We start from the raw sequence: 55,135 nt of genomic DNA, 5'->3' as shown, positions 1-55,135 counted from the left end.
CGGTCCTTCAGGAGGCCGGAGACATGGATGCCGGATTCATGGGTGAACACATCCTCCCCCACCACCGCCTTGGCGCGAGGCACGGGGCGGCGGGCGGCCTCCGAGACGAGGGTGGCGAGGCCCTTGAGCGCGAGGGGATCGATGCCGGTCTCGCTGCGGCCGGTCTGGCGCAGCGCGATGGCCACCTCCTCCAGCGCCGCATTGCCAGCGCGCTCGCCGAGGCCGAGCACGGTGACGCTCACATGGCTCGCCCCGCCCATCACTGCCGCCAGCGCATTGGCGGTGGCAAGGCCGAGATCATCATGGCCGTGGAACTCGATGTCGAGGTCGCAGGCCTGGGCGACGCGCCCCACCAAGGCGCAGGTGGAGAAGGGATCGAGCACGCCCAGCGTATCGGCGAGCCGCAGGCGGAAGGCGCCCGCCTCCGCGGCGACACCGGCCAGGGCCACCAGAAAGGCCGGATCGGCGCGCGAGGCATCCTCGCAGCCCACCGCCACGGCAAAGCCCAACCGGCGAGCGAGGCTCACCGTCTCGCCCACCTTGTCCAGCGCCCAGGCGCGGTCGCGGCCGAGCTTGCCGGCCAATTGCCGGTCGGAGGTGGGAATGGACAGGTTCACGCAGGTGACGCCCGCCGCCACCGCCGCCATCAGGTCCTCCTCGCCCATGCGGCACCAGGCCATGACGCGCAGCGGCAGCTTGAGGGAGGCGATGGAGCGGATGGTCTCGATTTCCTCGTCGCCCATGGCCGGGGTTCCGGCCTCGATCTCCGGCACGCCGGCGGCGGCCAGCGCCTCGGCAATGGCGAGCTTCTCCTTGCGGGTGAAGGCGACGCCGGGCGCCTGCTCGCCGTCCCTGAGCGTGGTGTCGTTCAGGAAGACGGTGCGGGGCGCGGGCGGGGGAAAGGGCGGCTTGGCGAGCATGGGGCACCTCCGGGCGCGGGCGGGCACCAAGGGACCGGAGCCGCAGAACGCGGCTCCGGCGCGATCAGGCATAGACGGGCTTGAAGTCCTCAGCCGGCGCGCCGGCCCCGTTCCAGAACGGGGAAAGGGCGCGCAGCTTGTCGATGATGGCGGGCATCACCTCCAGCACATGGTCCACTTCCTCCGGACTGTTGTCGCGCGAGAGGGAGAAGCGGATGGCGCCATGGGCCGCCGTATAGGGGATCTTCATGGCCCGCAGCACATGGGAGGGCTCCAGCGAACCCGAGGTGCAGGCCGAGCCCGAGGAGGCGGCGATGCCCTCGCGGTTCAGGAGCAGGAGGATGCCTTCCCCCTCGATGAACTCGAAGGCGATGTTGGCGGTGTTGGGCAGGCGGTTGTCCGCATCCCCCGTCACGAAGCAATTGGGGATGCGCTGGAGCAGGCCCTTCTCCAGCCGGTCGCGCAGGGCGCGGACGCGGCCATTCTCCTCGGCCATGTGCTCGGCGGCCAGCGCCGCGGCAACGCCGAGGCCCACGATGGAGGGCGTGTTCTCCGTGCCCGCCCGGCGGCTGCGTTCCTGGTGGCCGCCCTTGATCTGCGGGCGGAAGCGCACGCCGCGCTTCACATAGAGCGCGCCGATGCCCTTGGGGGCATGCAGCTTGTGGCCGGACAAGGAGAGCATGTCGATGGCGGTGGACTTCAGGTCCATGGGGATCTTGCCCACCGCCTGCACGGCGTCGGTGTGGAACAGCGCCCCATGGGCTTTCGCCATCTGCGCCAGTTCCTCGACCGGGAAGAGCGTGCCCGTCTCGTTATTGGCCCACATGATGGAGACCACGGCGACCCGGTCGGACAGGGCCTCCGCATAGGCGTCCATGTCCAGGCGGCCCTTCTCGTCCACCGGGATGACATGGACCTTCACGCCCTTGTTCTTCTCGAGCCAAGAGCACAGGGAGAGGACGGCGGGATGCTCCACCGCGCTGGTGATGACCTCGCGCCGGCGGGGGCTCGCCTCCAAGGCGGAGAGGATGGCCGCATTGTCGCTCTCGGTGCCGCCGGAGGTGAAGATCACCTCATGGTCGAACTCGGCGCCGAGCAGGGCCTGGAGCTTGCCGCGCGCGGCCTTCAGCGCCCCGCCCACCTGCGAGCCGAAGGCGTGCATGGAGGAGGGATTGCCGAACTGCTCGGTGAAGAAGGGCAGCATGGCCTCGACCACGCGGGGGTCGACGCGGGTGGTGGCGTTGTTGTCGAAATAGACCGGCTTCATCATCGCCTCCCGCTCACTTGACCGGCACGACGCGCAGCGGCATGCCCAGCTTCTCCATCAGGCGTTGCTGCACGCCGGATATGGTCACGGAGGCCATCTGGCAGCCGATGCAGGCGCCGGAGAGCTTCACGCTCACCGTGTTGCCCTCCACGTCCACCAGCTCGCAATCGCCGCCATCCTGCTGGAGATAGGGGCGCAATTCCTCGATGGCCTTGTCGATGAGCTTGATGCGCTGCACCTGGGTGAGCGGGGCCGGCGCGGAGGGCGGCGGCACCAGGGAGGCGAGCGGGCTCTGCCTGGGCGCGGTGGCCGAGAGCGGCACCTGGATGGGCTGGCCGGAAGGCGCCGCCTTCTCCTTGGCGGGCTCCTTGTCCTTGCCGTTGCCGACGCGGGGCTTGCCCTTGAGAGCGCGCGGGTCCACCGAGCCGATGCGATAGGCGGCGGAGGCGGCGATGATGCCGTCAGCCACCATGTCCGCATTCACCCGGGCGAGCACTTCCTCGATGGCCTCGAAGCAGGTGAGGCAGCCGCCGCCGGCCTTGGTGTAGAAGGTCACCTGCTCGGGGGTGGTGAGCTTGTTGACCTTCACCGCCCGCTCGATGACTCCTTCGTCCACGCCGAAGCACTTGCAGACCAGCGCGCCTTCCTCGTGGTCATCCTCCCAGGTCTCGCCCCGGAAATTGGCCACCGCCGCCTGGAGGGCCTCATAGCCCATGACCGAGCAGTGCATCTTCTCCGGCGGCAGGCCGCCGAGGAAGTCCGCGATGTCCTGGTTGGTCAGCGCCAGCGCCTCGTCCAGCGTCTTGCCGATGACGATCTCGGTGAGGGCGGAGGAAGAGGCGATGGCCGAGCCGCAGCCGAAGGTCTGGAAGCGGGCCTCGGTGATGACCTCCGTCTCCGGGTCCACCTTCAGCATCAGTTTCAGCGCGTCGCCGCAGGCGATGGCGCCCACTTCGCCCACCGCATTGGCATCCGAGAGGAGGCCGGCATTCTTCGGGTTGAAGAAGTAGTCCTTGACCTTGTCCGTGTAATCCCACATGGCGCGCCCTCCTCAGCCGAAGGACTTGCCGCAGGCGCACTTGGACGCCGCGTTGGGATTTTCAAACACGAAGCCGGAATTCTCCAGTGAGGTGACGAAGTCCACCTTCATGCCGGAGACGAGGGGCTGGGAGCGGTCGTCGATGAACAGCTTCACGCCGCCCTGCTCGATCACCACGTCGCCGTCGCGGGGCGCATTCTCGAGCCCCATCATGTATTTGAAGCCGGCGCAGCCGCCCGCCTCCACCATGATGCGCAGGCCCTCGGCCCCGTTCGAGGTCTGAGCCATGGCGGTCTTCACCGCATTAACCGCATTGTCGGTGAGAATAATCATGTTGGTGGTCCCCTCGAAACCGGAAGGATCTGAGGAGGATCACGCAAGCGCTGTGCCACAGTCTCAAGTCATTACAATGTAAAGAGTATCCCTTGAGACGCGGCTGTCGCAAACGCGACAAGCCGAACACGGACATCCGACACGGCGGATTTGCGACAGGCGAGGCACGGCGGGGGACGGGGGAACGAACGGGATTGGGAAAGGTGAAAGAGACTAAAGCGCCTCGATCACCACCTTCACGTCGGCGGGCTTGGCCCAATAGGGCGCGGAGGTGACGAGCAGGCCGGCGCCCGCCTCCACATAGGCGGCGGCATTGCTGGCATTCACACCGCCAGCGGCGGCCACAAGCGTGTGGAGGCCCCGCCGCTTCACCTCGCCCACCACTTGGGCCAGCAGCTGCGGCGTCATCTTCTCGCACTGGAGAATGTCGGGCGCCGCCTCCAGCACCAGGCCGGCGGTCTCCAGGTCCGCCACCTCCACCACCACCTTCTTCTCCGGCGCGGCGCGGCGCAGGGCGGCCAGCGCAGTCACGGGATCCTCGAGAAAGACGCGGTGCTCGGGGAAGACCAGAAGGGTTTCCGACAATCCCAACCGGTGGGCCTGCGCCCCACCGGCGCGGATGGCGGCGAGCATCATCGCCTTGCTGCCAGGCAAGGTCTTGCGGGTGGTCACCACGGCCACATGGGGGTTGACCGCGCGGGCGGCCTCCACGATGGCGGCGGTGGCGGTGGCGATGCCGGAGAGATATTCCACCAGCGTCTGCGACACCTTCCAGGCCTTATGCAACGCCCCGGCCGGCCCCTGGGCGGAGAGGAGATGGGCGCCCGCCTCCACCCGCGCGCCGGAGGCCACATGGCAGCGCGCCTCGGCCCCCGCGCGGGTGATGAGATCAGCGGCAAGCTCAATGCCGCACACCACCGCTTCCGCCCGCATGGAAAAGCGCATGCCGCCGGGGGCCTCGGAAATCCCAAGCAGGGTGGTCGTCAGATCACCGGACGGCACGTCCTCGGCGAGGAGCTGATCCACCAGCGCGTCGGTCCACCATCTCTCGGCCACGGTCCGTCCTCCCTTTTCACCCTCACGGTGAGAGAGCATGGCATCCGTGGGAGGATGATGACAGTCCCCGCTCAATGGGAGGGCGCCACCAGCCATGTTCAACGGGAATGCGCCGCTGGCTATTTTCAATGGGAATGCGCCGCCGGCTATTTTCAATGGGGATGCGCCGCTGGCGCTTGGCCGGCCTCCATGGCCTGCACCAGGCGCACCGCGTCCAGGGTCGCCGCCGCGATGGCGCGGGCGCGAGGGGCAAGGCCGATCCAGCTGGGCGCCTCGTCCGGGGAGGGGTCCACCTCGGCGATCTTCAGCCCCTCCGGCACATCCACCCCGCTGCGCACCAGGCCGCGCAGGCGGCCGGCGAGCGGAGCGGCGATGACCTGCCCGCCACAAGTGCCGAGCGGCGCGCCCTGCAGCACCCCCTCGCCGATGGCGGCCTCCGTGAGCCACAGGCCGGCAGCCGGCGCGCGGGCGAAGCGCTCGCGCCCGGCGCCCGCCAGCGGCGCGGAGCGGCCATGGGCGGCCAGCGTCGCGCCATCGGTCACCACGCCGATCAGGTCGGGGGCCGTCTCCACCGCCACATCCACATGGCGCCCAGGGATGAAACCGGGACCAAGGCCGATGGTGGCGCGGGCGAAGGGGCGCACATCCACCTTCAGCGCCCGCATGCGCATGCGCGCATCCACCAGCACGTCGATGAGGCCGAGGCACAACAGCTCGCCCAGCTCCATCACCGTGACCGAGATGGCCGAGCGCTCCATGCAGGCGTGCAGCAGGTCCACCAGCCCATAGGCGGGGCGCGCCAGCACGCCCTCGATCTCCAAGGCCCCGCCGATGAGCGCGTCGTCGAACGCCATGCTCCGCCGCAGGACCGGCTGGCCGGGATCGCGGGACAGGACCACCCCATAGCCCGCCTGGAAGAGGGCATGCCCCACGGCGGAGGCGACATCATTGGTGCCGAGTACCACGGCCAGGGGCACCCGCCCGGACGGCACGAAGCCCGATTCGCTGCGCATGCTGTCTCCCGGCCGCAAGAAAGTGTGACGTCCCGGACGTCCGGGACGGCTCGCTCCCCCCTCAAGCGACATTCGTGCCAAGGCGCACGCCAAGGCGCCCCCCAGGGCGCAAAGCCCCCGCCGCGGCGGGCAAACGCCCTCCAGTGCTGGCCCGCCCCACGCCCGGGCGGCCGGGCCGGGGGCGCCGCGCGCAGCGGGCGGCGCATATGCGACATGCCACGCCGGCTGCCCGCGCCCGCCGTGTCGGAAACCCGACAATGCTGCCACGCAGCATTTTCGGTTCGCATTTGCGGCCTTTGGAACTATGAGACATTTCGCAGCGCACGAAATGGCACATCGCTTGCTGCGCTGCCTTCGACCCGCGGGGCGTTTCGCCTCGGTTCCTTATTCGGAGACAGTCATGCTCGGCATCGGCAGCGTCCTTCCCTCCTTCTCCATCACCGGCGTGAAGCCCGGCTTCAACTTCCATGAGGAGAACGGCCAGTCGGCCTTCGAGACCCTCACGGAGCAGAGCTTTCCCGGCAAGTGGAAGATCATTTTCTTCTATCCGAAGGACTTCACCTTCGTTTGCCCGACCGAGATCGCCGAGTTCGCCCGTCTGGCCGGCGATTTCGAGGACCGGGACGCGGTGGTGCTGGGCGGCTCGACCGACAATGAGTTCGTCAAGCTCGCCTGGCGGCGCGACCACAAGGACCTGAACCGCCTGCCCATCTGGTCATTCGCCGACACCAATGGCTCGCTGGTGGACAGCCTGGGCGTGCGCTCTCCCGATGGGGTCGCCTATCGCTACACGTTCGTGGTGGACCCGGACAATGTGATCCAGCACGTCTATGCCACCAACCTGAACGTGGGCCGCAACCCGAAGGACACGCTGCGCGTGCTCGACGCGCTGCAGACCGACGAATTGTGCCCCTGCAACCGCGAAGTCGGCGGCGACGTGCTGAAGGTGGCCTGAGGCATGTCCATCGACGCCCTCAAGGAGCAGATCCCGTCCTTCGCCAAGGACGTGAAGCTGAACCTCTCCGCCCTCCCCCGCGAGGACAGCCTCACGCCCCAGCAGCTCTACGGGCTGCTGGTGGCCTGCGGCTACACGACCCGCAATCCGGTGGTGGCCCAGGCGCTGGAAGCCGAGGCCGCCCCGCATCTGACGCCCGCCGCCCTCGACGCGGCCAAGGCGGCAGCGGCCATCATGGCCATGAACAATGTCTATTACCGCTTCACCCACCTCGCCTCGAACAAGGCCTATGAGACCTTGCCGGCCAAGCTGCGCATGAGCGTGATCGGCAATCCCGGGGTCGACAAGGCGGACTTCGAGCTGTGGTCGCTGGCGGTTTCCGCCATGAATGGCTGCGGCCGCTGCATCGATTCCCACGAGAAGGTGCTGCGCGAGGCCGGGGTTGGGGAAACCCAGATCCAGGCCGCCGTGCGCTTCGGCGCCATCATCGCCTCGGCGGCGGTGGCGCTGGAAGCGGCGGGACTGCCCGTGGCGGCGGAATAGCGAAATCCAGGGCCCGCGCGCCTTTGCGCCCGGGCCCTCTCCCGCCAGGGCAAGTGCGGAAAAATCAGGCATGACTGCCTGACTTGATCCAGATCAAAGACCGGAAGCCGGCCAAAGCTTCTCCTTAGAAATCCTCCGAACTCATCGGACAAGATGTCTCCCAAGCGAGACCGAGCGTGAGGAAGCTCAAATATTGGAGGGCGGTTTCCGACACCCGTGCGCGGTGAGGAGCACGCCATGACGGACTTCTACCAGGTACGCGTCCCTCGGGGCTCGGCCAACGGGCCGACCAACGCCAATTCCGGCAGTGCCAGGACAGTCATGACCAGTCCGCTTGTCCCGCCAGCCCCCGTCCGGGTTGGCGAAGGGAAGGCCGTAGCGCCGCAGCCGATCCCGGTTGCCGCGCCGCGCCCGTCCGCCGCATCCAGGGGCACCTCGCCCGAGGTGGCCCTGATCGGCATCTATGAGATTTCCAAGATCCTGACCGCCGCCCGGCGGCTGGAGGTGACGCTCGCCAATGTGGTGAACGTCCTGTCCTCCATGCTCCAGATGCGGCACGGGATGATCGTCATCCTCGACCGGCAGGGCGAGCCGGACATGGTGGCCACCACCGGCTGGACGCCGCAGATCGCCCAGCACATCCGCTCGCGCGTGCCGCAGAAGGCCATCGACCAGATCGTTGCCACCGCCACGCCGCTGGTGGTGCAGGACGTGAGCGCCCATGCCCTGTTCGAGGGCCACGAGGATCTCTTCGCCCCGGCGGAGGACGCCACCGTCTCCTTCATCGGCGTGCCCATCAAGGCGGACACGCGGGTCATCGGCACGCTCTCCATCGACCGCGTGTGGGACGGCACCGCCCGCTTCCGCTTCGACGAAGACGTGCGCTTCCTGACCATGGTGGCGAACCTTGTCGGGCAGACCGTGCGCCTGCACGAAATGGTGGCGGGCGACCGCGACCGCCTGATCGCCCAGACCCATCGCCTGGAAAAGGCGCTGGGCGGGGAGAAGGAAGACCATTTCCCCGATCTGCCGGCCACCGGCATCCTCGGCGACAGCATGTCGGTGAAGCGCCTGATCGCCACCGCCAAGATCGTGGCGCGCTCCAATTCCACCGTGCTGCTGCGCGGGGAAAGCGGCACCGGCAAGGAGTTGTTCGCCCGCGCCATCCACGAATTGTCGCCCCGCAAGGACAAGCCCTTCATCAAGGTCAATTGCGCCGCGCTTCCCGAGACGGTGCTGGAATCCGAACTCTTCGGCCATGAGAAGGGCGCCTTTACCGGCGCGCTGAATGCCCGGCAGGGGCGCTTTGAGCTGGCCCACGGCGGCACGCTGTTCCTGGACGAGATCGGTGAAATCTCCGCCGCCTTCCAGGCCAAATTGCTGCGCGTTTTGCAGGAAGGCGAGTTCGAGCGGGTGGGCGGAAACCGCACGCTGAAAGTGGATGTGCGGCTGGTGTGCGCCACCAACAAGAATCTGGAAGACGCGGTGGCCAAGGGCGAATTCCGCGCCGACCTCTATTACCGCATCAATGTGGTGCCGCTCATCCTGCCGCCCTTGCGCGAGCGCACCGGCGACATCCCCAAGCTCGCCCGCGCCTTCCTGGAGCGCTTCAACCGCGAGAACCAGCGCCACATGCAGCTCTCGCCCCAATCCCTGGAAGTGCTGAAGAAGTGCTATTTCCCGGGCAATGTGCGCGAGCTGGAAAACTGCGTCCGCCGTACCGCCACCCTGGCGGAGGACGATGTGATCGTGCCCCACGACTTCGCCTGCGACAGCGGGCAGTGTTTGTCCGCCATCCTGTGGAAGGGCAGCGCCCCCAAGGCGACGCAGAATGTGGGCGTGCCCCAAGGCATCCCCCCCGGCATCCCACAAGGCATCCCCCAAGGGCTCCCGAGCGGCATGCCATCAGCGGTGCCGCCCGCGCACAGCTTGCCCGCGCCGGCCTCCCCCGTGGTGCCCCTCTCGGCCGAGGCGCCGGTCCACACCGCGCCTCCCGCCGCCTGTCCCGGCGCCGATGCTTGCCCGGTGGTGCCGCCCCGCCTCTCCGAGCGCGAGCAATTGCTCCAGGCCATGGAGCGGGCCGGTTGGGTGCAGGCGAAGGCCGCCCGCATTCTCAACCTCACCCCCCGCCAGGTGGGCTACGCCCTGCGCAAGCACGACATCGACATCAAGAAATTCTGACGGTCGAGATTTGGGTTTGGGCGTGCCGCCCGGCCCAGTCGCAACCGTCATGCGCGGGCTTGTCCCGCGCATCCACGGCCAAATGCTGGATCGGCGCAGGAAAAGCCTGTGCCTGGCCAATCCCCGCGGAGGACCGGAACGAGTCCGGCCATGACGGCGGAGATGGGTTTTTATGCCCCGCGCGCTGTCCTCCCGAAGGCCATCATCGTGCTGATGGACGACCGCCCCCGCGCCCCGCCCCGGCGCGGGGGCGGTGGCGTTTCAGGGCGCCCGCATCGCCCTCCGCACAATCCGACAGCCGCGCGACGGGCCTGTCGCACATGCGACAGGCGACGGCGGACAAAGCCGGACAATGGGCCGACAAAGGCCCGACACCGCTCCGACGCACCTCCGACAGGCCCTTTATTTTCAATGCCTTATCCCATGGCATGACGCTTGCGAGAGCTATTCCAGATTTCATGCCGGAGTGCTTCTCATGTCCGCACCCATGTTTTCCCTGGACAAATTGATCGCCTCCCCGGTCTCCGTTGAGGAGATGCGCGCCAAGCTGGAAGGAGGCGGTTGCTCGTCCTCCGCCTGCGGGTCCTCGGCCAAGCCCGACGATCTGCCCCAGGATGTCTGGGACAGGATCAAGGACCATCCCTGTTACTCGGAAGAGGCGCACCATTACTTCGCCCGCATGCATGTGGCTGTGGCTCCGGCCTGCAACATCCAGTGCAATTACTGCAATCGCAAATATGACTGCGCCAATGAGAGCCGCCCGGGCGTGGTCTCGGAAAAGCTGACCCCCGACCAGGCCATGCGCAAGGTGGTGGCGGTGGCGAACGAAGTGCCGCAATTCTCCGTGCTCGGCATCGCCGGCCCCGGCGACAGCTGCTACGACTGGAAGAAGACCAAGGCCACCTTCGAGGCGGTCTATAAGGAAATCCCCGACGTCAAGCTCTGCCTGTCCACCAATGGTCTCGCCTTGCCGGACCATGTGGACGAGATCGCGGAAATGAATATCGACCACGTCACGGTCACCATCAACATGGTGGACCCGGAAGTGGGCACGAAGATCTATCCGTGGATCTTCCACAATCACAAGCGCTACACCGGCTATGAGGCCTCCAAGATCCTGCACGAGCGGCAGATGCTGAGCCTGGAAATGCTGCGCGACCGCGGCATCCTGGTGAAGGTCAACTCGGTCATGATCCCCGGGGTCAATGACGAGCACCTCCTGGAGGTGAACAAGTGGGTGAAGGAGCGCGGCGCCTTCCTCCACAACGTCATGCCCCTGATCTCGGCGGCCGAGCACGGCACCCATTATGGCCTGACCGGCCAGCGCGGCCCCAGCGCCATGGAATTGAAGGCGCTCCAGGACAAGCTGGAAGGCGGCGCCAAGCTCATGCGCCATTGCCGCCAGTGCCGCGCCGACGCGGTGGGCCTCTTGGGTGAGGACCGGGGCCAGGAATTCACCCTCGACCAGATCCCGGAATTCGTCACCTACGACCCGGCCAAGCGCGCCGCTTATCGCGAGGTGGTGGCGAGCGAGCGCGGCGATCACGTGGCCAAGAAGCAGGAGATCAATTCCGAGATCCGGGCCATGGAAACCGACGGCACCCTGCTGGTGGCCGTGGCCACCAAGGGCGGCGGGCGCGTGAACGAGCATTTCGGCCACGCCAAGGAATTCCAGGTCTATGAGGCCACCCCCAAGGGCATCCAGTTCGTCGGCCATCGCAAGGTCGACAATTACTGCATGGGCGGCTTCGGCGAGGATGCGACGCTGGACGGCGTGATCGCGGCGCTGGAAGGCGTGGAAGTGGTGCTGTGCGCCAAGATCGGCGACTGCCCCAAGGACGCGCTCACCGCCGCCGGCATCCGCGCCACCGATGACTATGCCCTCGAATATATCGAGGCGGCCATCGGCGCCCTCTATGCCCGCGAATTCGGCCGCACCGTCACCGACCAGAAGCTCGCGCTCTCCGCCTGAGGAGAGCGCCCAATCCCGGCCGCGCGCGGCCTCATGACCAGCGAAGGGAAAAGACCATGTCTCTCAAGATCATCGTGTCCCAGTGCACCGTCTGCGGCGCCTGCGAGTTCGAGTGCCCCAATGCGGCCATCCGCATGAAGGGCGACACCTACATCATCGACCCCAAGAAGTGCACCGAGTGCGAGGGCCAGTTCGACGAGCCCCAGTGCGCCGCCGTCTGCCCGGTGCCCAACACCTGCGTCCCCGCCAACTGATCCACACGCGGCGGGCCGAGCACCGCCGTCCGCCCTTGGCCGCTCTGGCGGCCTTGGCCGCCCACGGCCGCCCTTGACCCGGCTTGTGGCGCGGACGGTGACATCAGCCAATCGGGGGAAGGCGAAGCATGGCCGGAGACGCGGCGGAAGACGTCGAAAGCGGGCCGGAGGCGCTCGACTGGCAAGGTCGTCCCTTGCGCTGCCAGGATTGTCCTCATGAGGACATCCACGCGGAAGGGCGCTGCGACCTCGGCAAGATCTGCGTCGCCGATCGGCGGGGCAAGCGCATCGACCGCTTCTTCGCCCGCAATCCCGATCTTGCCGCCCGCTATCTGGCCCATCCCTATTTCGAGGTGAGGACGCTCGCCGCCAAGCATGCCAGCGTCTTCCTCATCGGCTCTTTGAAGGACGACCCGGAGCCGGAAGTGCGCACCATGGTGGCCTATCGCCTGCCGCTCACACGGGCGCGGGAGATGCGCAAGGACCCGGACCGCCGGGTGCGCATCGCCATCACCCATCGCCTGGAAGGGGGCGATCTCGTCTCCATGCTGGCGGACGAAGACTATTATGTGCGCCTCACCGCCGCCCGCCGCGCTCCGCCGGCGGCCCTGGTGATGGCGCTGCACGACACCGAGGCCGAGGTGCGCCGCGAGGTGGCCCGGCGCATCGGGCCGGCGCACCTGCCCACCATGGCGGGTGATCCCGACCCGCTGGTGCGCCTCGCCGTTGCCGAGCGCCTGCCGCCCGCCCGCCTCACGGTGCTGGCGCGCGACGGCGACATGCGGGTGCGCTTCGCGGTGGCCGAGCGCATCGACCCTGCGCACCTGCGCGGCTTTGTGCAGGACGAGGTGGAAGCCATTCGCGAGCTGGCGCAGCGCCGCCTCGCAAACGAGGGAGGACGCCATGGGCCTCGGACGTGAGCAGGACGTGGAGATCTTCAAGGAACCGCGCTTCCGCCCCGGCGAGAAGGTGCGCTCCACCAAGCATGTGAAGAATGACGGCACCTATCCCTTGAAGGAGATCGGCGAGAATCTCGTCCGCAAGGGCGATGTCGGCTATGTCCGCGACATCGGCATCTTCCTCCAGCAATTCTACATCTATGCGGTGGAGTGGGTGGAGCGCGGCACCATCGTGGGCATGCGCGGCAAGGAACTTGTCAGCCTCGACAACCCGCCCCCCGCCGCCGAAACGACCGCCCCCAAGGCCGAGGAGGCCCTCCCGTGAAGCTGATGATCCGCAAGACCCCCGCCGGGGCGCTCTCCGCCTATGCGCCCAAGAAGGACCTGGAGGAGCCCATCGTGGACCAGGAGCATGCGGCGCTGTGGGGCGGCTGGGTGAAGCTGAAGAATGGCTGGACCTTCACGCTCCCCGACATGCCCGCCGACACCCGCCTGCCCATCACCGTGAACGCCCGCAAGATCGGCGGCGAGGAGGACTGACCCATGTCCGCATCCCCAATCACCGCATCCCCCATTCCGGCCCCCGACGCCATCCGCCCCGCCGCCGCCCCCGTGCTCTCCGGGGCGGCCGCGCAGGCCCATCTGAAGGACGTGGCGGCCTGGCTGAAGGCGGACCGGCTCGTGCCCTATCTCGGCCCCGGCGTGGTGGCGGCAAGCGGGGCGGGCGGCACCGTGCCGCTGGCGCCGGAGGCGCTGGCCGCCGAACTCTCCAAGCGCCATCCCGCGCCCGGGCGGATGCGCACCAATATGTGGGCGGTGGCCCAGTTCATCGACCAGCGCCGCCACCGCAAGACGCTCACCGCCTGGATGGGCGAGATCTTCGCCCCGAAGCTCTCGCCCTCCCCGTTCCAGTCCTATCTGGCGGGGCTACCCATCTCGCTCATTGTGGACACCTGGTATGACGGCGCCATGCGCGCCGCCTTCGCGGGCACCGGCCGGACCGATTTCGGCGAGATCCAGGGCATCACCCGGGCGGGCATTACGCAGGACATCTGGACCCGCGCCTATGACGCGGCCGGCACGCTCGTGCCCGACGCCACGGCGGAAAGCTGGACCACCATTCTCTACAAGCCCCATGGCGCGGTAACCCCGGCCCAGAACTTCCTGGTGGCGGACAGCGACTATGTGGAGGTGATGACCGAGATCGACATCCAGTCGCCCATCCCGCCCGTGGTGCGCGACCGCCGGTCATTCCGGGGCTTCCTGTTCCTGGGCTGCCGCTTCCACGACCAGATGCTGCGCACCTATGCCCGGCAGATCATGAAGCGCTCGCGCGGCCCCCATTTCGCGGTGGTGGATGCGGCCTCTCTCACCCGCAACGAGGCCCGCTTCTTCGCCGAGCAGGAGATCGCCGTGCTCGACCTGCCGCTGGGTGCGGCGCTGGACATCCTGATGGACGCATAGGAGGCGGGGGTGGCGCACATCGTCTTCTACGGCAAGCCCACATGTGGCGGGAATGCCCGCCAGCGGGCGCAGCTCGCCGCTTCCGGCCACGAACTGGAGGTGCGCGACCTCTTCACCCATCCCTGGAGCGCGCAGACGCTCCGCCCCTTCTTCGGCGACCTGCCGCCGGCCGACTGGTTCAACCGCTCGGCGGTGAAGGTGAAGAGCGGCGAGGTGGTGCCGGAGGCCTATGACGAAGCCGGCGCGCTCGCCGCCCTGCTGGCCGATCCGCCCCTCATCCGCCGCCCGCTCCTGGACATTTCCGGCCTGAGACTGGCGGGCTGGGATGGCGAGATGCTGGACGCCCTCATCGGTCTTGCCCCCCGCGCCCAGCCCGTGACGGAGGCCTGCATCCATCCGGCCGGCAGCGCCTGCTCCGGCCCGTCGGCCGCCTGAGGCCGCCCGTGAACGGGGAGCGCCTCATCGATTTCGGCCCGCTGCCGGAGGCGGTGGACGCCCTGCTCCAGGCCGGCGTGCGCGCCCATCGCACCGACAAGGCGGCGGCCGAGGCCCTGTTCCGCGCCGCGCTGGCCGAGGCCCCCGACGCTTTGCCGGTGCATCTGTGCCTCTACAAGATCCATGCTTATGCCGGGGACGGGGATGCGGCGCTGGAGGCCGTGGAGGCCGCCATCGCCGAAGCCGCCCGGCAGGCGGGCCTGCCGCCGGACTGGCTGAAGTGGCCGCCCTTTCCGGGCCAGGAGGGCCCGGAGCGCTTCGCCCTCTATTCCCTGAAAGCCCTCGCCTTCATTCGCCTGAAGCGCGGCGAGCCGGAGGCGGCGCGGGCGGCGCTCGACACCCTCGCCCGGCTCGACCCGCACGACCAGGTGGGGTCCCGCGTGGTAGCGGCGCTGGCCGAAGGGGTCGCGGAGGCCGTGGCGTGAGCGCGCCCTTGGCCGACAGCCGGCCCAATGCGGAGGCCTGGCTGGAGGGCCGCTATCACGAGGACCTGGCGCCGGAAGCGGAACGGGCCATCCGTGCGGCCGGGCTTGCCTGGCAGCGGCCGCAGGAGGCGGAGCGGCATCTGGCGGAGGCCGAGCGCATCGCCGGCGACCATCTGGCGGTGATGATCGCCCGCTATCGCTATGCCCTCTACAAGCACGAATTTTCCACGGCGCTTCTCCAGGCCGAGCGGGTCCTCGCCGCCGCCGCGCGCCGGCTCAACATTCCCGCCGACTGGCGGGAGGTGCGCGCGGGGGACGCCGACTTTTCCTCTGACGCGCCGCAGGTGCGCTTCTTCCTGTTCGTGCTCCAGGCCTATGGTTATGTGCTCCTGCGGCTGGATCGACTGGACGAAGGCACGGATGCCCTGCGCCGGGTGACGGAGCTCGACGTGCGCGACCAGACCCGCACCCGCATCCTGCTGAAAGTCATCCTGGACCGGGCCGAGGCGGGCGCGGATTAAGCCCTCCCTCCAGGCTCCCCTTTCACCCACGCTAGCCGCGCCCGCAGGCCCGCCCTTGCGCCACAGGGCGATTGCAAGTGAAAAGCCCTGCAACCGCAATCCCTTCCTGTCCCTCTTTTCCGCATTGCCGCCATCTCATTGCGGCGCTTCCATTGCACCCGCCCGGCGTGATACCCGCCCCCTGTGCTCCGCTACGATCTTCACCTGCGCTTCATCGCCGTCTGCCTGTCGGCCCTCGCCGGCTTCGTGGACGCCCTCGGCTTCATCGAACTGGGCGGCTTCTTCGTCTCGTTCATGAGCGGCAATTCCACGCGCGTGGGCGTCGGGCTGGAGAACGCGTCGGAATCCCTGCACTGGGCCATCGCCGCCGGGCTCATCTCCAGCTTCGTCGCCGGCGTGGTCACCGGCACCATTACCGGGCGCCTGCTGCACCGGCGCCGGCACACCGTGCTGCTGCTTCTGGTGGCCACCATGCTGGCGCTGGCGGGCACACTCCATGCCCTCGACTTCGGCTTTGCCACGGTGGCGGCCATGGCCTTCGCCATGGGGGTGGAGAACACCGTGTTCGAGCGCAATGGCGAGGTGAGCATCGGGCTGACCTATATGACCGGCACGCTGGTGAAGCTGGGGCAGCACATCGCCGCCGCCGTCATGGGCGGCAGCCGCACGGCCTGGCTGTCCTATCTCAGCCTGTGGTCCGGCCTCGTGGCGGGCGCCTTCGGGGGCGCCCTGCTCTATCCGCACATGGGGCTGAATGCCATCTGGCTGGCGGTGGCAGGCGCCCTGCTGCTGGCGGTCGGCACCCGCCGCTTCTGGTTCGGCTGAAGCCCTCCATCCGACAGGCAAGAGGACCGGCGGCCGACACCGCCGCGGGAGAGGCGCGCGCTGTGCCGGGCGACAGGGCGCCACGGGCCACTTGACTCCAACATTCCAACGATCAATAGAATGATGGATGAAGCGCATGAGACATGGAGACCTAACCCCAGCCCAGATTGAGGCGGCGGCCGGCATGTTCGCGGCGCTGGCCGAACCGGGACGCCTGCGGCTGCTCATCCATCTTTCGGCCGGGTCCGCCTCCGTGTCGGACCTCGCCGAGGCCATGGGGGAAAAGCTCACCACCTTGTCGGCGCGGCTGAAGGTGCTCCACGCGGCGCGGCTGGTGCGCCGCCAGCGGCGCGGCAAGTCCATCATTTACCAATTGGCGGACGCCCACGTGCTGGCCCTGGTGACCAGCGCCGTCGACCATGCCTGCGAACACCAATGCGAAGAGGAGACAGCCATGAGCGAGACCTGCAAGATCCACCCCAACCACGACCATGCCCACGGCCCCGGCTGTGGCCACACCGCCATCAAGCATGGCGACCATGTGGACTATCTGCATGACGGCCACCTGCATCATCCCCATGGGGACCATGTGGACGAGCACGTCATCGAGGTGAGCGCCACCAATCCCGACGCCTGCACCGCCGGCCAGCCCTGCACGGGCCATGAGCCCGGCCATGTGCACGGCCCCGGCTGCGGCCATGAGGCGGTGCCCCATGGCGACCATGTGGACTATCTGGTGGATGGCCGCCTGCACCACCCCCATGGCGACCATTGCGACGATCACGGCCCGGTGGAAATCGTCCGAGCCTGAGGCTCACACCACGGTGGGCGAGGCGAGTGGGCAAGGCAATTCGCCCGCCTCCACCTGCAAGGCCGCATGGCCGATCTCGAACTGCGCCTTCAGGCCGGCGCAGGTTTCCATCAGGAAGGCGTCGTCGAGGACGGCGCCCGGCCGGACCAGATGGGCGGTGAGCGCCACATCCGTCGTGGACAGCGCCCAGATGTGCAGGTCATGCACCTCGCGCACGCCGGGCCGGGCCGCCAGATAGGCCGCCACCGCCGCCCGGTCGATGCCCGCCGGCACCGTATCGATGGCCAGGTTGAAGCTGTCGCGGAACAGGCCCCAGGTGCCGGCGATGATCGCCACCGAAATGGCGATGGAGACCACCGGGTCCAGCCATAGCCAGCCGGTGAGCCCGATCACCCCCGCCGCCACCACCACGCCCAGCGAGATGGCCGCATCCGCCACCAGATGGACGAAGGCGCCGCGCACGTTCAGGTCCTTCTTACGGTCCGCCATGAACAGCAGAGCGGTGCCGAAATTCACCCCGATGCCGACCAGCGCCACCACCATGACCACGCCCGTCTGGATGGGCTCGGGATCGCCGAAGCGGGTGATGGCCTCCCAGATGATGCCGCCGGTGCCGGCGATGAGAATGAGCGCATTGGCCAGCGCCGCCAGGATGGAGGTGCGCCCGAAGCCGAAGGTGCGCCGGTCGGTGGGTGGCCGCCGCGACAGCCACGCCGCCGCCCAGGCCAGCAGCAGGCCCAGCACGTCCGACAGGTTATGGCCCGCATCCGCCAGCAGGCTGAGCGAGCCGGAGAGCACCCCGAACACCGCCTCCACCACCACGAAGCCGAAATTCACCGAGGCGCCAATGGCGAAGGCCCGCAGCGAGGACGGCACCGCATGGGCATGGCCGGCATGATCGTGCCCGCCGTGAGAATGGCCGGAATGGGAATGGCCCGCATGGTCGTGCCCGGAATGGTCATGGCCGGAATGGGCGTGTCCTTCGTGGCCGTGGTCCGCCGCGTCGTGATCGGCGTGGCCATGGCCACCGCCAGCATGGGCATGGGCATGGGCATGGGCATGGGCATGGGGCCCCCGCCCCGCGGCCGTGCCGTCACCTGCGCCCTGCGCCGGCTCGTTGGACATTTGCGCCATCTGTCACCTCCGCCCCGTCCCGGCCCGACAACCGGCCTCCAGCACCTGGACCTTAGCGAGGCTCGATGACACTTCGTACCACCACGAGGCGGCGGGGTCAGACGAGGAAGCCGGTCACGGCGGCGGCGAAGGCCTCTGGCACCTCGATGGCCGACATGTGGCCGGTGTCCAGCACCGTCTTCCGCGCGCCGGGGATGTGGGCGGCGATCAGCTCGCCCCACTCGGGCGGAGTCGAACGGTCCTGCGCGCCGATCACCACCAAAGTGGGCGTGCGGACATGGCTGAGGTCATGGCGGAAATCCATGTCGCGCATGGCGCAGCTGGTGGCGGCATAGCCCACCGCCGGTGTTTCCACCACCATGGTCCGCACCCGCGCCACCTCGGCGGGGGCCGCCTGCCGGAAGGCGGGGGTGAACCAGCTCTCCACCACCGCATCGGCAATGGGCGCCGTGCCGGACTTGCGCACCGCCTTGATGCGCCCCTCCCACAGCCGGTGCGGCCCCGCATGGGCGGTGGTGTTGGCCAGCACCAGGCGGTGGAGCCGCTGCGGCGCGTTCACCGCCATCCATTGCCCGACCATGCCGCCCAGCGACAGCCCGCACAAATGCACCTGCGGCAGGTCGAGGGCATCGAGAATATTGATGAGGTCGCGCCCGAGGTCGCCCATGGAATAGACCGCGTCCGGCGCCGCGCTCTGGCCATGGCCGCGGGCATCGTAGCGGATCACATGGAAGCGGTGGGCCAGATGCGGCACGAGGGCGTCCCACATCTCCAGGCGGGTGCCGAGCGAATGGGCGAGCACCAGCGCCGGCCCCTTTCGGAGCCCGCTCGTCTCATAGCGGAACCGCTCGCCGGCAATGTGGAGAAAAGGCACGGGCGCCCCCAGAACGGCATCTTGTATGCCACGATTCTGTATCCCGTATTCGTCCGCCTGAAAAGCGGGCACCGGGGGTCCGGGGGGCCAAAGGGGCGACGGCGCACCCGCGCCGCCGCCTAGGTCTCAATCCAGGTCGGTATCGAGAATGGCCATCTGGAAGTTGTAGGAAAGGTCGCCGTCCTCCTCGTCCTTGAACAGGACGCCGATGAATTCGTCGCCCAGATAGACCTCGGCGGAATCCTTCTTCTTCGGACGCGCGGTAACCTTGATCTGCGGGTTGCCGAACAGTGTTCTGAGGTATCTCTGTACGCGTTCGAGCTCGGTCTTATCCAACCTTGAATCCTCCAGGAGTGTCACATCGGCCGCGCCTGCGGCCGGGGGGCGACGGGCGGCCAAGGCCGCCCGGTCATCAGATGTCGGCGCCAGCAAAGATGTTGTCGTCGAACATTTGGTCCATGGCGCGGGCCGGCTCGGCACAGCCCGCCTCCCCCACCACCTTGGCGGGAATGCCCGCCACCGTGGTGGCCGGCGGCACAGGCTTGAGCACCACGGAGCCGGCGGCAATGCGTGCGCAATGGCCCACTTCAATGTTGCCCAGGATCTTGGCGCCGGCGCCGATCAGCACGCCGCGGCGGATCTTGGGATGGCGATCGCCCCGCTCCTTGCCCGTACCACCAAGGGTAACCCCTTGAAGGATCGAGACATCGTCCTCGATGACGGCCGTGGCGCCCACCACCAGGCCGGTGGCATGGTCAAGAAAGATGCCGCGCCCCAGGGGCACGGCGGGGTGGATGTCCACCGCAAAGACCGAGGAGGCCCGGCTCTGAAGATAAAGGGCAAAGTCCCGCCGCCCCTGCCGCCACAGCCAATTGGCGAGGCGGTGGGTCTGGATGGCGTGGAAGCCCTTGAAATACAAGACGGGATCAAGCGTACGGGTGGCCGCCGGGTCGCGGTCCACCACCGCCATGATGTCCGCCCGCACCGCCTGCGGAATAGAGCTATCCCCCGCGCACGCCTCATGAAAAGCCGCCCGGATGACGGCGGCGGGCAACTCCGCATGGTCGAGCCGCGCAGCAATGCGCTCCGCGATGACAGCCTCAAGACTGCCATGGCCGAGCACGGCGCTGACAAAGAAGCTGGCGAGCACAGGCTCGGCTTCCATGGCCGCGTCAGCCTCGTTGCGCAGGCGCGACCAGACGGGATCGAACGTGTCCTGCCAACGCTCCGCGCTCTTGTCCCGCGCCGCGGGCGCGGGGCGCGTCTGAAACAGGGTCTGGGGCATTTCTGCCTCCTGGATGGGTCCATTCGCTCCAGTTCTAGCACAAGCTGCGGCCGAGGAAGAGCGTTCCGCGCGCCTGTGGATGCCGCCCCTCACGGGCGGCGCGCGAAGAAGTCCAGCACGCCCTGCTTGAACACCTTGTCCCCCACCGCCGGATTGTGGTCCCGCCCGGGAATGTCCAGCGCCTCGCCATCCGGCAGCAGGGCGGCGAGGGCATGGGCGTCGCCCGCAACCGCATCCCGCGTCCCCACCGCCACCAGGACCGGCTGGAAGATGCGGCGCACTTCGGCTTCGGAGAGCACCTGCCGCGAGCCGCGAATGCAGGCGGCGAGCGCCTTCAGGTCGGCCTTGTTGGCATCGCCAAAGGCGCGGAACATGCGGCCCATGGGGTCGGTCACATCATCGAGACTGGGCGCTTCCAGCGCATCGGCGATGGATTGCGGCAGCCCCGCCCCCTCCACCAGATGGATGCCGAGCCCGCCCATCACCAGCGAACGCACCCGCTCGGGATGCAGCAGGGCCAGGTGCGCCCCGACCCGCGCGCCCATGGAATAGCCGATGATGTCAGCCTGCGGCACATGGAGGTGATCGAGCAGCCGCGCGGCATCGTCTGCCATCAGCTCGGTGTGATAAAGCGCTGGATCATAAAGCTTTTCGGACGCCCCGTGGCCGCGATGGTCGAACGCGATCACCCGTCTCCCGGCACCCTGGAGAAGCTTCACCCAGCCCGTATTGACCCAGTTGATCTCCTTGGTGGAGCCAAAGCCATGGATGAGCAGCACCGCGTCGCCCGTGCCCTCGTCCAGATAGGCCAGCTCGACACCGTCGGATGAAAAGGTGGGCATCAAAGTCCTCGTTTGCCGCCATCCCGGGAGCGCGGAACCTAATGCGCCCGAGGGCGCAGGGGAAGCCACCGCCGGCACCCGGCGCGCCCTCTGCCGAGGCCACGTCCCACCATCGCCCTGTCCCGGAAGGGGGGACAGGCGCGCGCGACAGCACCGGTCACGCCATGCCGTGGCCGGCGTCCACCACCGGACCAAGAAACGTCACGCAATTGAAATGTAGAGCACTTTTCACACGAGAAACATCCGCTTAGCCTTTTGGACGAGATCCGGGAGCCGGAGGGGCTCACGGCGCCGGGTGGAGGGGCGGATGGATGCGATCATCGATTTCCTGAACACGATCTTCTGGGGTTACGTGCTCATCTACGGGCTGCTGGCGGTGGGGATCTACTTCACGCTGCGGCTGCGCTTCATCCAGATCATCCATTTCCCCGAGATGATCCGCTGCGTCACCGGCTCCTCCGCCACCGACAAGGCGGGAATTTCCCCGTTTCAGGCGCTGTGCACGTCGCTCGCCTCGCGCGTCGGCACGGGAAACATCGCGGGCGTCGCAGTGGCACTCTATCTGGGAGGACCCGGCTCCATCTTCTGGATGTGGATGGTGGCGCTGGTAGGCATGGCCACGGCATTCTCGGAAAGCACGCTGGCGCAGCTTTACAAGGTGCGCAATGAAGACGGCCAGTATCGCGGCGGCCCTGCCTTTTATATTTCCCGCGGATTGAAGGCGCCCTGGGCGGGTGCGCTGTTTTCCATCTGTCTCATCCTGTCCTTCGGCCTGATCTTCAATGCGGTGCAGGCCAATTCGATCGCCGATGCGGTGGCGGGCGCCTTTGGCGTGCCCAAGATTGCCACCGGCGTAGCGGTGGCGGCGCTGACCGGCGTCATCATCTTCGGCGGCATTGGAACCGTCGCCCGGGTGGCCGAGATCGTGGTGCCCTTCATGGCGGCGGGCTATGTGGGAGTGGCGCTATATGCGCTCATCGCCCACATGGGCGAAGTGCCCTCCGTGCTCGCCCATATCGTGCGCAGCGCCTTCGGCCTTGAGCCGGCGGTGGGCGGCGTCACCGGCGCCGTTGCGGCGGCGATGATGAACGGCGTGAAGCGCGGCCTTTTTTCCAACGAAGCGGGCATGGGCAGTGCGCCGAACATCGCGGCGGTGGCAACGCCCGAGCCGCATCATCCCGTCAGCCAAGGTTTCGTCCAGGCGCTCGGCGTCTTCATCGACACCATCGTGATCTGCACGGCCACCGCCTGCCTGATCCTTCTGTCTGGCGTGTTCGAGCAAGGCAACGGGGTGACCGGCACGCAGCTGACACAGGCCGCGATGAACGCCCATATTGGCCCGGCGGGAACCTATTTCATCGCGGTCGCCATCTTCTTCTTCGCCTTCACCTCCATCATCGGAAACTATGCCTATGCAGAGAATGCCCTGACCTTCCTGGGCCTCGACCACAAGGGATCAAAGACGGCCCTGCGGGTCGGCGTGTTGGCCATGGTGATCTGGGGCGCCTATGAGAGCGTGGCCACCGTGTTCAACGCGGCGGACGCCTCGATGGGATTGATGGCGACCATCAACCTGGTCGCCATCGTGCTGTTGTCCGGCCTCGTGGCGCGCCTGTCCCGCTCCTATCTGGAGCAGCGCCGGGCCGGCAAGGTCCCGGTGTTCCTCGCCGAGGACATGCCCGAGCTGGCAGGCGAGATCGAAACCGAGATCTGGAGCCGCCACTGAACCGGGCGGCGCCGGAATGGAGAGTGGCCGCCCGCTGGCGCGGGCGGCCCTCCCGCATCAGTGGGCGCCCTTCCTCCGGTTGGCGCGGCGCACCAGCATGTTGAGCACCTCCACACCGGACGAAAAGGCCATGGCCGCATAGACATAGCCCTTCGGAACATGGGCGCCGAAGCCTTCCGCGATGAGCGTCATGCCGATCATGATGAGGAAGCCCAGCGCCAGCATCACCACGGTGGGATTGGCCTCGATGAACTTCGCCAGGGGATCGGCGGCCAGCAGCATGACGGACACCGCCACGAGCACGGCGATAATCATGATCGGAATATGCTCGGTCATGCCCACGGCGGTGATGATGCTGTCAATGGAGAAGACCAGGTCCAGCATCAGGATCTGCACGATGGCGGCGGTAAAGCCGATGCTCGCCTTGGCGCTCTCGAACATGTCCGAGCCCGGGTCCGGGTCCACATTGTGATGGATTTCCTTGGTCGCCTTCCACACCAGGAACAGGCCGCCGGCGATCAGGATGATGTCGCGCCAGGAGAAAGGATGGCCGAAAACGGTGAGGATGGGCTGCGTGAGCTGGACGATGATGGCCACCGTGCCCAGCAGGCCAAGCCGCAGGATCAGCGCAAGGCCGATGCCGATGCGCCGTGCCTTGGAGCGATGCTGCACGGGCAGCTTGTTGGTCAGGATGGAGATGAAGATCAGGTTGTCGATGCCGAGCACGACTTCCATCGCCACCAGCGTCACCAGGGCGACCCACGCCGCCGGGTCGGCAGCCAATTGCAGGAGATAATCCATGTCTCACTCTTTTGAAGGTGTAGGGGCGAGGATGCGTCGGGAACTTTGGAACGCGAGGGGCCGGCTCGGCGGGGCATAGACCCGCAGCACCGCCGGCCGGATACGAAAATGGGCGGGCGTCCAGGTGGTCAGCTCACCGTCGGTGTTCACGGCGCGCGGCTTGCGGGTGCGGATGATGACCTCGGTGGTGCGAAAGGCGCGCACATCGTCCCAGCGGCCCTGCGTGCCGCGGCGCAGGCTGGGCAGAAGGCGCAACAGGCGCCACCAATGGTCCACTTCAAGGGAATAGAAATCCAGCGTGCCGTCGTCGGCCGTGGCGGTCTCCGCGACAGCCATGCCACCCCCGTAATAGCGCCCGTTTCCCACGGACACCTGGAGGGTGCGCACCGTCTCAATGGTACCGTCATGCTCGATATAGGCGGTAAAGAGCCGGGATTGTGCGATGAGCCGCGCGGCTGTCACCGCATAGCCGAGCACCCCCCAGCGCTTCTTCGCGGCGGCAGTGAGTTCGCGCGCCAGTTCCGCGGAAAAGCCAATGCTGGCCACATTGAGGAAGGGATGGCCGTTGACTTCCCCCAGATCCACCAGCCGCGGCTCGCCAAAGGCGATCAGCTGCGCTGCGGCGACGGGGTCGGCGGGAATGTCGAGGGTGCGGGCAAAGTCGTTGGCGGTGCCGAGCGGTAGGACGCCGAGCGGCAGCGCGGTATCGTAAAGACCGGCCGCCGCGCCGTTCAACGTGCCGTCTCCCCCGCCGATGATGGCGAGGTCGCAGGAGGAGGCCTGCTGCCGAATGAGATCGGAGAGGCTCGCGCCCTTCTGGAGCGCGGCCTCCTGGAGAGTGATGCCCCCCTCGGCGAGCACCTCGCGGACTTCCGGCAGGGGAACATCCCCCTGCCGCGCCTTCGGGTTCACCACGAAGAGCGCACGGCGGGGTCGATACAGCAGGGACGTGCTTTTCGGATCCAAAGGGCCACTCACCGGCATAAGTGTCGGAGCTGATCCGACATCACGCGTGCATCATGCTCGCGTCAGAGGGGCCCGGATCGCAGCTCCCTAACTAACTACTCCAAGGGGCAGTTCCAGGCTCCGCCCTATGTGGCGGAATGTCGCACATGACACTCAGTCAGCAGGGAGACGCCTCCTGCCCTTAGGGCACTTTACGGTGCGCTCTCCCAATGGCTTGATCGGGGCAGACCGGACGTGCGCCTGGCCGAAGGCGGCTGCGACGCGCGAAGACCGTCCCGCGCCCGCTGAAAGAGACCTTTAGAACAAAGGTTTAGGGAGGAACCATGGATCTTGAAACCTGGGCGGCTTTCGTGGCCGCCTCCGCCGTCTTGCTGGTCATCCCCGGCCCGACCGTGCTGCTGGTGGTCTCCTATGCGTTGGGCCAGGGCTGGCGCTCGGCCGTGCCCATGGCCATCGGCGTGGCGCTTGGGGACTTTGCCGCCATGACCGCCTCGCTGGCGGGCGTGGGCGCCCTGCTTCTCGCCTCGGCCGAGCTCTTCACTGCAGTGAAATGGCTCGGGGCGGCCTATCTCATCTATCTCGGCATCCGGCTGTTCCGCGCCGGTGGATGCCTGGAAGCCTCCCCCCGCACCACCCCGGCTTCCGCCGCGCACATGCTGGGCCATGCGTTCCTGGTCACCGCGCTCAATCCCAAGAGCCTGACCTTCTTCGTCGCTTTCCTGCCGCAGTTCCTCGACCATGGCGCTCCGCTGCTGCCGCAGATGGCCATTTTCTGTGCCACCTTTCTGGTGCTCGCCTTCGCCAATGCCTTTGGCTATGCGCTGGCCGCCGCCCGGGCGCGCCGCCATGTGGGAAATCCGGCCATCATCAAGGCGGTGAACCGCACCGGCGGCTCCTTGCTGGTGGGCGCAGGCCTCATCGCCCTCACCGCCCGCTCGGGACACTGAAACACGAACGGCGCTGCCAGGGGCAGCGCCGTCGAAACGTGCATGTGAGTTGCAGGACGGGATCAGGTGTCCTGGATGGCCGACAGGGTCCAGGCACCGCCGCGGGTACGGGTGAAGGTCCACACTTCGGTGGTCTCCGTGGTCCCGTCCGTGCTGCCGGGCGCCGGCTGGCCGGTGGTGCGGTTCACCATCCGGTCGCGCATGGAATAGCGCATGGCCACCGTGGCATAGTCCGTCTGCCCTTCGCGCCAGGCTTCGGCGAGGTCGCCCTGCAGGAGCTTCACCTCGCTCACCTGGTTGCGCAGGCCGCGCGCCTCATTGTCGCGCAACTCCTCGGTCAGGTAACCATACACCTCCGGCGTGGTCAGGGTGCTGAGGGCGCCGAGATCCTCGCGGGAGAACGCGCCCTGCACCTCGCCAAGCAGACGCTCGAAGCTGTCGAAATCGGCACCCGTCAGGCCGATGGCATCGCGCACGCCCTTCTGCGCCGGAGCCTGACGAGGCTGCGCCTGACCGCCGCTGAGGCCACCCAGACCTCCGATGCCGCCCAGGCCACCCAGGGCCGAGCGGGGTGCGCCGAGATTATCCCGCGCCATGGACGCCGGTGCACCGGCCGGCGAGGGCTGGCGCCGGGCCGCCAGCAGGCGGAACACCAGCATTACGACGATGCCGATCAGCGCAGCCTGAAGGAGGAGGCCCAGGAAGCCGGCCATGCCGCCGAGGCCGTGGCCCAGCAGAAGGCCTACGAGACCGCCGATGGCAAGGCCGCGCAACATGGAGCCAGCAAAGCCGCCACCGAACAACCCGCCGCGCGCACCGGCGGCGCTCTGGGGCGCGGTGGACGGCTGGGTCACGGAGCGCTGAATCGGCTGTGCAGTGGACGGGGCTGTCTGCGTGCTGGGCGGCGCCTGGTAGGTGCGCGTGCCCCGGCTGCCGAACCCGCCGCCCTGGCGGGCATCGGCCGTGTGAACGGTGGCAAGGCTCATGGCCGAGCCCAGTGCGACGATTGCGGCGAACATCGCCAAACGCTTGAACATGCTCATTCCCCTCGAACCCTCACGACCCCGACGACCTTCCGTTCCTTCGCCGCCCAGCGAACTGCGCCCCTGCCCCAGGGGAGCCGGAGCGTGATGTGCTGCGGACAATGGTCTTTCCGTGAAGGCCTGTTGCATTTCCTTCCCTAGCGTCATGCCCATTCATATGGGGTGCCGGGGGTGGGACACCAGGGAGGGGCCGCGCACTTTTTTGCGAGATGAACGCCATCCCTCCGGACCAACCGGGTGCCCCACCGAGATGGTCAGACCAAGGCAGCGCCGAGTCGCCTCGGGGTGCGAGCGGGGGACGAGCCGGTCTCCCCCCTTGGACGGGCAGGGCGGAAGCGCTAAAGTCCCGCCGCGCTGCAACAGGTGGCGCAAGAGACGGATCGGATCATGGCAGCCATCGGCATTCCCCACTTCTGTAACGACCTCGGCGTGACGGTCATCGAAGTGGGCGCGCGGGAATTCATGTGCATCGGCGCCCGTCCGCCCTTCGATCACCCCCACATCTTCCTCGATATGGGCGGCGACACCGAGATCATCTGCTCCTATTGCTCGACGCTCTACCGCTACAATCCGGCCCTGAAGGCCAATGAGGCGAAGCCCGAGGGGTGCGTCTGGCAGGGCCAGTCCGAGGCGGCGTGACGCCGTGGCGCCCGGGAGCGCAGTGGCCGCGGCGCGCGACGCATTGGTCGTCGGCGCGGGCATAGGAGGCTTGACGTGCGCGCTGGCACTGCGCCGCGTCGGCCTGGATGTCTGTATCCTGGAGCAGGCCCCGGCACTTGAAGAAGTGGGTGCGGGCCTGCAGCTCACCCCCAACGCCACGCGCATCCTGCGCGATCTCGGCGTCCTGGACGCCGTTCTTGACGTGGGCGTTCTGCCGGTGGCGCTCGAGGTGATGGAGGGCCGCACGGCCCGCCTGATCGCCCGCTGCGAATATGCGCCGGCGACCGCCCGCTACGGCGCCCCTTTCCTCGTCATTCACCGGGCCGACCTGCACGGCGCTCTGGCCCAGGCGGCGCAGGCGGCGGGCAACCGCATCGTGCTTGGGGCGCAGGTGGAAGGGGTGGAGGCGGACAACGGTAAGGTCGCGGTCATCGCCAGCCGGGATGGCGAGCCGCTCCCGCTGGAAGCGGACCTCCTGGTGGGCGCCGACGGCATCCGCTCGACGGTGCGCGCCCAGCTCGGCCATGCGGCGACACCGGTCTTTGCCTCGCGCCTCGCCTATCGCGCCACCATTCCCTCGCCTTACGAAGGCGAACCGGTGGTGCGGCTTTATCTCGGCCCGGACGCGCACTTGGTGACGTATCCGGTGCGCGGGGGAGACGCCACGAACGTGGTCGCCGTGGTGAAGGAAGAGCGGCCCGTGGCGCGGTGGAGCGAGCCGGGGGAAACGTCCACCGTCCATGCTGCCTTTTCCGGCTGGGCAGATGAGGTGCGCGCCTTGCTCGGCCGCGCACCCGATTATCGCTGCTGGGGGCTCTACGACATCGATCCCTTGCCGCGCTGGGGCACGGGGCGCAGCACGCTGCTGGGCGATGCCGCCCACGGCATGCTGCCTTTTCTCGCCCAGGGGGCCGCACAGGCGATCGAAGATGCCTGGTGCCTCGGCCAAGCCGTGCGGGAGCACACCGAGGCCGAGCAGGCGCTGCGGGCCTATGAGGCCGCCCGCCGGCCTCGCACCGCCCGCATCCAGCGGGAGGCGCGCGCCAATGGCATGGTCTACCATCTGGCCGGGCCGGCCGCTTTTGCGCGCGACACGGTCCTGCGGCTGACCGGCAGCCACCTGATCGACAGGTACGACTGGATCTACAGCGCCTAAGCAGCGGGGGCTCAGGCCCCCACGGCGGCGGCGGAGGTCTGGTTGGGAATGTAGAAGCCGCGGCAATCGGGCATGGCGCGGAAGGCATCGCCCAGCCCCATCACCGTCTCTGCTCCGCCAAGCACCAGGAACCCGTCCGAGGTGAGCACCCGGGCGATGCGGTTCAAGATGTCCGTCTTGGTGGGGGCGTCAAAATAGATCAGCACGTTTCGACAGAAGACAATGTCGAAGATGCCGAGCCCGAGGAAGGGGTCGAGCAGGTTCAGGCGGCGATATTCCACCATGGACTTGACCTGCGGGACCACCTCCCACATGTCGCCAGCCTTGACGAAATACTTCAGGAGCATCGGGGCGGAAAGGCCACGCTGCACCTCGAACTGATTGTAGCGCCCGGCCCTCGCCCGATCGAGCACCTCCGTCGAAAGGTCCGTGCCGATGATCTCGACCCGACGGTTTCCGATGACGCCGGGATGCTCCAGCAGCGTCATGGCCAGGGAATAGGGCTCCTGTCCGGTAGAGGCGGCCGCACACCAGATGCGGATGGGAGCACCGAAGGGACGCCGCTGATGGATCTTCGGCAGCATCAGCTTGGTGAAGTTCTCGAACGGCGTGCGATCCCGAAAGAACAAGGATTCGTTGGTGGTCATGGCTTCGACCACCGCCTCCGAGATCAGCAGGGAGGTGCCGTCCCGCAACACATTGGCGAGGTGCGCGAAATCCAGGAGATCGAACCTGCGCAGGAGGGGCGCAAGACGGCTCTCCAGGAGATAGTGCTTGTCGTCCGACAAGACGAGGCCCGAACGCTGCTTCAGGAAACGACGAAAGAAGTCGTAGTCGGTAGGCGTTATCATGACCGGGCTCCCGTCAACATGCGGTTGACCTTGCGGGCGATTCCATCGAGCGGCAGGATCTCGCAGGCATTGCCTGCGGACGCCGTCGCACCGGGCATGCCCCACACCACGCTGGTCTCCTCGTCTTGAACAATCACGCTGCCACCGGCATCGGCGATGACGCCGGCGCCGCGCGCGCCGTCGCTACCCATGCCGGTCAGCACGAGGGCGAGCACATGGGTCCCGAAGGAGTGCGCCACCGCATTGAACAGGGGGTCCACGGCCGGCCGGCAGAAATTCACCGGCGGGTCGTCATTGAGCCGGATGATGCCGGGCTTACCCTTCGCGCGCTCGATCACCATGTGGCGGCCACCGGGCGCGATGTAGATGCGGCCGGGAAGCAGTTCTTCCCCGTCCACGCCCTCGGCGGCGGGCCGGCCGGCGGCACGGCTCACGTGCTCCGCCAGAATGGCGGTGAAGGTGGCCGGCATGTGCTGGGCGATGACGACGGGAACTCCGCCAACCGCCGGGCCGATCTGGCCGAACAGCCGCGTCAGGGCCTGGGGGCCGCCTGTTGAACTGCCGATGGTGAGAATCCCCACCGGCGACATGGAATAGGACCGCATCTTGGTTTCCCCCCGCTTCAGGGGAGCCGCGACGGGGGGCGGCGGGGGAGCAGCGGTCGGTCGGACTGGGGCCGGACGCGCTCCTTCGCTGGCGGCGGGCGCGGACGGAGCCACCGCCGCGGGCGCCGGCGCGGTGGGACGCGGCCCGCCCGGGCGTCGCCGCGCCCTTTGGCCGAGGCTTCGCACCTTCGCCAGCAAATCCCGCTTGAAATCATCGGCCGCGGCAATACCGCGCCCGGCATCGGGCTTGGGCAGATAATCGGCCGCCCCGAGGGTGAGGGCCCGCAAGCTCACTTCCGCCCCGCGGCGGGTGAGGGTCGAGGCCACCATCACCATGGTGTTGGGCTTGCGCTCCAGGATGATGGGCAGGGCCTGAAGCCCGTCCATGTCCGGCATTTCCAGGTCGAGGATCACCACATCCGGCTGCGCCGCGACGATATCGTTGACCGCCAGCCGGCCGTTGGCGTGGGTGGCGACCACGTCAAACTCGGGATCCTCGGTCAGCCAGGTCTTCAGGATGCCGCGGACGAAGACGGAATCATCCACGATCATCACGCGGATGCGGTCCCCCGACGGGGGAGGGGTGGGGCTTGGGGCGGCGCTGCTCACGGAACGCTCTCTTCCATGAGACCGACTTCGACCAGCTTTTCCCGCAGGATTTCGGAATCGAACGGCTTCATGATGTATTCGTCGGCGCCCAGGGCCAGGGCCTTGGCAATGTGGTCCAGGTCATTCTTGGCGGTGCAGAAAATCACCTTGGGGGCGTCGCCGCCGGGAGTGGCCCGCAGCTTTGCGAGAAATTCCAGGCCATCGGTGATGGGCATCGCCCAGTCGAGCACGATGGCGTCGGGCATGGCCCGCAGGCATTCCTCCAGGGCCTTCTGGCCGTCCGGCGCCTCCGAGACGGAGAAGCAGAAATCCTCGAGAATGCGGCGAGCCACCTTCCGGGCCACGCCGGAATCGTCGACCACGAGACAGGTTTTCATGTGTCGCTTCCTATGAACGGGAGAGGTGGTCAGGCCGCGGCGCGCGTCATGCCGGCGCGCCGCAGGGCCAGATCCACGTCGAGGATGAGGAGCAGTTCCCCGGACAGGCGATGCACGCCCGCCACGATCCCCGCCCAGTGGGGGTCGAGATTGGCGGGATTGGTCTCCCGCCGCGAGGTGTCGAGCATGAGGACGTCGCCGACCTCATCGATGATGAGGCCGAAGGCTTCCCCATTGTGCTCGATGCCCACCGCCATGCCGGCCTTGTCCGCCGGCGGCAGGGACAGCAGGCGGCGCATATTCACCATGGTGACGATGCGGCCGCGCAGGTTCAGCACCCCTTCGATCTCGCGCCAGGCGAGCGGAACGCGGGTGATCGCGTCCGGCACGAAGACCTCGTGCACCATGTTGATGGGAAGGCCGAAGAGCTGCGGCCCGATCCGCACCGTGACGAACTGGATCTCCGAGCGCTGGGCCGCGTCCGTTTTTGCAACGACGGTGGTCATGCCGCCACTCCCTTGCTGACGTTGGCGAATTCTTTCAGGGCCGCGATCAGGCCGGGCCGGTCGAACTTTGCGATGTAGTCGGTGAAGCCGGCCGCGCGGCCGCGCTCGATGGCGTCGGGGTCGTTGTGTCCGGCCAGCGCGATGATCGGCAGGCCCTGGATCTGCGGATCGCGACGCACCGCCTCGGCAAGCGCGTAGCCGTCCATGCCGGGCATCTCCACATCGGAGACGATGGCATCGAACCGGGTGCCATTGCACAGCCGCTCCAGCGCTTCACGCGCCGAGCCGCAAGCGGTGACCTCGTAGCCGTTGCCCTTCAGCACCGGCTCCAGGAGGTTGCGGTAGAAGGGGCTGTCATCCACCAGCAGCAGCTTGGGGACGGCACCCTTCTGCGTCCGCGACATCTGCTCGAAGCGCTCGCCGAAGGCCAGGTTGATGTAGTGGCCCACATCCAGGATCTCGGTCGCCTGGCCCTCGATGACGGCCGCGCCGAGCACTTCCGGCGTATCCGCCGAGAGCTGCATGTCGAGGTGCGCCTCGACGATATCGACGATCTCGTCCACAACGAGGCCCATGACACGGCCCTCGTCCGAGAAGATGAGCATGGGCTGGGTCCCGGTCTCCGCCCGCCGCACTGCGTCGTTGACGTAGATGAGCGGGATCAGGGCACCGCGATACTGGATCACCGGATGGCCGTTGACGCGCTCCACCTTGGTGACGTCCAGTTCCTCCAAGCGGGTGACCAGCGAGAGCGGCACCGCCTTGATCTCGCCGCCGCCGGCGCGGAACAGGAGCAGCGAGGACGTCGCTCCCCGATCCGCCGCACGATTGCCCGCGTGGGCACCCAGCGCTTCGGCCGCGCCTTCCACCGGCGCCGAGGCCGCCTGCGACAGGCCGCTCGGGTCCACGATCATGATGACACGGCCATCGCCCAGGATGGTGCTGCCCGATACCAGGGTCAGCTGCCGCAGCAGGGACGACATGGGCTTCACCACGATTTCCTCGGTGTGGGAAACCGCGTCCACCACCACGCCGAAGGTCTGATGGCCCACCTGCATCACGACGATGAGCGCATCGTTGAGCAAGGCCTCCTCCTTGGCCGGATCGCTCTCCATGCCGAGCAAGGTGCCCAGCTGGACGATGGGCAGCAGCTTGTCGCGCAGGCACAGCACCGGGGCTTCCTTCAAGCGCTTGACCGCATGCTCGGAATTGGGCTGCACGCGCACCAGTTCCACCACCGCGCTTTGTGGCAGGGCGAAGCGCTCGTCTCCGGCGCGCACGATCAAGGCCGGCACGATGGCAAGCGTGAGCGGGATCTTGATGATGAAGGTGGAGCCCTGCCCCGCCTTGGAGCGCACCTCCACCGTGCCGCCAATGAGCTCCAGGTTGGAGCGCACCACGTCCATGCCGACACCGCGGCCGGACACGTTGGTCACCTTCTCGGCGGTGGAGAAGCCCGCATGGAAGATGTAGCGGAACACCTGGCCGTCCGGCATCTTGGCCAGCTCGGCCTCGGTGGCCAGCCCGTTCTCCTGCGCCTTCTGCTTGATGCGGGCCACGTTGAGGCCGCGGCCGTCATCGGCGATCTCGACGATCACATGCCCGCCCTCGTGATAGGCGGACAGCCGGATGGTGCCCTTCTCGGGCTTGCCAGCGGCGCGACGCTCCTCGGGACCCTCCAGGCCGTGGTCGGCGGAGTTGCGCACCATGTGGGTGAGCGGATCCTTGATCTGGTCGAGGACCTGCCGATCCAGCTCGGTCTCGGCGCCGATCTGCTCCAGCTCGATCTGCTTGCCCAGTTCCTGCGCCAGGTCGCGCACGATGCGCGGCAGCTTCTGCCAGGCATTGCCGATGGGCTGCATGCGGGTGCGCATGACGCCGTCCTGCAGCTCGGCCGTGACGTTGGACAGGCGCTGGAGCGAGACCTTGTATTCGGAATCCTCGTGGCGCCGGGCGATCTCCATCAGCTGGTTGCGGGTCAGCACCAGCTCAGAGACCATGGTCATGAGATGTTCGAGCACACCGACGCTGACGCGGATGGACTGGGCCGAAACGCTCGAATGGGCGGCATCCTCGCCACGGGCGGGCGCGGCGGCCGCCGGCTCCTCGCGGGCGGGGGGCGCGGTGTCGTTGGCGGGCTTGGGAAGCGGACGTGCCGCCGCCGGAGCCGGCTTGGCGGCCGGGGCTTCCACGGGAGCTGCGGCCTTCTTGGGCGCGGGCGCGGGCGCGGCCTTGGCCGGGCGCTCCACGGCGGTCTCGCGGAAGATCCGATCCAGCTCGTCGAGCGGAATCTCGCCCGGAAGCAGCTCACGCTCCAGGGCGCTGGCAGCCGGCGCGGCGGCCACCACCGGCGCGCGCGGGGGCGGGGGAGGCGGCGGAGGGGCAGCCTCCACCGGCCGTTCGGCCATGGCTTCCAGCTGATGAATAAGGTCGGCGTCGGAGCCTTCCGGCTCGCGGCCTTCCGCCGCCTCAAGCTCCGCCATGAGCCCCTTGATGCGGTCGATGGTGCTCAGCACCAGGCCCACGGCCTCGGTGGTGACCGGGCGCCCCTCGCGGAACTTGTCCATCAAGGTTTCCGCCGCATGCGCCAGCGCCGCCAGCCGGGACAGGCCGATGAAGCCGCAGGTTCCCTTGATGGTGTGAACCAGACGGAAAATATTGTTCAGGATCTGAGCATTGTTCGGATCTTGCTCAAACTTGACGAGCTCCACGTCCGCCACGTCAAGGCTCTCATTGGTCTCCGTCAGGAACTCGCGCAACAGATCATCCATGGCCTCAACTCCGAGGTGCAGGCGGGGGCTAAAAGGGGTTCACGTGCGGCCCATGGGCCGAAACTTGGGGGCGCGGGCGCCTTGCGGGCGTCCGCACCGGAAAGGAGGTCGGGTCAGGCGGCCCGCACGCGCTCCACGAAGATGTCCACCTGGTTCCGCAGGCGCTGGGCCTGGTTGGACAGGTCGCTCGCGGCGTGGACGATGTCGGAGGACACGCGTCCGGTGTTGGCGGCGGCCGCGCTCACATTGGTGATGGAGGAGGAGACCTCCTGCGTACCCTGGGCGGCCTGGGCGACGTTCTGGGCGATCTCGCCGGTGGCGGCGCCTTGCTCGTCGATGGAGGTGGAGATGGCGGTGGAAATTTCGTCGATCCGCCGGATCGTCCCGGAGATGCCCTCAATGGCCCGCACCACCTCATTGGTTGCCCCCTGAACGGCCGCGATCTGGGAGGAGATCTCGTCGGTGGCCTTGGAGGTCTGCTCCGCGAGCGTCTTGACCTCCTGGGCGACCACCGCAAAGCCCCGTCCCGCATCTCCCGCCCGGGCCGCTTCGATGGTGGCATTGAGGGCCAAGAGATTGGTCTGGGAGGCGATGTCGGTGATGAGATTGACCACCTGGCCAATCCGCGCGGCGGACGCCGCAAGACCGCGCACCACTTCCGCCGTACCCGACGCCTGGGTGGTCGCCTCGCCGGCGATGCGGGCGGCGGTGGCCACCTGGGAGCCGATCTCGCGCACGGAGGCCGCCATTTCCTCCGCCGCGGAGGCGGCGGTCTGCACGTTGGAGGTGGCCTGTTCGGCGGCCGCCGCCACGATGGTGGACTGCCGGCTGGTCTCGTCGGCGGACGCGCTCATGGACGCGGCATTGCGCTCCAAGACGGTGACGGCCTCGGCCACGGTGCGCACCACGCCCGAGACATCACGATCAAACTGCTCCGCAAGCGAGCGCATGGCGGCGCGCTTCTCACCTTCAAGACGCTGGGTGGTTGCCGCCTGCTCGGCGCGCATGCGCTCCGCATTGCGCAATTCGCCCAGCAGCTGCTCCGTGCTGTTCCACAGGTCACCCACCTCGTCGGCGGCACGCCGGGTCTCAAGCTGGACATCCAGATCGCCGTTGGCGAGCTTCTGGATTGACTGGGCAACGCGCACCAGCGGGCGGCTCAGGAGCCGCGTCCCGATGAACAGCGCGATGCCGACACCGATCACCAGTCCGCCGACGGTGGCGGCGATGATGACGGTCCAGACGCTGCGCTGGAGCGCCTCTTGCGCCTGCCGCAACGGCTCCAAATCGTCCATGACGCCTGCCGTCACCTTCGCCAGTGACGTCTGGAGCGCCTTGCGGTTGTTGCGGTTCGCCTCGTTATTGCCCTGGGTGTTGGCTGCCGCAGGGTTAACCTCGGTGCCAAGGCGTGCGGTTTCCATACGGAAGGTGCGAAACTCCTTGAGATCCAGCAGAACCTGCTTCAGATCATCCTGGTCGCCCACGGGGGTCAGACGCTTCAGCTCGGCGACACTCTGGTCGATATTGTCCAAGGCGCGCAGCAAACCCGTCGCGAACGGCTTGGCGACATCGTTGGACGGCGACATGTAAATGCCGCGGGCCTCCATCACCACTTGTGAGACGCCACCGTTTATGCGCTCCAGCAGAACCGCCCGCTGCACTGTGTTGTCGAGCATGGACGCGCCGGTGGCCTGTGCGTGCATGCCGTAGAGGGCCACGCCGCACACCGCGACCGTCGTCAGGCCGAGAACGCCGACAATACTGTAGATTTTACCGATGATCTTCATCTGATGATCCAATCTCAGTGCGCAGCTTTTTCTTTAGGTGCGGGTTTTTCAGGTTTAACGGGTGCGTTGCTTCCGCCTCCGGTCCGCATGTCGGTCTTGTCGATGTAATTTATGGAATCGATCAGGACTTCCTGGATCACATCCCCGCCGATATAGGCATTGGACGCGGCCTTCACGCGTGCCGTCATGGCGGGAAGGTCGTATTTCGTGATCTTCCCGGACTCGATCCGGCCGTTGACATAGATGTCGTTGAACACCGCGTGGGTGACAAAGACCGCTGGGTCCACGGTCAACTTCCGCAATGTGCCCGCATCCGCGGTGAACACCATCTTGGCGAGCACATAGCCCTTGATCTGGCCATCAATAATCATCGGGACCGTGACCGCCGGCAGCCGCTTGAATTCAAGGCCCGGCGGATAAGGGTCCTGCGCCTTGGCATGGGCGGCACCCGCCGCCCAATAGGCCGCGCCATAGCTGGAGCCGAGCGCAACGGCGCACACCCAAAGGCCGATGAGGAGGAACTTCACCATGCCCCCCTCCCCTCGCCAGAGCCATAGGTGGAATAGGTGCCGTCGGATTCCGCATCCCGCAGCGCCTGGTCGAGGATCGCGCCCACTTCCTGCGCCGCCGACAGATGCAGCGACAGGACGCCCTGGTTGTCGGCAAGCTTCTCCCGCAGCCGGTCAAGGCGCGCCTGGAGCAGGTCCGAACGGCGGAGGTCCAAGCCGCGGGCGGCGCGGCTGAGTTCCAGCAGGCTGCGGCTCTTGCGGCGATTGATGTCCGCCAGATCCACCGGCGTGCGGCGGCGCAGCGCCTCGGTCTCGTGGTCCACCAACTCCTCCAGGCGCTCAAGCGCGCTGATGAGGGTGGCGAGGGCCGGGTCCCCATGGATGGGGCTGAGAGGCTGGATGTCAGGAAGGTCCATCACGCGTTCCTCACCCCTTCGCCCGCAGGCCAGGAGAAGCCGAAAGAGCGGCCCGGGCCGAAGGATCGACGGCCTGGAAGGCTGCGGCGGCGCTGGTTGCCGCCTGATCGCCGTCCTGAGCGCGCGCGGCAATGGCGATGCCGACGCGCTGGGCGATGCCGATGCCGCCGGCGCGGGCGGCCTGGTCCGCTACCTTTTCCGCCAGCATGGATTTCCAGATCTGGCCGGCATTGCCGGTGCCGAATACGGCTTCCGACTTCTGGGGCATCATGGATTGCACGAACTGGGACAACACCATGGACTCGAACTTCCGCAGGGAAGCTGCTGCCGGGGAGACCTCCGCACCCGCGCCGCTCTGCGGACGGGACAGGGCCGTGGCATTGCGGAGCGCAATCGTGGAAGAGACAGCGAAGGGCGCAAACCCAGGGGTCAGAGGCGCCGCCGGGGGCCGGCTCTGGCCATTGGCCTGCATCGCCTGGTCGAAGGCCAGGCTATCGCCCGGGCCGCCCATGGCCAAAGCCCGCAGCTTGCTGATCACCGCCTGCTGGCGGGCCGGATCTGCGGCCTGCATGACGCCCATGACGATGTCTGAAGGAGGCTGGATTCCCATGGTCCCATTCGCAACAGGGAGTTTCGACCAGGGAACCTTGCCGCCTTTGGCTTATGCGAGGCTTGCATTGCCCTCATCGCGGGAAGATGCCGTGGCGCTGGCCTCCACCAGCACCTGGAACGCCTTCTTGTCGGCTTCCGCGCGGGCCGCATCCTCGGCGTGGCCTTCCATACGCTCTGCCCGCTTCAGCGCCAGCGCCTCGTCCCGCACCTTCTCCTCCTGCCGGGACTTGGCCTCCACGACCACTTGAGCGGCGCGGCTGACCTGGGCGAGCCGGCGGGCCACGCTCGCCGCAAACAAGCGCCCGAAGGCCTCATGGTCGTAGGACGCCAGCAGTTCGCCACGGGTGCGCTCCAGGTCCGCATGCTCGCGCGCGAGCCGGGCCTGCTCCCACTCGGCAATCTTGTGCATCTGCTCGCGCACGGCAACGATGCGGCGCGCCTTGGCCAGACGATCGGACATGGCGTCAGCCTCCCTTCAGCCAGTTTCCGACCACCTGGATGAAATTCGCCAGCAGGGTGTCGGCAATCATGTAGAAAAGCAGCAGGCCACCGGCCATGACGAACGGTGTGGCGACGAAATAGACCGGGATCTGCGGGGTGAATTTGTTGGTGATTCCCACCGCCACATTGGCGATGACGGAATAGATGATGAACGGGCTCGTCAGCCGCACGGCGAGGAGATAGGCAGCAGTCAGCTGGTCCACCAGATCCGGCAGCGCGAAGCGCAGCGTGAACACCGCCGAGGGCGGAATGCGGCGATAGCTCTCGAACAGCCCCTTGATCAGCTCCAGGTGGAGATCGGTCACGAAGAGAAGCGTGGTCGCGCTGAAGGCGATGAGGACGGCAACCGCCGGCAGCGGCTCGTCATCCTCCATCGGAATGCCCGGCATGCCGGCGACGCCGATGGCCTGAGCCGTTGCATTGGCCATGGTCTGCAAGGCGAGAAAGAACACCCGGGCCAAAAGGCCGATGCCCGCTCCGATGGCGATTTCCGACGCCACCGACATCACAAAGCCCACCGCATTGGACGGGGTTGCCAGGCCCTGCATTTCCCCCTGCAGCAGGGGCGCAAAGGCGAGCGATAGGGACACCGCGAGGAACACCCGCACCTGCATGGGCAGATGCCGCCCGCCAATGCCCGGAAGCAGCATCAGGCAGGCCCCCACACGGCAGAAGACGAGAAAGGCGGTGAACACCGCATGGCTCGCCTCCGCGCTCATGCAATGACGCCCAGAGACTGGATTTCCACGCCTCGTGCGATCTCCACATGGGAGAGCACGGGCAACGACGGAAACATGCGCTCGATAATCATGCGCACATAGGGCCGCGCATCGGGCGCGGTGACGAGCACGAAGGGCATGCCCTGCTTCATGCGCTCCCGCACGGCGGACGAGGCCTCGGTGCCGAACTGCTCGACGAGGCGCGGATCGATGTCGAACTCGATCACCTCGCCCTTCGCGTCCCGCTTGAGGCTCTGGTGGAAGGTCAGGTCCCAGCGGCTGCCCAGGCGCAGCACGCGCAGCACGCCGCCCTCGGCCAGATCCCCGCAGATCTGCTGCGCCATGCGCATGCGCACATGCTCGGCGACCTGTTCGGACCGGCGGGCATGGGGGACGATTTCGGCGATGGCTTCCAGGATCAAATGGAGATTGCGGACGGAAACGCGCTCCGACAGCAGCAGCTTCAGCACCGCCTGAAGACCGGAAAAGGAAATCTGAGAGGGGCAGATGTCGTCGATGAGACGCTTGTATTCCGGGTCGAGACGATCAAGGAGGGCACGCATATCCTTGTAGGACAGAAGCTGCGGCAAGTTGTTGGAGATGACCTCGCTGACATGCGTCAACATCACCGTGGCATTGTCCACGGGGGTGAAGCCCTCCCGGCGCACTTCCGCCGCATAGGCTTCCGCCACCCAGACGGCCTTCATGCCGAAGGCCGGCTCGCGCACCTCCTCGCCTGGGACATCCGGCGCGCGGCCCTCGCCGGTGACCACCAGTAGCTCGCCGATGCGCATGTCATGGGCCGCGACCACGGTGCCGTGGATCTTGATCTGGTAGGTCTTGGCCGGAACGGACAGGCTCTCCGACATGCGAATATCCGGCACCACAAAGCCATAGCGCATGGCGAACTTGCGCCGCATCTTGGACACGCGGTTTGACAGTTCGGTGGGAGAGCGCAGGACAAGGCCCGCCAACTGCTTGCCGACGCACACTTCGATCTCGGGCGTGCGCAGGGATTCCTTGACGCTTTCGCGCGCCTCCTTCTGCGCCGCCGCGGTTTCAGCCGCGGCCTTCGCCTCGGCATCCGCCTTCTGCCGCGCCGCCTGCTTGGGAATGACATAGCCCACATAGGCCATCACGCCGGCGAGGACGGCAAAGGGCAGGAAGGGAAGGCCCGGCACGAGAGCCAGGGCGAACAAAAGCCCTGAGGCCACAAACAGGGCCCGCGGATAGGCACCGAGCTGCCCCAGAACGGCCTTTTCCGCCCGTCCGCGCGTGCCGCCCTTCGACACCAGCAGGCCGGCGGAGAGCGACACGATGAGGGCGGGGATCTGCGAGACCAGGCCATCGCCCACGGACAGGCGCGTGAAGATGTCGGCGGCTTCGCCCAGGGGGAGCCCATGGCGGGTGACGCCGATGATGATGCCGCCGAAGATGTTCACCGCAATGGTGATCAGACTCGCAATGGCCTCGCCGCGCACGAATTTCGAGGCACCGTCCATGGAGCCGAAGAAGGCGCTTTCCTCTTCCAGCTCGCTCCGGCGGCGCTGGGCCTCCTTGTCGTCGATCAGGCCGGCATTCAGGTCGGCATCGATGGCCATCTGCTTGCCGGGAATGGCGTCGAGGGTGAAGCGCGCGCCCACTTCGGCAATACGTGTCGCGCCCTTAGTAATGACAAGAAAATTGACCGTGACAAGGATCACGAAGACCACGATGCCGATGACAAAATCACCGCTCATCACCAGTTGTGAAAAGCCTTGAATGATGCGCCCGGCCGCGTGCACGCCGTCGCCGCCATGGGCGAGGATGAGGCGGGTGGTGGCCACGCCCAGCGCCAGGCGCAACAAGGTGGCGATCAGAAGAATGGTGGGGAAGGAGGAGAATTCCAGCGGCTTCTGGATCCACAGCGCCACCATCAGGATCAGCACGGACAGTGCAATGGAGAGCGCCAGGCCAATATCGATGAGAAAGGTCGGGATCGGCAGGAACAGAACCGCCAGGATCGCCACCACGCCGATGGCAAACCCGATGTCACGGCGTGAATTCCCCACGGCAACGCCGTCGGCTGCGATGTCACTCATCTTTCACCCCCACGCCACCTCATATGGCGCCGGCCCGAAGGCCATGGTCCGACATCATGTCGATGGACTGGTAAGACGTCGCCCGGCTCAATATCCGGTTGCGATGTGGCCGTAGATTTCCTGCGTGAAGGCAAGGATCTGCGCGCCCATGAAGGAGCCGGTTACGGCGGTTGCCGCAAGCACGGCGATGATCTTCGGAATGAAGGTCAAGGTGACTTCCTGCACTTGTGTCAGTGCCTGGAAGAACGCCACCAATATTCCCACCAGCATCGCCGCTGCGACCGCAGGTCCTGCGGCAATGAGGATGGTCCAGATGGCCGAGTGGACGAGGTCGAGCGCGTCGGCCTCGTTCATTGGCTGAGCACGATGCCGGAGGACAAGGTCACGGTCTGCCCGTTGGTCAGCGTGGCCACCGGGTCGCCGCTGGTGAGGCGCACCGAGGAAATCTGTCCGCTGACGGAGCCGTCCGCGCTGGTCACGCCGCGCCCAACCGCCTGCTCGGCGAGCTGGAGCGAGGAGGTCATCAGCAGGGAGTCCAGCTTGGCGTTGGAAGCAACCGACTGTTCCACCTGAGAAAACGCCGCCAGCTGGGACATGTAGGCGGTGGAATCCATGGGCTGGGTCGGGTCCTGGTTCTGCAGCTGGGCCACCAGCAGCTTCAGGAACGAGGTATAATCGATGGTAGATGCCTTGCCGGCGGCGGCGGTCGCGGTGCTCGCGCCGCTGGCGGTGGACGGGGCGGTGCCGGTCAGGCTGCTGATACTCGTCATGATTTTTCCTCCTGCCTTCCTCTTGCCCGGCGAAGGTTGCGCGAGGCCGTCCTGCTGCGTCAGGCGGCGCAGGTGGGCCGGCGGGCGGGGTCGCCCAGGATCGCGTCTTCCAGGGGGAACAGGCCCCGCAAGGCCCGCAGGGCGTCGTAAACCCTTTCAGATTCAACCATTTGCCCGACTTCATCGAGCCCCCGCAGGACATCGAGGTTGCGGAACGAGGTGAAGAGGGCCGCCAATTGCTGGAAGAACAGGGTGCGCGCCGCCGCGGCGTTGGCCGGGTCCATCAGAATGGCCTGCGCCACGAAATAGAGTTGGCGCAGGGGAGTGCTGGTCTCTTCCAATTGCATGACGTGATTTTCCATGAGGAATGTCACGTCATTCATGAGTTCGACGCACACCTTGCGATCGAACCGCACAACGGCGCCGTTAATGTACAGTTTTTCTCCGGCTCTCAGATTGAGCTGCATGGATTTTTTCATGACAGTCCGTCCCGAATGGCACGATTGACCTCGATGAGGCCGGCGAAATTGTTGGAACGCTCGTTGAGGATGTCATCCCCCTCCTTCATGACCCAAAGGCCGATGGAGATGAGGCTCGCCTTGAGATCATCGGGCAACTCATTATGGGGATTGGACAGATCAGAGATCAGGAATCCCCAGAGTTTCTGAGTATATTCGATGGCCTCCAGCGCCGAGGGAACGGAAGCCGACAGCGAAGCCGTGTCGAGCAGACCAATGGCATGATCGAGGGCGAGGCGCTCACGCTCGCGCTTGATGGCACCAGATTCTTCGAGAATCTCGGCATAGGAGAACTTATACATGACGCCCTCGTTACTGCCTTCAAACATAGTTGAGGATGCTCAGCTGCATGATTTTCGCTGTCGTCGAGTAGGACATCTGAAGCTGTGTGGTCAGGCTATCCAGTCTCGTCTTGGCTTCTGCAGGGTCCACACCCTCCACAGCGGAGATGTGAAGAGAAACGGTGTTGAGCGAGCGCTGCGTGGCATTCTCCGCCGCAGCCAGGCGTATTTGCGAGACACCAAGCACGGTCGCGGCCTGGTTCAGGCCAGTCACGGCGCGTCCCGTTACTTCCACCGCCTTCGTCACAACTGCATTCCTGGCGCCTTCCGGAAGGCTGGACAGGGCCAGTTGCGATGCCATCGTATATGCCATGGCAAGGTTGCGCATGGCTGGTATGTTGGCATTGGTCGAAACGGTCACGCTCTCGGACGACGAGATGCGGCTGGTGAGGTTCTGGTCCGACGCGCTCGACCAGGTCTGCCCCCAAGCGGGATCGGCGAACAGGGCGGAGAATTCGTTGTTCAGGAAGTCTTCCATGTCGGACGTGGTGATTTCAGCCACTTTCGGGTCGCGCTGCGGGTCCACCGGGTCCAGGCCGAACCGCTGCGCGAAGGCGGCGTTCACAGCCGCCTTGGGGCCGTTGTCGTAATTGGCCAGGGGCGGCACGCCGTTATTGATGCCGCCAAAGATGTATCTCTGGCCGTCCCCCGTATTCATCATGGAAGTAAAAGCGGACAGTCCCGCCTTCGCCTGATCTGTGATGACGCCCGACCCGACCGTCGTCGACTTCGCGGCGATCAGGTTTTTCAGGAAATCATTGGTGTCAGTCGAGATCTGACCCAGCGTCGTCTGCGTCAGGTCAAGCTGGCTCTTGGCGAGGGCATGGTCCCGGGTCAGCGCGTTGAGGCGGTCCTCGGTGGCGTGCAGATCGACGCTCTGGCCGACCCCAACGCCCAGAGAAAGGCCCAGATCTGCGCTTCGCCCGGACGAAATTTCCACCTGAGCTTTGGTGATCTCGGTTTGCAGCCGCGGCAGAACATTGCGGGCGGCGCTGGTCCAGGCGAGGGTCGAGATGTAGGTGCTCATCATGGCGATCACCGGATCATGCCGAAGAGGGCATCGAAGAGTTGGTTGACGGCGCCGATCAGCTTGGAGGACGCCTGGTAGGAGCGCTCCAGCTCCAGCTGGTTGGCATATTCCTGGTCGAGGTTGATGCCGGTGGCGTTGGACAGGGCGCCGGAGGCCTGGGCCAGGACCGCCTGCTCGCTGTCGGCGCGGGTGGAGGTGATCTGGCGCAGACCTTCCAGCCAGCCCACCGAGGCGGTGGCGAAGCCCGAAAGCGGCTTCTGCGCGGTGCCGAGGCCGGCGGCGCCGTCGAAGCTGCGCTGGGCGGACAGGGCCGTGCTGAGGCCGGTGAGGCGATCCTGGAAGCTGGCGGCGGCGCTGGCATTATAGCCATAGGCCGCGCCGTTGAGGCCGCCGTCGCGCACCAGGAAGGGATTGCCCCCCTGCACCGCGTCCGCGCCTGGGTGGACCGCGATGGTGGCCGCAAGGCCGGCGGTCAGGGCGCCGGGCACGCTGGACGAGCCGCTGGCCGGGATGAAGAGACCGGCGGCCGCGGGAGCGCCGCCGCCGGTCTGATCCTGCTCGGAGAACGCGGTGACCAATCCCCGGGCGAGCTCGTCCAACTGGTTCTGATAGGTGGGCGCGATGGTGTCGCGCAGCGTGGCAAGGCCGGCAATGCGCCCCGCCTGCAGCGGCATGGCGGCGTCGGCGCCGGTCACCGCCACGCCATCCACCACCACCGCATGCCCGGCCGAGCCGGGCGCCAGCACGGTGGAGGGCCGGAAGGTGACGGCGCGCGGCACAGAATCGAACAAGGTCACGCCGCTGTCGGTGTAGAGCACCATGTCGTTGTTGGCGCGCGAGACCGTAGAGATGCCCATCTCCTGGGACAGGTTGGACAGGATGGCGTCACGCCGGTCCATGGCATCGGTGACATCGATGCCCCGGGCAGTGCCGGACACCACGGTGGCATTCTCGGTCTGGAACTGGGCCAGGAGGTCATTGACCTTGGTGACGGACGTGCCAATGGCAGCATCCGCATCGGTGCGGGCTTGCTGCACCGTCTCGGTGGAGCTGTTCAGGGCGCGGGCAAGATCGGCCGCGGCGGTGGCCACCGACTGGGCGAACACCGCATTGTCGGGAGCGTTGGCCGCGCTCTGGAGCGCGCTCTGCAGCGCGCCGAGCCTCGCCGCCGGCGAGATGCCGGAGGTGGTCTCGCCGATGGTCTGGCGGAGCGTGTCGAGGCCGTCGAGCACCGCCTTTTCATTGGCGGTGCTGGAGGTGGCCCCCAGCATGCGGTCGAAGAGAGGCCCGCCGGTCGCGCGCGAAATGGTCACCACCCGGCTCGAGCCGTCGCCGGACGTGATGGTCACGGCGATCTTGCGCGAGGCGTTGGGATCGTTGCCGCCGGCCACGTTGCGGCTGGACACCGACAACTGGGTTGCGGTGGTCTGCAGCGACGAGCGCGCGGTGTTGAACGCGAGCGACAGGCTCATGGCACCCTCTCAAGCCGGGGAACGGACGACGCGATCACCGCTTCAGGTTCATGAGCACGTCGAGCAGTTCGGTACCGGTCTGGAACACCTTGGAATTGGCCGTGTAGTCGCGCTGGGCGACGATCATCTTGGTCAGCTCGGAGGCCATATCCACGTTGGACTGCTCGGTGGCGCCGGAGACCAGCGAGCCGAGGCCCACCTGCTCGGGAAAGCCCACCTGCACCAGGCCGGATTCCACTGTCGACGTGAAGGCGTTTCCAGACGACGGCGCGAGCCGGTCCGGGCTTTCCACGAAGGCGAGCGGGATCTTGTAGACCGCCGACTGGCGCCCGTTGGCGTCGGTCGCATAGACCGTGCCGTCGGACTTGATGACGACGCCCTGCACGGCCGCGGGCGCATTGCCGTTCACGGTGGCGGTGAGCGGGGTATAGCCCGCGCCCAGCTGCGTCATGCCCGACAGGTCCATGGTCATGGACTGGCCATTGGGCACGGTAAAGGAAATGGAATTGCCGGTGGTGATGCTGCCCTGAGTGTCGAAATTCATGGTCTGGGTGGCGAGCGGACCCGAGCCGTAGGGAAAGCCACCGGTGGCGGCGGCCTGGGCACGATCGAACACCGACAGCTCCCACACGCCCGGCGCGGTGGCCGTCTTTGTCATGTAAAGATCAAGCGTGACCTTGTTGCCGAGGTTGTCGAAGGCCACCAGAGATGATTTTTCAGTATAGGTGGAGGTCGCCACGTTGTCGGCGGGGGTGTCGCCCGTGACCACCGCGGAATTGGCTGGCAGATTGGCGGCGAAAGCGCCGCTGGTGGAGGGATTGGCCTCCAGCTTGGTGTTCTGGAAGCTTATGGGCTTGAGGCCGCCGAAGCCGTTCAGCACCACGTCGGGGGTGCCGGTGGACAGGTCATAGCCCATCAGCGTGAGGCCGGCGCTGTTCACCAGATTGCCGCTGGAGGCATCCACCTGGAAGCCGCCCGCGCGGGTCAGGAGGCTCTGGCCGGAGGCATCCTCCACCAGGAAGAAGCCGTTGCCCTGGATGGCAAGGTCCGTGGACGAGGAGGTGTAGGCCAGACCACCCTGCTTGGAAATGGCCTGGCGGGTGTCCGTGGTCACGGCGCCCGATTCATACTGCGTCGAGCTGGAATTCAGCAGCAGCGAGGAGAATTCCGAGGACACGCTCTTATAGCCGGAGGTGCCGGCATTGGCGATGTTCTCGGACACGTTGCTGAGCATGTTGGACTGCGCCGTCATGCCGGACACGCTGGTCCGCAGCATCCCATAGAGACTCATGAAACCAACTCCGATGGTGAGCGGGGCATCCGCCGGGCACCTTGGCCCTGGCCACATTGGACGCGCCTTGGCTTGCGCGGGGCTGGAGCTGCGCGGCCTGTCCGCGGGAGGCTCCGGCGGGGCGAGGCCGGCAAAGGCCGGCGCCGTCCCCTGGGGAAACAAACGCCGGCCGGGAAACCCGGCCGGCGTCAGGCTCAGCCGACGAAGTCGTGCTGGGCGGGGGTCATGAAGTGCAGCTGCATCTCGCTGGAGTGCATGATGTCGTCGGCGACCGCCGCAAAGTCCGCCGCCGTGTGGGCGGAGGCATACTGGTTCGCCTCGCTCGCCGTGGCTGCGCGGCCGAGCAGACCCTCGAACACCGCATTCACGGACAGGTGGGCGGCATCAACGCCGGTGCCCTTGTCCACCGCCTCGGCAGAGGTCAGGAAGCTCAACGCCACCTGGCCGAGCGAGGCGCCATTCTCCACGCTGTGGATCTGGCTGACGAGGCCGGCGGCATCCGCCTGGCGGCCAAGCACCTGCTCATAGAGCGCGCCGAGCCAGCCCACATTGCTGTTGGCCACCAGCTCCGTGCCGGTGTCGGAGAACTGCACATGCTCCACATTGATGAGCGTGGCCACCTCGGCCGGATGGGCCAGGGACTGCACGAAGAAGTGCACGCCGTCGCTGGTCACCCGATATTCGGTGCTGGCGCCGGAGAACACGGCGGTGTCGATGCCGGTGCGCCCGTCGATATGATCGGACCCGCCATGGCCGGTGATGGTGTCGTCGAGGACGCCGCCCACCAGATTGTCGGCGCCGCCGGTCCCGCTCAGCACGCCCGGGGCCGACCCGTTGACGTAGAAGTTCAGGTCGGTGGCGGCGTGCACGCCCATCAGCTCGGGCGAGGCCAGGAAGTGGTTGGCCACCTGGCCGATGCTGACGCCATTCGCCAGATTGTTTTGGTGATAGGCAAGGCCGCCGGCATCGGGCTCACGACCGAGAAGGACGCGGTAAAGCGTCTCCACGGAGATGTCCGACGCGAAGGTCACGCCGGTGCCGTGCGCGATCGCCTCGGGGGAGGTCAGGAAGCTCACCGCGATATCGCCGGCGGACATGCCGCGCTGCACCTGGCCCACATAGAACTGAATGCCGCCCAGATCCGCCTCGCGGCCCAGCACCTGGGTGTAGAGGGCGGAGATCCAGGCCACGCTGTCGGGGGTCACCACGTCGACGGTGGCATCGGCGAAGGCCATGTGCTCCACGTTCACCAGCTCGGTGACCTGGGAGGGGTCGGCCTTGGAGGTGACGAGGGTGAGGCCGCGATCCTGCGACACGGTGTAATCGGCCTGGTTGCCGGTGAAATAGACGGTGTCGCTGCCCGCGCCGCCATGCAGCAGCGTGTGGCCGGTGCCGCCGGCCAAGCGGTCATCGCCCGCGCCGCCGAAGGCTTCCGAATCGACGCCGGAGGCGAGCACCACGTCGCTCGCCGCGCTGGCGAAGGTCTGCTGGCTGGCCTGGGCAAAGAACAGGGAGCCGGCCTGGGTCGGGGGAACGAAGCTGGAGGCATCCGCCAGCATCTTGGCGACCAGGTCCGCGTTCGGGATGTTGTCGAACGGCGTGTCCATGTGGGGGGTGGTGATGGTCATGCCATCGCCGATGGCCACGTTGGACTGGAAGGCCAGGGTGCCCGCCGAGCCGAAGGCCGGCAGGGTGAGGTTGGCGGCGGTGCCGAGCGAATTGGTGATGGCGGCGCCGTTGGCCTCGAGCGCGGTCACGCTGGCATAGTTGAGGTCTGCGGTCAGATCGCCCGCCTGCACCGTATAGGTGAAGTGCAGCGTATCGGTGCCATTCCCGGACACATAGGTGGCATAATGGTTGGTGGCCCCGGTGCCCAGCAGAAGGCGGGGCGCGCCGTGGGTGGTGTCCACGAACATGGTGGAATCGAAGGTGACGGCCACGCCGAGCGTATCGCCCGTGTGGAAGACACCGTCCGTGTCCGTGTCCACCTTGCTCACCAGCGGACGGCTCGGGCCGTTCGAGGCGGGGACGCCGTTGATGATGTTGTAGATGGTCTGGTCGAGGACCTCCGCCTGGAGCGAAGGACCGGTCAACTGGCTCCGAAGCGCGAGGAGAGCGCTCAGGATCCCGGTCGTATCAAGACTGATCGGATTGGACATCATGTAACCCCAGAATCTATCGAGCTCGCACATGCTTCTCGGAGCCCATGGGATCACGTTACTTTTCAATGCTTGTGTGAGGCTGATCTCACAAGCTTTGCTGGTAGAGCGATGTTTTGTTTTGGGAATCTCTTTGCTTGAAAATTCTTCACCGTACCCGGGTGCCAACTTTGCCGACTTCGGGATTCATCCTCGCCTCGCCCCCGGTTGCCTTGCCGCGCGCGGTGCGCACGGCAGAATGCCCGCCATGGCGCGCGCGGGTGGTCAGGCCCGCAAGGTGGCGGCAAGGTCGCCGAAGGGATCGAGGGACGGGGGCGAGCCCGCCTGCTGGCGCAATGCCTCATAGATGCGCGGCACCACGGCCACCGCCTGGTCCAGCTCCGCATCGCTGCCGGCCTGGTAGCCGCCCATGAGGCGCAGGTCGCGCGTGTCCTCGAAGCGGGCGATAAGGCCCTTCAGGCTGCGCACCAGCTCCCGCTCCGCCTCGCTCCAGACCTCGCCGGCGAGGCGCGAGATGGAGCCGAGCACGTTCACCGCGGGAAAGCGCCCCTGGTCGGCGATGGCCCGGTCGAGGACGATATGGCCGTCCAGCGTGCCGCGGATGGCATCCGCCACCGGGTCGTTATGGTCGTCGCCGTCCACCAGCACGGAAAAGACGGCGGAGATGTTGCCCGTCCCCTCCGCCCCCGGCCCCGCCCGCTCCAGCAGGCGCGGCAAGGTGGAGAAGACGGAGGGCGCATAGCCCCGCGCCACCGCCGGCTCGCCGGCCGCCAGCGCCACGTCGCGCGCGGCATGGGCATAGCGGGTGACCGAATCGACGATGAGCAGCACCGATTCGCCAAGATCACGAAAGTATTCGGCAATAGAGAGCGCCGCTTGGGGCGCCAGGCGCCGCATCATCGGGCTTTCGTCGGAGGTGGAGACCACCACCACGGCGCGGTGACGGTTGGGCGCCAGCGGGCCTTCCAGGAATTCGCGCACCTCGCGGCCGCGTTCGCCCACCAGCGCCACCACCACCGTGTCGAAGCCCTGGCAGCCCGCCAGCATGGACAGCAAGGTGGACTTGCCGACGCCCGAGCCGGCGAAGATGCCGATGCGCTGGCCCTCGCAGATGGGGGTGAAGATGTCGATCACCTTGACGCCGGTGCGCAAGGGCTTGTGGATGCGCGCGCGGGTCATGGCCGGGGGCGGCTCGGCATCCAGCGGCATGCGCCGGTCGCCGCGCAGCAGCGGCCCCGCCCCGTCCAGCGGCTGGCCGAGCGCGTTGACCACGCGCCCCTTCCAGCCCGGATCGGGCGACAAGGTGAGCGCGCCGATGCGATAGGCCACCGCACCCACCCCCACATTGGCCCGCTCGTCGAACGGCTTGACCACCACGCCCTGATGGTCGAGCCGGATCACCTCGCCAATGCGCGCGCGCCCCTCCGCCTCAAAGCCCACGCGCTCGCCCAGCTTGACGAAGCCGGACAGGCCGTTGACCCGGAAATGGGTGGGCGCCACCTCGCGCACGGTGCCGCCCACGCGCACGGGAGGGACCTCCTCGAGCCCGGTTTCCACCGAGGCCCGCAGTGCCGCCAGAGCCTTCATGATGTCGTCCTTCATCCGCCCGCGTCAGGAGCCCGGGCCCAAGGTGCGGATGGCATTGTCGGTGGAGGATTCCACCTGGGTCACCGCCGCCATGGCCTGCTCGAAAGCGCGCTGGATCATGATGAGGCGCGTCATCTCGCGGATGGGATCGACGTTCGAGCTTTCCGAATAGCCCTGGTGGATGGAGACCTTGGAAAAGTCCTGCACCATGTCGGCCGCCTTGTCGGGGATGACGGCGGAATTGTCGGTGCGGGTGAAGGTGGCATCGGCCGGAATGGTGAAGAGGCCGATCTTGCCCACCGCCACCTTGCCCTGGGAGATGGAGCCGTCGGCGCCGATGCGCACCTCTCCGCCCGCCGGATCGATGGCCAGCGGCGTGCCGCCGGCATCCAGCACCGGATAATTGTTCACCGACAACAGCTGCCCGTCGGCGCTCATATGCATGCGGCCGTCGCGGGTATAGGCGGTGCCGCCGGGCGTCTTCACCGCGAACCAGGCATCGCCCTGCACGGACACGTCGAGCGGGTTGCCGGTGAACTGGGACTGACCGGCGGTGAGGTCCGTATAGGTCTCGCCCACCGAGGCGAAGGCCACGTCCTTCCCGCCCGCATTGTCCATCAGCGCCTCGAAGCGGATGCGCTCCGCCCGGTAGCCGGACGTGTTCATGTTGGCCACATTGTTGGCCACCGTCGCCAGACGGCGCTCCATGGCCATCTGCGCGGAAAGCGCCACATAAAGGCCGGTCGGCATGCCGTACTCCCTGTTGACCGCGCCACGGGATCAGCTGCCCGTGACCCGCCATCCAGGACGGACGCGCGGGCCTTATCTTCCTTGCGCGAGAGGCTTGCCCGAGCCTGTCCTTTCCCGCCCAGAAGGCCTCCCGCACCCGGGGCCAGCCTCGCGCAATCCACGCCCCCTAGACCCTTATCCAGTTGGAATCGGGGGATCAGGCCTTGTTTATTCTCATCGGCATCGTGCTCGGGCTGGTGGCCACGTTCGGCAGCTTCACGCTGATGGGCGGGCACCTGGCCGTGGTGTGGGAGCCGTTCGAGTTCGCCATCATCGGCGGCATCGCGCTCGGCACCTTTATCATCGCCAACCCCATGTCGGTGGTGAAGGATACCGGCTCGGCCATGCTCCACGCCTTCAAGGAGACCGCGCCCAAGCGCAAGGATTTCCTGGCGCTCCTGTCGCTGCTCTATGCGCTGATGCGCGACATGCGCCAGAAGCCGCGCAACGAGGTGGAAGGCCATATTGACGATCCCGCCAATTCGCCGCTGTTCAGCCACTTCCCGTCCATCCTGAAGGACAAGGAACTCACCCAGTTCATCTGCGACTATGCGCGCCTCATCCTCATCGGCAATGCCAAGTCGCACGAGATCGAATCGCTCATGGAGCAGGAGATCTCCACCATCAAGAAGCACAAGACCAAGGCCGCAGGGGCGCTCAGCAACGTGGCCGAAGGCATGCCGGCGCTGGGCATCTGCGCGGCGGTGCTGGGCATCGTGAAAGCCATGGGCGCCATCGACCAGCCGCCGGAAATCCTCGGCCACTACATCGGCTCGGCGCTCATCGGCACCTTCTTCGGCATCTATTCGTCCTACGCCATCCTCGGCCCCATCGCGCACAAGGTGAAGATCGTGCGCGAGAAGCAGGTGCAGCCCTTCGTCATCGTGAAGCAGACGCTGATCGCCTTCATGAACGGGGCGCTACCGCCCATCGCGCTGGAGCACGGTCGCAAGACCATCGACGCCGGCCAGCGTCCCACCATCGACGAGGTGGAAAGCGAGGCGATCGCCGCCGCGCCGTCCGCCCATGGCACTCCCGCTCAGCAGGCCGCCTGACCATGAATGCTGGACAAAAACACGCCGACATCCGGGACATGCTGCTGGACGCGGCCGGCCTCTCGCTGGACCGGCTGCCCATGCTGCACGTGGTGTTCGACCGCCTCGCCACCTCCTGTGCCGACGGGCTGCGGCACTTCGCGTCCTCGCAGGCCTATTACTCACTCTCCAGCGTGGAGAACGGGCGCATGGGCGACGTGCTGGAGATGTACGAAGGTACGGCGGTGGCGGGCATCTTCCATGCCCCCTCCTGGGACAGCCAGCTCATCGTCGGCTTCGACCGCGACTTCGTCTTCACCATGATGGAGGTGCTGTTCGGCTCCGACGGCTCCGAGCCGCCGGTGGAGGACGAGCGCAGCTTCTCCAACATCGAGGCCCGCGTCGCCCAATTGCTGTTCGAGCAGATGGCGAAGGCGCTGCGCGCCTCCTTCGGCCTGGTCAGCGACACCACGTTCCAGTTCGAGCGCCAGGAAACGCGCATGGACTTCGCCGTGATCGGCCGCCGCAACAACATGGCGATCACCGCGAAATTCCTGCTCCAGGCGCTCAATCGCGGCGGCGAGATGTTCGTCATCATCCCGCAATCGGCGCTCACCCCGCTGCGCCAGGTGCTCTCGCGCACCACGCCGGCTGAATCCACCGGGCGCGATCCCAAATGGGCGCAGCAGATCCGGGGCGAGGTCAATCGCACCGCGGTGAAGGTGCGCGCCATCCTGGAAGAACGCCCGCTGCCGCTCGGCGAGGTCGCCGACTTCAAGGTGGGACAAGTCATCAAGCTCCAGGCCACGCCCCGCAGCCGCGTGAAGCTGGAGAGCGCCGAACAGCCCCTGTTCTGGTGCAATCTCGGCCAAGCCGAGGGGTCCTATGTGCTGCGCATCGACGAACAGATCGATCCCGCTCAGGAGTTCATCAATGACATTCTCCCCCGCTGACCTGCTGCTGATGGGTGTGCTCGTCGCCACCACCGGCCTCATCGTCATGGTCTATCGCCGCCTCGGCCGACTGGACGAGTTGAACCGCGAATATGAGATCGCGCTCAACGACACCGCCCAGGCGCTCTCCGCGGCGCGCGACGCCCTGACCACGCTCAACATGGACGGGCGCGAAGTGCTGGTTCTGCTGGCCGGGCGCATCGACGACGCCCACGCCCTGATCGGCGAGATCGACAAGCGCGCCGCCCCCGCCGGGCGGGACGAGCGGCGCGCCTCCTGATCCCTTCTCCTCCAGATCTGTCAGGGATTTTCCATGCCCAACATGCCCATCGACGAATTCGACACCAGCGAGACCTCCGAGGTCCGCGCCGCAGGACCTGAGAACGAGACGCTGTCCAGCCCGCGCGGCCTCGACAGCGTCATGCGCATCCCCGTGCTCATGCAGGTGGTGCTGGGCTCGGCCTCCATGCCGGTCTCCAGCCTGCTGAAGCTCGGCCGCGGCGCCATCGTTCCCCTCGACCACCGGGTGGGCGAGCCGGTGGACATCGTCGTCAATGGCCGCGTCATCGCCCGGGGCGAGGTGATGGTGGTGGAAGACGACAATTCTCGGTTCGGCGTCTCGCTGACCGAGATCGTCGGCCCCGGCGGCCCTGAGCCCGCGTGAGCGCCCTCGCCATGGCCCAGGTCCCCGCCAAGAGCCGTCCGCTGAGCGGCACCGACAAGGTGGCCGCTCTCCTCATGACCATGGGCTCGCCGGCGGCGGGCCGGGTGATGAAGCATTTCGACCAGGACGAGATCCGCCGCGTCACGCGTTCCATCGCCGAGCTGAAGCCCATCTCGACGAGCCAGATCGACGACCTGATCGAGGACTTCGCCAACAATTTCGCCACCGGCGCCAATCTCGTCGGCACGGCGGCCGACGTGGAACGCCTGCTCACCGGCGTGCTCCCGCCCGAGCAGATCCAGGAGATCATGAACGAGCTCCTGGGCTCGGCGAACCATTCCATCTGGGACCGCATCTCCACGGTGGCCGAGAATACGCTCGCCACCTACATCATGAAGGAACACCCCCAGGTGGCCGCGCTCATGCTCTCGCGCGTGAAGCCGGCCTGCGCCGCCAAGGTGTTGAGCTACATTCCCGAGGCGCGGCGCAACGGCATCATGCGCCGCATGCTCACCTTCAAGCCCATCGTGGATTCCAGCATGCAGGTCATCGAGAAGACCGTGCACGAGGACTTCATGATGAACTTCGCGCGCAATGCCGGCGCCGATCCCCATGCCCGCATGGCCGACATCATCAACAAGATGGAGCGCGACGACATGGAGACGGTACTGAACTCGCTGGCCAGCACCCGGCCGAAGTCGGCCGAAATCCTCAAGGGCCTGCTCTTCACCTTCGAGGACATCATCAAGCTCACGCCGCGTGCGCGCACGTCGCTGTTCGACCAGGTGCCCACCGACAAGCTGGTGCTCGCCCTGAAGGGCACGGAAATGGGCTTCCGCGAGATCATCCTGCAATCGCTGGGCGCCCGCGTGCGGCGCATGGTGGAGCAGGAGCTGGGCGGCGGCGAGCCGGCGGCGGCCCGCGACGTGGCCGAGGCGCGGCGCACCGTCACCGACCTGGCCCTCGACATGGCGGGACGGGGCGAGATCGAGCTGAACTCGGGCTCGGAGGACGATGCCTATGTGCGATAGGCCGCGCCCCGCGCGGCCCTGACGCCCTGAGCGGCAAGAGACCATCCAGACGGCCTGCCGGGCCTGCGCCTTTTCTGCCAATGCACGAAACGAGACCATGTCGGACGAAGACAAGGAAAGCAAAACAGAAGAGGCGAGCGAGAAGAAAATCGCTGACGCGGTCGAGAAAGGCAATGTGCCCTTCTCCCGCGAAGCGAGCCTGTTCGCCTCGCTGATTGCCATCCTCCTGTGCCTCATCTTCTTCACCACCGGCCCGACCGCACGGCTCACGGAGCAATTGGCTCATTTCATCGACAATCCCGGCGGCTTCCGGCTCGATACGGGCGCGGATGCGGTGGAAGTGCTGTGGCTCGCGCTCGGCGCGGCCTGGCGCTTCCTCCTGCCCATCGTGGTGCTGCTGGGGGTGGCCGGCATGGCCGCCACCATGTTCCAGAACGTGCCCTCCATGGTGCTGGAGCGCGTCAAGCCGCAATGGAACCGGGTCTCGCCCACCGGGGGCTTCACGCGGATTTTCGGACCGCAGGGGCACATCGAGTTCGGCAAGCAGATGTTCAAGCTGCTGGTCGTCGCCGTAGTGAGCCTCATCCTCCTGTATTCGCAGGAATACCAGGTGGTGAACGCGATGTTCGCCGACCCCCTGCTGGTGCCGAGCGTGGTGCTCGCCCTGTCCACCAAGCTGGTGTCGGCGGTGTGCATCGGCACCATCGCCCTGGTGGGCGCGGACCTGGTCTGGGCGCGCCTGAAA

The 55,135-nt window shown here is 67.0% G+C and carries 60 protein-coding genes (2 of these 60 cut by a window edge); 24 read left to right on the top strand and 36 right to left on the bottom strand.

Translation table 11 applies throughout. The annotated features are described in order from the left end of the window. The 6 genes from nifV to ACT54L_RS13950 form a co-directional block, all read right to left on the bottom strand. On the bottom strand, positions 1-920 hold the 5' portion of the coding sequence (nifV, locus tag ACT54L_RS13975) for a homocitrate synthase (RefSeq protein ID WP_476086226.1). It extends 274 nt beyond the left edge of the window; the window shows 920 of its 1,194 coding nt (coding positions 1-920); its start codon is at positions 918-920; the stop codon falls past the left edge of the window. A gap of 64 nt (positions 921-984) precedes the next feature. Continuing rightward, positions 985-2,187, bottom strand: coding sequence for a cysteine desulfurase NifS (nifS, locus tag ACT54L_RS13970; RefSeq protein ID WP_476086353.1), 1,203 nt, complete (start codon positions 2,185-2,187; stop codon positions 985-987). Between the two features lie 13 nt (positions 2,188-2,200). Then, a complete protein-coding gene (gene nifU / locus ACT54L_RS13965; protein ID WP_476086225.1) occupies positions 2,201-3,226 on the bottom strand; it encodes a Fe-S cluster assembly protein NifU in 1,026 nt (341 codons plus the stop codon). Between the two features lie 12 nt (positions 3,227-3,238). Then, positions 3,239-3,559, bottom strand: a complete 321-nt coding sequence (locus tag ACT54L_RS13960; RefSeq protein ID WP_274775171.1) for a HesB/IscA family protein — start codon at positions 3,557-3,559, stop codon at positions 3,239-3,241. Between the two features lie 213 nt (positions 3,560-3,772). Beyond that, positions 3,773-4,615: a ModD protein gene (gene modD, locus ACT54L_RS13955; RefSeq protein WP_476086224.1), complete on the bottom strand. Its 843-nt coding sequence runs from the start codon at positions 4,613-4,615 to the stop codon at positions 3,773-3,775. Positions 4,616-4,767: 152 nt separating this feature from the next. After that, positions 4,768-5,628: a hypothetical protein gene (locus ACT54L_RS13950; protein ID WP_476086223.1), complete on the bottom strand. Its 861-nt coding sequence runs from the start codon at positions 5,626-5,628 to the stop codon at positions 4,768-4,770. Between the two features lie 400 nt (positions 5,629-6,028). Here ACT54L_RS13950 and ACT54L_RS13945 point away from each other — a divergent pair, with 400 nt between their 5' ends. From ACT54L_RS13945 to ACT54L_RS13880, 14 genes are all read left to right on the top strand, one after another. After that, positions 6,029-6,583, top strand: a complete 555-nt coding sequence (locus tag ACT54L_RS13945) for a peroxiredoxin (RefSeq protein WP_476086222.1) — start codon at positions 6,029-6,031, stop codon at positions 6,581-6,583. A gap of 3 nt (positions 6,584-6,586) precedes the next feature. Then, the gene (ahpD, locus tag ACT54L_RS13940; RefSeq protein ID WP_274777990.1) at positions 6,587-7,126 is read left to right on the top strand and encodes an alkylhydroperoxidase, AhpD family; all 540 of its coding nucleotides are present in this window, start codon (positions 6,587-6,589) and stop codon (positions 7,124-7,126) included. A gap of 237 nt (positions 7,127-7,363) precedes the next feature. Continuing rightward, on the top strand, positions 7,364-9,307 hold the full coding sequence (gene nifA / locus ACT54L_RS13935) for a nif-specific transcriptional activator NifA (protein ID WP_476086221.1): 1,944 nt from the start codon (positions 7,364-7,366) through the stop codon (positions 9,305-9,307). Between the two features lie 475 nt (positions 9,308-9,782). Beyond that, a complete protein-coding gene (nifB, locus tag ACT54L_RS13930) occupies positions 9,783-11,279 on the top strand; it encodes a nitrogenase cofactor biosynthesis protein NifB (RefSeq protein ID WP_476086220.1) in 1,497 nt (498 codons plus the stop codon). Next, a complete protein-coding gene (locus tag ACT54L_RS13925; protein WP_476086352.1) occupies positions 11,276-11,533 on the top strand; it encodes a 4Fe-4S dicluster domain-containing protein in 258 nt (85 codons plus the stop codon). The genes nifB and ACT54L_RS13925 overlap by 4 nt, the downstream gene beginning before the upstream one ends. Positions 11,534-11,661: 128 nt before the next feature. After that, entirely contained in the window at positions 11,662-12,453 is a 792-nt protein-coding gene (locus ACT54L_RS13920) for a 4Fe4S-binding leucine-rich repeat protein (protein ID WP_476086219.1), read from the top strand. After that, positions 12,437-12,757: a nitrogen fixation protein NifZ gene (locus ACT54L_RS13915; protein WP_476086218.1), complete on the top strand. Its 321-nt coding sequence runs from the start codon at positions 12,437-12,439 to the stop codon at positions 12,755-12,757. Before ACT54L_RS13920 ends, ACT54L_RS13915 begins: the two co-directional genes overlap by 17 nt. Next, entirely contained in the window at positions 12,754-12,972 is a 219-nt protein-coding gene (gene nifT / locus ACT54L_RS13910; RefSeq protein WP_209103376.1) for a putative nitrogen fixation protein NifT, read from the top strand. The genes ACT54L_RS13915 and nifT overlap by 4 nt, the downstream gene beginning before the upstream one ends. A 3-nt stretch (positions 12,973-12,975) precedes the next feature. Further along, positions 12,976-13,896 carry an SIR2 family NAD-dependent protein deacylase gene (locus ACT54L_RS13905; protein ID WP_476086216.1) on the top strand — a complete coding sequence of 307 codons (921 nt, stop codon included), beginning with the start codon at positions 12,976-12,978 and terminating at the stop codon, positions 13,894-13,896. Positions 13,897-13,905: 9 nt separating this feature from the next. Further along, a complete protein-coding gene (locus ACT54L_RS13900; RefSeq protein WP_476086214.1) occupies positions 13,906-14,331 on the top strand; it encodes a thioredoxin domain-containing protein in 426 nt (141 codons plus the stop codon). Between the two features lie 8 nt (positions 14,332-14,339). Beyond that, the gene (locus ACT54L_RS13895) at positions 14,340-14,816 is read left to right on the top strand and encodes a hypothetical protein (RefSeq protein ID WP_476086212.1); all 477 of its coding nucleotides are present in this window, start codon (positions 14,340-14,342) and stop codon (positions 14,814-14,816) included. Then, positions 14,813-15,337: a hypothetical protein gene (locus ACT54L_RS13890; protein ID WP_476086210.1), complete on the top strand. Its 525-nt coding sequence runs from the start codon at positions 14,813-14,815 to the stop codon at positions 15,335-15,337. The genes ACT54L_RS13895 and ACT54L_RS13890 overlap by 4 nt, the downstream gene beginning before the upstream one ends. A 183-nt stretch (positions 15,338-15,520) precedes the next feature. Then, on the top strand, positions 15,521-16,162 hold the full coding sequence (locus ACT54L_RS13885) for a YoaK family protein (protein ID WP_476086208.1): 642 nt from the start codon (positions 15,521-15,523) through the stop codon (positions 16,160-16,162). 136 nt (positions 16,163-16,298) lie between these two features. Continuing rightward, a complete protein-coding gene (locus ACT54L_RS13880) occupies positions 16,299-16,973 on the top strand; it encodes an ArsR/SmtB family transcription factor (RefSeq protein WP_476086206.1) in 675 nt (224 codons plus the stop codon). Positions 16,974-16,976: 3 nt separating this feature from the next. Here ACT54L_RS13880 and ACT54L_RS13875 read toward each other — a convergent pair whose 3' ends face one another. The 5 genes from ACT54L_RS13875 to ACT54L_RS13855 form a co-directional block, all read right to left on the bottom strand. After that, complete coding sequence (locus ACT54L_RS13875) at positions 16,977-18,107, bottom strand: cation diffusion facilitator family transporter (protein WP_476086204.1); 1,131 nt, start codon at positions 18,105-18,107, stop codon at positions 16,977-16,979. 97 nt (positions 18,108-18,204) lie between these two features. Then, entirely contained in the window at positions 18,205-18,981 is a 777-nt protein-coding gene (gene pcaD, locus ACT54L_RS13870) for a 3-oxoadipate enol-lactonase (protein ID WP_476086202.1), read from the bottom strand. Between the two features lie 126 nt (positions 18,982-19,107). Next, positions 19,108-19,317: a DUF3126 family protein gene (locus ACT54L_RS13865; protein ID WP_209103382.1), complete on the bottom strand. Its 210-nt coding sequence runs from the start codon at positions 19,315-19,317 to the stop codon at positions 19,108-19,110. A 76-nt stretch (positions 19,318-19,393) separates the two neighbouring features. Beyond that, complete coding sequence (gene cysE, locus ACT54L_RS13860; protein WP_476086199.1) at positions 19,394-20,266, bottom strand: serine O-acetyltransferase; 873 nt, start codon at positions 20,264-20,266, stop codon at positions 19,394-19,396. A gap of 89 nt (positions 20,267-20,355) precedes the next feature. Then, on the bottom strand, positions 20,356-21,108 hold the full coding sequence (locus ACT54L_RS13855; RefSeq protein ID WP_476086197.1) for an alpha/beta fold hydrolase: 753 nt from the start codon (positions 21,106-21,108) through the stop codon (positions 20,356-20,358). Between the two features lie 307 nt (positions 21,109-21,415). Between ACT54L_RS13855 and ACT54L_RS13850 the strand changes: the two genes are divergently transcribed. Next, positions 21,416-22,834 carry an alanine/glycine:cation symporter family protein gene (locus tag ACT54L_RS13850; RefSeq protein ID WP_476086195.1) on the top strand — a complete coding sequence of 473 codons (1,419 nt, stop codon included), beginning with the start codon at positions 21,416-21,418 and terminating at the stop codon, positions 22,832-22,834. Between the two features lie 57 nt (positions 22,835-22,891). On the opposite strand, the gene ACT54L_RS13845 is transcribed toward ACT54L_RS13850, so the two are convergent. Beyond that, a complete protein-coding gene (locus ACT54L_RS13845) occupies positions 22,892-23,635 on the bottom strand; it encodes a TerC family protein (protein WP_476086193.1) in 744 nt (247 codons plus the stop codon). A 3-nt stretch (positions 23,636-23,638) separates the two neighbouring features. Next, a complete protein-coding gene (locus ACT54L_RS13840) occupies positions 23,639-24,619 on the bottom strand; it encodes a lipid kinase (protein ID WP_476086191.1) in 981 nt (326 codons plus the stop codon). Between the two features lie 305 nt (positions 24,620-24,924). Between ACT54L_RS13840 and ACT54L_RS13835 the strand changes: the two genes are divergently transcribed. Then, positions 24,925-25,548 carry a LysE family translocator gene (locus ACT54L_RS13835; protein WP_476086189.1) on the top strand — a complete coding sequence of 208 codons (624 nt, stop codon included), beginning with the start codon at positions 24,925-24,927 and terminating at the stop codon, positions 25,546-25,548. 62 nt (positions 25,549-25,610) lie between these two features. On the opposite strand, the gene ACT54L_RS13830 is transcribed toward ACT54L_RS13835, so the two are convergent. Further along, a complete protein-coding gene (locus tag ACT54L_RS13830) occupies positions 25,611-26,585 on the bottom strand; it encodes a Tim44 domain-containing protein (RefSeq protein WP_476086187.1) in 975 nt (324 codons plus the stop codon). A 393-nt stretch (positions 26,586-26,978) separates the two neighbouring features. Here ACT54L_RS13830 and ACT54L_RS13825 point away from each other — a divergent pair, with 393 nt between their 5' ends. Next, positions 26,979-27,230: a zinc-finger domain-containing protein gene (locus ACT54L_RS13825; protein ID WP_476086185.1), complete on the top strand. Its 252-nt coding sequence runs from the start codon at positions 26,979-26,981 to the stop codon at positions 27,228-27,230. Between the two features lie 4 nt (positions 27,231-27,234). After that, positions 27,235-28,407, top strand: coding sequence for an FAD-dependent monooxygenase (locus ACT54L_RS13820; RefSeq protein ID WP_476086183.1), 1,173 nt, complete (start codon positions 27,235-27,237; stop codon positions 28,405-28,407). Between the two features lie 11 nt (positions 28,408-28,418). Here ACT54L_RS13820 and ACT54L_RS13815 read toward each other — a convergent pair whose 3' ends face one another. The 22 genes from ACT54L_RS13815 to flgF form a co-directional block, all read right to left on the bottom strand. Next, on the bottom strand, positions 28,419-29,255 hold the full coding sequence (locus ACT54L_RS13815; RefSeq protein WP_476086351.1) for a CheR family methyltransferase: 837 nt from the start codon (positions 29,253-29,255) through the stop codon (positions 28,419-28,421). Further along, entirely contained in the window at positions 29,255-30,415 is a 1,161-nt protein-coding gene (locus tag ACT54L_RS13810; protein ID WP_476086350.1) for a protein-glutamate methylesterase/protein-glutamine glutaminase, read from the bottom strand. The genes ACT54L_RS13815 and ACT54L_RS13810 overlap by 1 nt, the downstream gene beginning before the upstream one ends. Positions 30,416-30,468: 53 nt before the next feature. Then, positions 30,469-30,849, bottom strand: a complete 381-nt coding sequence (locus ACT54L_RS13805) for a response regulator (RefSeq protein WP_476086181.1) — start codon at positions 30,847-30,849, stop codon at positions 30,469-30,471. A 29-nt stretch (positions 30,850-30,878) separates the two neighbouring features. Next, positions 30,879-31,355 carry a chemotaxis protein CheW gene (locus tag ACT54L_RS13800; protein ID WP_476086179.1) on the bottom strand — a complete coding sequence of 159 codons (477 nt, stop codon included), beginning with the start codon at positions 31,353-31,355 and terminating at the stop codon, positions 30,879-30,881. After that, a complete protein-coding gene (locus ACT54L_RS13795) occupies positions 31,352-34,126 on the bottom strand; it encodes a hybrid sensor histidine kinase/response regulator (RefSeq protein ID WP_476086177.1) in 2,775 nt (924 codons plus the stop codon). The genes ACT54L_RS13800 and ACT54L_RS13795 overlap by 4 nt, the downstream gene beginning before the upstream one ends. Before the next feature lie 113 nt (positions 34,127-34,239). Then, positions 34,240-35,913: a methyl-accepting chemotaxis protein gene (locus ACT54L_RS13790; protein WP_476086175.1), complete on the bottom strand. Its 1,674-nt coding sequence runs from the start codon at positions 35,911-35,913 to the stop codon at positions 34,240-34,242. A 14-nt stretch (positions 35,914-35,927) separates the two neighbouring features. Further along, positions 35,928-36,443 carry a hypothetical protein gene (locus tag ACT54L_RS13785; protein WP_476086173.1) on the bottom strand — a complete coding sequence of 172 codons (516 nt, stop codon included), beginning with the start codon at positions 36,441-36,443 and terminating at the stop codon, positions 35,928-35,930. Continuing rightward, positions 36,437-36,838: a hypothetical protein gene (locus tag ACT54L_RS13780; RefSeq protein ID WP_476086171.1), complete on the bottom strand. Its 402-nt coding sequence runs from the start codon at positions 36,836-36,838 to the stop codon at positions 36,437-36,439. The genes ACT54L_RS13785 and ACT54L_RS13780 overlap by 7 nt, the downstream gene beginning before the upstream one ends. Before the next feature lie 10 nt (positions 36,839-36,848). After that, entirely contained in the window at positions 36,849-37,448 is a 600-nt protein-coding gene (locus ACT54L_RS13775) for a rod-binding protein (RefSeq protein ID WP_476086169.1), read from the bottom strand. A 51-nt stretch (positions 37,449-37,499) separates the two neighbouring features. Then, on the bottom strand, positions 37,500-37,910 hold the full coding sequence (locus tag ACT54L_RS13770; protein WP_476086167.1) for a hypothetical protein: 411 nt from the start codon (positions 37,908-37,910) through the stop codon (positions 37,500-37,502). 4 nt (positions 37,911-37,914) lie between these two features. Next, on the bottom strand, positions 37,915-38,670 hold the full coding sequence (locus ACT54L_RS13765) for a flagellar biosynthetic protein FliR (RefSeq protein ID WP_476086165.1): 756 nt from the start codon (positions 38,668-38,670) through the stop codon (positions 37,915-37,917). Further along, positions 38,667-40,751 (bottom strand): flagellar biosynthesis protein FlhA, encoded by a 2,085-nt coding sequence (gene flhA / locus ACT54L_RS13760; protein ID WP_476086163.1) that lies wholly within the window; start codon positions 40,749-40,751, stop codon positions 38,667-38,669. Before flhA ends, ACT54L_RS13765 begins: the two co-directional genes overlap by 4 nt. Before the next feature lie 87 nt (positions 40,752-40,838). Then, positions 40,839-41,105 carry a flagellar biosynthesis protein FliQ gene (gene fliQ / locus ACT54L_RS13755; RefSeq protein ID WP_476086161.1) on the bottom strand — a complete coding sequence of 89 codons (267 nt, stop codon included), beginning with the start codon at positions 41,103-41,105 and terminating at the stop codon, positions 40,839-40,841. Then, complete coding sequence (gene flgD, locus ACT54L_RS13750) at positions 41,102-41,521, bottom strand: flagellar hook assembly protein FlgD (RefSeq protein ID WP_476086159.1); 420 nt, start codon at positions 41,519-41,521, stop codon at positions 41,102-41,104. Before flgD ends, fliQ begins: the two co-directional genes overlap by 4 nt. A gap of 59 nt (positions 41,522-41,580) precedes the next feature. Further along, positions 41,581-41,988, bottom strand: coding sequence for a flagellar biosynthesis repressor FlbT (gene flbT, locus ACT54L_RS13745; RefSeq protein ID WP_476086157.1), 408 nt, complete (start codon positions 41,986-41,988; stop codon positions 41,581-41,583). 8 nt (positions 41,989-41,996) lie between these two features. Then, the gene (flaF, locus tag ACT54L_RS13740; RefSeq protein ID WP_476086155.1) at positions 41,997-42,341 is read right to left on the bottom strand and encodes a flagellar biosynthesis regulator FlaF; all 345 of its coding nucleotides are present in this window, start codon (positions 42,339-42,341) and stop codon (positions 41,997-41,999) included. A gap of 19 nt (positions 42,342-42,360) precedes the next feature. Beyond that, positions 42,361-43,410 carry a flagellar hook-associated family protein gene (locus ACT54L_RS13735; RefSeq protein WP_476086153.1) on the bottom strand — a complete coding sequence of 350 codons (1,050 nt, stop codon included), beginning with the start codon at positions 43,408-43,410 and terminating at the stop codon, positions 42,361-42,363. A gap of 5 nt (positions 43,411-43,415) precedes the next feature. Continuing rightward, positions 43,416-44,882 carry a flagellar hook-associated protein FlgK gene (gene flgK, locus ACT54L_RS13730; protein ID WP_476086151.1) on the bottom strand — a complete coding sequence of 489 codons (1,467 nt, stop codon included), beginning with the start codon at positions 44,880-44,882 and terminating at the stop codon, positions 43,416-43,418. Between the two features lie 34 nt (positions 44,883-44,916). Further along, positions 44,917-46,173 (bottom strand): flagellar hook protein FlgE, encoded by a 1,257-nt coding sequence (locus ACT54L_RS13725; protein WP_476086149.1) that lies wholly within the window; start codon positions 46,171-46,173, stop codon positions 44,917-44,919. 194 nt (positions 46,174-46,367) lie between these two features. Continuing rightward, positions 46,368-48,266, bottom strand: coding sequence for a DUF4214 domain-containing protein (locus ACT54L_RS13720; RefSeq protein ID WP_476086147.1), 1,899 nt, complete (start codon positions 48,264-48,266; stop codon positions 46,368-46,370). Between the two features lie 330 nt (positions 48,267-48,596). After that, entirely contained in the window at positions 48,597-49,919 is a 1,323-nt protein-coding gene (gene fliI / locus ACT54L_RS13715) for a flagellar protein export ATPase FliI (protein WP_476086349.1), read from the bottom strand. A 24-nt stretch (positions 49,920-49,943) separates the two neighbouring features. Next, positions 49,944-50,669: a flagellar basal-body rod protein FlgF gene (gene flgF, locus ACT54L_RS13710; protein ID WP_476086145.1), complete on the bottom strand. Its 726-nt coding sequence runs from the start codon at positions 50,667-50,669 to the stop codon at positions 49,944-49,946. A gap of 203 nt (positions 50,670-50,872) precedes the next feature. Here flgF and motA point away from each other — a divergent pair, with 203 nt between their 5' ends. The 6 genes from motA to ACT54L_RS13680 form a co-directional block, all read left to right on the top strand. Then, entirely contained in the window at positions 50,873-51,763 is an 891-nt protein-coding gene (gene motA, locus ACT54L_RS13705) for a flagellar motor stator protein MotA (RefSeq protein WP_476086143.1), read from the top strand. A 2-nt stretch (positions 51,764-51,765) separates the two neighbouring features. Further along, a complete protein-coding gene (locus ACT54L_RS13700) occupies positions 51,766-52,695 on the top strand; it encodes a flagellar motor switch protein FliM (RefSeq protein ID WP_476086141.1) in 930 nt (309 codons plus the stop codon). Then, positions 52,676-52,975, top strand: a complete 300-nt coding sequence (locus ACT54L_RS13695; RefSeq protein WP_476086139.1) for a hypothetical protein — start codon at positions 52,676-52,678, stop codon at positions 52,973-52,975. Before ACT54L_RS13700 ends, ACT54L_RS13695 begins: the two co-directional genes overlap by 20 nt. Positions 52,976-53,008: 33 nt before the next feature. Beyond that, positions 53,009-53,359: a flagellar motor switch protein FliN gene (fliN, locus tag ACT54L_RS13690; protein ID WP_476086137.1), complete on the top strand. Its 351-nt coding sequence runs from the start codon at positions 53,009-53,011 to the stop codon at positions 53,357-53,359. Positions 53,360-53,370: 11 nt separating this feature from the next. Further along, entirely contained in the window at positions 53,371-54,390 is a 1,020-nt protein-coding gene (locus ACT54L_RS13685; protein ID WP_476086348.1) for a flagellar motor switch protein FliG, read from the top strand. A gap of 97 nt (positions 54,391-54,487) precedes the next feature. Continuing rightward, positions 54,488-55,135 carry the 5' portion of an EscU/YscU/HrcU family type III secretion system export apparatus switch protein gene (locus ACT54L_RS13680; protein WP_476086135.1) on the top strand. Its footprint extends 435 nt past the window's final position, so 648 of the gene's 1,083 nt are visible here — the first part of the coding sequence; its start codon is at positions 54,488-54,490; the stop codon falls past the right edge of the window.

Source organism: Aquabacter sp. DMC10, from assembly GCF_056314145.1.
The sequence above is the reverse complement of the archived record's forward strand: the minus strand, read 5'-3'. Positions and strand labels throughout refer to the sequence as shown.

Coding starts and splice junctions, on each gene's coding strand:
- nifA (WP_476086221.1), top strand. CDS start 7,364: ATGACGGACTTCTACCAGGTACGCGTCCCTCGGGGCTCGGCCAACGGG.
- ACT54L_RS13695 (WP_476086139.1), top strand. CDS start 52,676: ATGACATTCTCCCCCGCTGACCTGCTGCTGATGGGTGTGCTCGTCGCC.
- ACT54L_RS13800 (WP_476086179.1), bottom strand. CDS start 31,355: ATGACCACCGTCGTTGCAAAAACGGACGCGGCCCAGCGCTCGGAGATC.
- nifS (WP_476086353.1), bottom strand. CDS start 2,187: ATGAAGCCGGTCTATTTCGACAACAACGCCACCACCCGCGTCGACCCC.
- fliN (WP_476086137.1), top strand. CDS start 53,009: ATGCCCAACATGCCCATCGACGAATTCGACACCAGCGAGACCTCCGAG.
- fliI (WP_476086349.1), bottom strand. CDS start 49,919: ATGAAGGCTCTGGCGGCACTGCGGGCCTCGGTGGAAACCGGGCTCGAG.
- ACT54L_RS13850 (WP_476086195.1), top strand. CDS start 21,416: ATGGATGCGATCATCGATTTCCTGAACACGATCTTCTGGGGTTACGTG.
- flaF (WP_476086155.1), bottom strand. CDS start 42,341: ATGTATAAGTTCTCCTATGCCGAGATTCTCGAAGAATCTGGTGCCATC.
- ACT54L_RS13775 (WP_476086169.1), bottom strand. CDS start 37,448: ATGGGAATCCAGCCTCCTTCAGACATCGTCATGGGCGTCATGCAGGCC.
- ACT54L_RS13845 (WP_476086193.1), bottom strand. CDS start 23,635: ATGGATTATCTCCTGCAATTGGCTGCCGACCCGGCGGCGTGGGTCGCC.
- ACT54L_RS13945 (WP_476086222.1), top strand. CDS start 6,029: ATGCTCGGCATCGGCAGCGTCCTTCCCTCCTTCTCCATCACCGGCGTG.
- flgF (WP_476086145.1), bottom strand. CDS start 50,669: ATGCCGACCGGCCTTTATGTGGCGCTTTCCGCGCAGATGGCCATGGAG.
- ACT54L_RS13950 (WP_476086223.1), bottom strand. CDS start 5,628: ATGCGCAGCGAATCGGGCTTCGTGCCGTCCGGGCGGGTGCCCCTGGCC.
- ACT54L_RS13770 (WP_476086167.1), bottom strand. CDS start 37,910: ATGTCCGATCGTCTGGCCAAGGCGCGCCGCATCGTTGCCGTGCGCGAG.
- ACT54L_RS13915 (WP_476086218.1), top strand. CDS start 12,437: ATGGGCCTCGGACGTGAGCAGGACGTGGAGATCTTCAAGGAACCGCGC.
- ACT54L_RS13830 (WP_476086187.1), bottom strand. CDS start 26,585: ATGTTCAAGCGTTTGGCGATGTTCGCCGCAATCGTCGCACTGGGCTCG.
- ACT54L_RS13685 (WP_476086348.1), top strand. CDS start 53,371: ATGGCCCAGGTCCCCGCCAAGAGCCGTCCGCTGAGCGGCACCGACAAG.
- nifU (WP_476086225.1), bottom strand. CDS start 3,226: ATGTGGGATTACACGGACAAGGTCAAGGACTACTTCTTCAACCCGAAG.
- ACT54L_RS13905 (WP_476086216.1), top strand. CDS start 12,976: ATGTCCGCATCCCCAATCACCGCATCCCCCATTCCGGCCCCCGACGCC.
- ACT54L_RS13780 (WP_476086171.1), bottom strand. CDS start 36,838: ATGGACCTTCCTGACATCCAGCCTCTCAGCCCCATCCATGGGGACCCG.
- ACT54L_RS13785 (WP_476086173.1), bottom strand. CDS start 36,443: ATGGTGAAGTTCCTCCTCATCGGCCTTTGGGTGTGCGCCGTTGCGCTC.
- ACT54L_RS13875 (WP_476086204.1), bottom strand. CDS start 18,107: ATGGCGCAAATGTCCAACGAGCCGGCGCAGGGCGCAGGTGACGGCACG.
- ACT54L_RS13825 (WP_476086185.1), top strand. CDS start 26,979: ATGGCAGCCATCGGCATTCCCCACTTCTGTAACGACCTCGGCGTGACG.
- ACT54L_RS13790 (WP_476086175.1), bottom strand. CDS start 35,913: ATGAAGATCATCGGTAAAATCTACAGTATTGTCGGCGTTCTCGGCCTG.
- ACT54L_RS13920 (WP_476086219.1), top strand. CDS start 11,662: ATGGCCGGAGACGCGGCGGAAGACGTCGAAAGCGGGCCGGAGGCGCTC.
- nifB (WP_476086220.1), top strand. CDS start 9,783: ATGTCCGCACCCATGTTTTCCCTGGACAAATTGATCGCCTCCCCGGTC.
- ACT54L_RS13810 (WP_476086350.1), bottom strand. CDS start 30,415: ATGATCGTGGATGATTCCGTCTTCGTCCGCGGCATCCTGAAGACCTGG.
- ACT54L_RS13700 (WP_476086141.1), top strand. CDS start 51,766: ATGAATGCTGGACAAAAACACGCCGACATCCGGGACATGCTGCTGGAC.
- ACT54L_RS13795 (WP_476086177.1), bottom strand. CDS start 34,126: ATGGATGATCTGTTGCGCGAGTTCCTGACGGAGACCAATGAGAGCCTT.
- fliQ (WP_476086161.1), bottom strand. CDS start 41,105: ATGAACGAGGCCGACGCGCTCGACCTCGTCCACTCGGCCATCTGGACC.
- cysE (WP_476086199.1), bottom strand. CDS start 20,266: ATGCCCCAGACCCTGTTTCAGACGCGCCCCGCGCCCGCGGCGCGGGAC.
- ACT54L_RS13960 (WP_274775171.1), bottom strand. CDS start 3,559: ATGATTATTCTCACCGACAATGCGGTTAATGCGGTGAAGACCGCCATG.
- flgD (WP_476086159.1), bottom strand. CDS start 41,521: ATGACGAGTATCAGCAGCCTGACCGGCACCGCCCCGTCCACCGCCAGC.
- ACT54L_RS13725 (WP_476086149.1), bottom strand. CDS start 46,173: ATGAGTCTCTATGGGATGCTGCGGACCAGCGTGTCCGGCATGACGGCG.
- ACT54L_RS13765 (WP_476086165.1), bottom strand. CDS start 38,670: ATGAGCGCGGAGGCGAGCCATGCGGTGTTCACCGCCTTTCTCGTCTTC.
- flgK (WP_476086151.1), bottom strand. CDS start 44,882: ATGAGCCTGTCGCTCGCGTTCAACACCGCGCGCTCGTCGCTGCAGACC.
- flhA (WP_476086163.1), bottom strand. CDS start 40,751: ATGAGTGACATCGCAGCCGACGGCGTTGCCGTGGGGAATTCACGCCGT.
- flbT (WP_476086157.1), bottom strand. CDS start 41,988: ATGCAGCTCAATCTGAGAGCCGGAGAAAAACTGTACATTAACGGCGCC.
- ACT54L_RS13880 (WP_476086206.1), top strand. CDS start 16,299: ATGAGACATGGAGACCTAACCCCAGCCCAGATTGAGGCGGCGGCCGGC.
- ACT54L_RS13735 (WP_476086153.1), bottom strand. CDS start 43,410: ATGATGAGCACCTACATCTCGACCCTCGCCTGGACCAGCGCCGCCCGC.
- ACT54L_RS13855 (WP_476086197.1), bottom strand. CDS start 21,108: ATGCCCACCTTTTCATCCGACGGTGTCGAGCTGGCCTATCTGGACGAG.
- ahpD (WP_274777990.1), top strand. CDS start 6,587: ATGTCCATCGACGCCCTCAAGGAGCAGATCCCGTCCTTCGCCAAGGAC.
- ACT54L_RS13835 (WP_476086189.1), top strand. CDS start 24,925: ATGGATCTTGAAACCTGGGCGGCTTTCGTGGCCGCCTCCGCCGTCTTG.
- ACT54L_RS13805 (WP_476086181.1), bottom strand. CDS start 30,849: ATGAAAACCTGTCTCGTGGTCGACGATTCCGGCGTGGCCCGGAAGGTG.
- ACT54L_RS13840 (WP_476086191.1), bottom strand. CDS start 24,619: ATGCCGGTGAGTGGCCCTTTGGATCCGAAAAGCACGTCCCTGCTGTAT.